Below are 57,671 nucleotides of genomic sequence, written 5' to 3' on the forward strand. Positions count from 1 at the left end.
GGCTTCGCTCGATGTAGCCAGACGTCATCTGGTGTTGGAGGCGACCGAGGAGTGGAACAGGTTGTTGCCGCTTTTGGACAAGTTTCGGGAGCGACTTGATCGACTGGACTGGCTGGATTGGCCGCGCCTGTCCACAAACAGCGTATACGCTACGCTTGACCCGTTGAAGCTGTTTTTTCATTTGCGAACAGCCCAATTCAGTGGATTTGACTTGCAGAAATGGATGGAAAAGCACGGGATTTTCTCGGAGCTGGCGGATGACTCTCATGTACTCCTCGCAGCCTCGACAGGAACAGCCTCCCGTGACCTGGAAGCTTTGTGTAGATTGCTTGAATCGATGGCGCCACAAGTAGAACCGGGGGAGGAGCGCATTCTTTTGGCGGGAGTCGTGTCTTCCCATTATTTGCGCGAGCAGGCATTGCCGATGCATGAAGCCGTTGATTGCCCGAGGGAGTCCATTCTTTTGGAGCAGGCTCTGGGACGCATTGTGGCAGAGATGGTGATTCCATATCCGCCAGGGATTCCGGTGCTGGTGCCAGGCGAGCGGATCGATGAAGAAAGTCTGGCGATGCTAAAGGAATTGGCGAGAGGACAAACACGATTCCACGGCGTACAAGACGACCAGCTACAAACGATACAGGTTTTACGATAATTTAAGCAACTGGCCTGCTACAACAGGGGTGGAAGGAGTATGGAAGTGGCAACAGGAAAAAAAGGCCGATTTATTACGATAGAAGGCGGAGAAGGGGCTGGGAAATCCACCGTCATCGCCAAGCTGTACGAAGAGCTGAAAACGCGGGGAGTCGATGTGCTTTTGACTCGTGAGCCCGGTGGAATTGATATCGCCGAAAAAATTCGGGAAATTATTTTGAATCCGGCCCACACGCAGATGGATGAAAGAACAGAGGCTCTCTTGTATGCGGCAGCACGTGGTCAGCATTTGGCGGAAAAGGTGTTACCTGCTTTGGCAGAGGGTAAGCTGGTACTGTGCGACCGTTTTATCGACAGTAGTCTCGCCTATCAAGGACATGCGCGGGGATTGGGTATTGATGCTGTCTACCAGATTAACCGATTTGCTGTCGGAGACTGTATGCCGGAATTGACTTTATTCTTTGATGTACAACCCGAAACCGGATTGGCACGGATTAATGCTTCCCGTGGACGAGAAGTAAATCGTCTCGATCTGGAAGGGATGCGTTTCCATGAGCTTGTTCGAGAAGGGTATCAGCTGGTCATGGAACGCGACCCAGAGCGCTTTGTCGTCATTGATGCCGAGCAGCCGATGGAACAAGTATATCAATCTGCCCTACAGGCACTGCTAGACAGATTGTAAAGGCTGTAAGGTTCCCTGTACCGCAGGATGATGTACATGCTGTATAATATGTTTAAGCGAAATAACGTACCAAGCCTACGTGTTTTTCATACAATGAAGAAGTCAAATTGGGAATCGATCATGGGAGAAAGGGTGATAGCCGATGAAAATGGTAGTTGCGGTCGTCCAAGATAAAGATAGTGGTCGTCTGTCTCAACAACTGGTAAAAAAAGGTTTTCGTGCTACGAAGCTGGCTAGTACGGGTAGCTTTTTACGCGCCGGTAACACAACTTTTTTGATCGGTACGTCTGACGAAAGCGTGCCGGAAGTAATCGACATCATTGCGCATAATTGCAAATCCCGCAAACAAATGGTCACTCCCGTCTCTCCACTCAGCAATGCTGTAGACTCGTTCATGCCATATCCGCTGGAAGTACAGGTGGGTGGTGCGGCAGTATTCGTATTGGATGTCGGGGAGTTCCACTCATTTTAATGTGGTTCCTTCTCTCTTTTTTCGCAGCTTTCGTATATACTTGATCTCATGGGGACAAACCCTGTATTGGATCGGGCGACGGAGGTGGCGATATGAAAATCAGTGATGGGTTACGGCCTAAACTGGACTTGATTAAAACGACGGATTCACGCAAGAATCCTCAACTGGAAAAGCTGAATTTTGGCACGATGATTCAAGGAGAAGACGAACGTATGTCTCAGGAGAAGCTTACCCGGCTGCTGACAGACATAGACAAGCAGGGACAGATTCTTGCTCGTTCCCGCGCCGTTCGTGACTTCTATGCTTATAAAAATCTCGTCAAGCAGTTCATGGAAGAGGCTGTGAAGTTCGGCATTGCCTTAGATGACAGACGAGGAATGAATCGACGTGGTCGCAGCAGGCTGTACAAGATCGTCAAAGAGGTGGATGCAGAGCTGCTCAAGCTGACAGATGAGCTCTTGAGCGAGCAGGCACCAACGATTGATTTGTTAGCCAGGATTGGCGAAATCCGCGGCATGTTGATCAATTTGTATTTTTAGTGGGTGTGAAACCATCATGACATGGACCCGTTTTTCTCAGCAGCCACGAGCACAGGAACTGCTGTCTCATAGTTTGCGCAACGAACGACTGGCACACGCCTACTTGCTGGCGGGTCCCAAAGGTTCAGGTAAAAAGCAGATGGCCCTGCATCTGGCGAAGTCCCTTTTTTGTTCGGAAAGGGAGGCAGACGCCTGCGGGGCCTGTGTTACATGCAGGCGCATAGATGGTGGCAACCATCCGGATGTGTTGTTTATTACGCCTGATGGGGCTTCGATTAAGATCGACCAGATCCGTTCGCTGCAAAAAGAAATGGCGATGCGCGCCGTCGAGTCGTCACGCAAGGTATATATCATCGAGCACGTCGATAAAATGACGACACAGGCTGCCAACAGTCTGCTCAAGTTTCTGGAGGAACCGCCCGCTGGTGTACTGGCACTACTTTTGACAGAGCACAGCCATGCGATTCTTCCTACGATTTTATCTCGATGCCAAATCGTTCAATTTTCACCACTTTCTGCAGAATCGATTGCGGAAAAGTTGCGTGCAGAGGGCGTTTTGGCGGGAATGGCGCAGGTTGCCTCCCACATTACGACAAATGTGGAAGAAGCTATGACACTCAGCCAATCAGAATCGTTTGCACAGCTAAGAAATCTAGTGATACAATTGGTGCAGGAGTGCAAACAGCGCAATTCATCTGCACTCTTAACGATCCATGATATGTTGCAAAAGAGCGACAAAAGTAAAGAGGAACTACCCCTCTTTTTAGATTTGCTCATCCTTTGGCTGCGCGATATCCTGTATTTGCAAGTAGGCAGGCATGCCCATCTCATTAACAGCGACCAACAGGATGTGCTGCAAGGACAAGCACTGGTATGGACAAAAGCTGAGCTCTTGCGTGGGATAGATTTGGTCATGGAGACGAAAAATCGGATAGAGCGAAATGCCAACGCACAGTTGGCTCTTGAGCGGTTGGTTCTTCAATTCCAGGAGGGATAACCCTTGTACGAGGTTGTTGGGGTCCGCTTTAAGAAAGCGGGCAAAATATATTACTTCGACCCTGACCGACTGCCGATTGAGCAAGACTGCACCGTCATCGTGGAAACGGCGCGAGGGGTCGAATTTGGCAAGGTCGTCATTGGCAAAAAAGAAGTGGCTGAGTCTGATGTCGTATTGCCGCTGAAAAAGGTCATTCGGATGGCAGACGAGCGAGATGCAAAACAGGTGGATGAAAACAAGCAAGCCGCCAAGAATGCTTTTGCTGTATGTCAGACGAAGATCAAAGAGCACAAGCTCGATATGAAGCTGGTCGATGTGGAATACACGTTCGACCGCAACAAGATTATCTTTTATTTTACTGCTGACGGCAGGGTTGATTTCCGTGAGCTTGTAAAAGACCTCGCCTCCGTATTCCGCACCCGGATTGAGCTTCGCCAGATCGGTGTGCGTGACGAAGCCAAAATGCTCGGCGGGATCGGGCCTTGTGGCAGGTTGCTTTGCTGTTCGACGTTCCTCGGCGATTTCGAGCCTGTCTCGATCAAAATGGCCAAGGACCAAAATCTTTCGTTGAATCCAGCCAAAATCTCTGGTCTATGCGGCCGGTTGATGTGCTGTTTAAAATACGAGAACGACAACTATGAAAGCTCGAAGGATGAGATGCCGGATGTCGGCAAATTGGTCACCACCCCGATGGGGAATGGACGAGTCGTTTCCGTAAACGTGCTTGACCAATCTGTTCAAGTAGAGCTTTCAATTGACAAACGTGTCACCGAATTCGGATTGGATGAGATTGCGATAGGTCTCCCCACCTTTGAATAAAGTGTGGGGGTAGGGGAGAGGTGAGCTAGTGGACAAACGGGAAATCTTCGTCAAGATGGCGAGCATTGAAGAACGTATTGGCGACCTTTATAAGGAAATTGGTGAATTGAAAGACGTCATCGTTGTTTTGATGGAGGAAAACGCCCAATTACTCGTTGAAAACCAGCACCTTCGCAACCGACTAGACAGGAAAAAGACCGGCTCCCAAGCAAAACAAAAGGGAACAAGCCCTGTCGCGAAGGAAAAAGCCAAAAAGGCAGTGGTCGGCGAAGGATATGACAACCTAGCCCGTTTGTACGCGGAAGGATTTCATATCTGTAATGTGCATTTCGGCAGCCTGCGAAAAGAAGGGGATTGCCTGTTCTGTCTCTCATTCCTGAGCGGCGGCCCTCAAAAATAAGCGGTGAGTAACCAGCACCACATGAAAAAGCGACCTGGGCCACGTGTCAGGTCGCTTTTTTCCGGATAGGAATAATAAGACAAGAACAAAAGGGAGTACGAGTCGCAGATGGAACCTGTCACCAACGTGCCGCTGTACGAAACAGAGCGCATCGATGATTTATTGACACATGAAATGAAAATAATCCAGAGCCACGAGGTGTTTTGCTTCTCCATGGACGCAGTTCTTTTGGCGCGATTCGCATCGGTGCCGAAGCGCGGAAAAGTATTGGATATGTGCACGGGCAATGGAGCTATACCGCTCATTATGACGACGCGTACGCCAGAAGCCAGTTTTGATGGAATCGAAATTCAAGAGCGTTTGTTCAGCATGGCGAGCCGCAATGTGACATTGAATGGTTTGAACGAGCGAATTACGATGCATCATGGCGATGTGAAGGATGCGGTGTCGCTGTTTGGGCACGGGAATTTCGATTTGATCACCTGCAATCCCCCATATATGCCTGCGACCAGTGGGGAGAAAAACATCAGCGAGCACTTTGCGATCGCTCGTCATGAGATTATGCTGTCCTTGGAGGATGTCATTCGCGTGGGGAGTCAGTTGCTAAAAAATGGCGGGAAGCTGGCGCTCGTGCATCGATCCACACGTTTGATCGACATCGTTTCGCTTATGCGCCAATACGGCATTGAGCCGAAACGAATGCGTCTGGTTTATCCGCGTAGGGAAGCAGAGCCGAATATGGTTCTGATCGAGGGAATAAGGGGTGGAAAGCCGGAGCTGAGAATTCAGCCGCCGCTGATTGTGTATGAAAATGGAGAGCAATACTGTGAAGAACTACAGGAAATCTATTATGGCAGACGAGATTCCCTCGAGTAAGAGTCACTATGTCTACATCCTCTCTTGTGCGGATGGGACACTCTACACCGGATATACAACAGAGCTGATCCGTCGCTTGGCTGCTCATAATGAAGGAAAGGGTGCCAAGTATACGAGAGGCCGCGGGCCAGTGGAGCTGCTCTATTGGGAAGAAGGGGCAGACCGTTCCTGGGGTCTCAAGCGTGAAGAGAGCATCAAACGATTAACGCGCAAGAAAAAAGAAGAATTGATTGGAGGGGCCTCCGAATGAATGTGCAACGCAGTTTTGCGTCAGAAGAAGCAGGAGTCCTTTATTTGGTGGCTACACCCATCGGTAATCTCGATGATATCACGGTGCGGTGTCTAAATACGTTGCGTGAAGTCGATGTCATCGCGTGTGAAGATACGCGCCAGACGAGAAAGCTGCTGAATCATTTTCAAATCGAAAAACGTACGGTCAGCTATCACGAGCATAATAAGGAAGCAAGTGGAAATGGGTTGCTACAGTGGCTCGCCGAGGGCAAAAAGATTGCCTTGGTAAGCGACGCTGGCTTGCCGGCTATTTCCGACCCGGGTGCGGAACTCGTACGAGATGCGACCGCAGCAGGATTTTCTGTCATCCCCGTTCCAGGTGCCAATGCGGCGTTGACAGCTTTGATCGCTTCCGGTCTTCCTACTGATCGCTTTGTATTTTGCGGATTTATGGGACGCGAAAACAAAGAAAGACGCGAAGAGCTGGAACGACTGAAGCGATATCCAGAAACGCTGATTTTTTATGAAGCTCCTCATCGGGTGGAAAAGACGCTTGCGGCCATGCGGGAAGCGTGGGGGAATCGGCGAGCTGTCCTGGCAAGAGAGCTGACAAAGCGCTACGAGGAATTTGCGCGCGGGACGTTGGACGAGCTGTTGGAATGGCTCAGAAGCGGCGAGGTACGCGGTGAGTTTTGTGTTATTGTCGAAGGCAACACCGGTCCGCTGGAAGCGGAAGTCGATGATGCATGGTGGCAATCACTGAGTATCGTGGAGCACGTGGATCATTACTGCGCACAAGGCATGGGAAAAAAGGAAGCCATCAAGCAAGCAGCTGATGATCGAAACGTATCCAAACGAGATGTTTACAACGAATATCATCGTGAATAAAAGGGAATGAGTGAGCAAAGCTGGCCGATATGGTCGGCTTTTTTCTTTTCGTCATCTCGACGGGTTACGTTTAATACGATGGTAAGGGGTACCGCGGTGTTTTCGGAAGGAATGGAAGGGGGAATCAACAGTGGGTATACGTGATTCTCGTTTTATTGTGAATACAGATGAAAAAGACGATCACTTCATATTTACGCTGCCCGTTACATGGAACAGTAGACCGTACGAATATGCTTGGGCCAAACAGTTTGCCAATCCGAATGACGTTGTGCTTGATTCAGCTTGTGGGATCTGCCACCCATTCAAATTTTATTTAGCCGATCATTGCAGGGAAGTACACGCTTGTGATCTTGATAATCGGATACTATCTAAGGAAGCGATCTATCAAGATATTGTGGACGTATTTGGGAAAAGGGTAGCAGACAGCCTGCCTGTGCACTATTTTGATGGTATTCATTATTGTCGAGCCAATTTAACCTACTTGCCGTACTCAAATCAAAAGTTTGATACTGTATTTTGCATCTCTGTTCTCGAGCATCTCGAAGACCCGGTTATGGTGCAAGCATTCAGTGAATTTCACAGGGTGTTAAAAGACGATGGGCAGCTCGTGCTCACTTTTGATTACCCGCTAATCAATTTAGCTCGACTACAGCAAGTTTTGGCGGAGGTTGGATTACAGTTTTCTGGCGATGTATCCTTTGAAATGCCGACAGATGTGGTCTATTCTGATTTGTATGCGCTCAGGCTGTTCTTCTTCCGAGCGCTTTTGAAGAAAAAATAGCAAAAAAAAAGCCTTTGTGGGGCTCGTCCCACAAAGGCATGTTTATGTAATCAAATGATATTAGCGTTTAACAGGCATTTCTGTCAGGCAATCTTGGCACACAATTTTACCTTTAAAGTGAGATACTTTGTCAGCGTTTCCACAGAAGATACATGCAGGCTCATACTTTTTCAGGATGATGCGCTCTCCGTCAACGTAGATTTCCAAAGCATCTTTCTCAGCGATACCCAGAGTGCGGCGCAATTCGATTGGAATAACAACACGACCCAATTCATCTACTTTACGAACAATACCGGTTGATTTCATCATAGTTAAAATCTCCTCCCAAAATACTGTATATGTCGATGCTATTGTTATACACTCATCATTTATCGTCAATATTCGACATTTTCTGTTGGGATAATCATACCAGCCATTCCCAAAGGTGTCAACATGATTTTGACAATTCCTTGAAAAGCAAAATGTTTTTTCAAAACCGAAATGCTGTTAAATAGGTGTTTCTCAAAGTGTTGGAAAGGATATGGAAATTTTTATGGATAAAATTTACTGGGATTATTGGGTGTCGAATGAGTCGACGAATGTCGAAACCCAACAGATGATTCGACAAAAACCCCAAGTTTTCCCCTCTCTGCTTGTAATTTGTAAAGTTGGCATGAAGCGAGCGATAAAATCGCTTAGGAAGATGGGATTGTCGAGGATGTTTACAAAACAGGTTGGTCGTGTACAATAGAGGATAAATACAGCAAATGATACCAAACGACCATGATGGGAAGAGTAAGCCGATCTCCTTATTTCAGAGAGCCGGGGTAGCTGAAAACCGGTATAAGCGAGCAAGCTGAACATGGACCCTGAGTCTTGCAAATGAACAGTGACGGCATTGACCGTACCAAGTAGTTTGTGACGTATGCCCACGTTACGGGTGGAGTCATGTTTTGACTCACCAAGTCCGTTTTCCGTGAGGGGACGGAGTATTTGGGTGGTACCGCGAGATAGAGCTCGCCCCAATTTTTTGGGGTGGGCTTTTCCTTATTTTCATTAACGTAAACAGGAGGGGAATAGTTGCAATGAAACCTACTTATTACATTACAACACCGATCTACTATCCAAGTAACAAACTCCACATTGGTAACGCCTACACCACAATCGCGTGTGATGCTTTGGCACGTTATAAGCGTTTGCGCGGCTATGATGTGTATTACCTGACAGGGACAGATGAGCATGGTCAAAAGCTCCAAGAGCGTGCGGCTGAAGAGGGCAAACAACCGCTCGAATTCATCGACCCGATTGTCGATTGGGTAAAGGACCTGTGGGAAAAGCTGGACATCTCTTATGACGATTTCATCCGTACCACAGAGCCTCGTCATAAAGAAGTCGTACAAAAAGTGTTCCAGCGCCTGCTCGACCAAGGTGATATTTACTTGGGCGAATACGAGGGCTTCTACTGTGTACCTGACGAGGCATTTTGGACAGAGACTCAATGTAAAACGGATAATGGATATATTTGCCCAGACTGTGGACGCGAAGTGAAAAAAGTGAAGGAGAAAAACTACTTCTTCCGCATGTCCAAGTATCAGGACAGACTGCTTGCACACATTGAAGCAAACCCTGAATTTATTCAACCGGAGAGCCGCCGCAACGAAATGGTCAATAACTTCCTGAAACCAGGCCTCCAGGATTTGTCCGTATCCCGCAGTACATTTGACTGGGGAATCAAGGTGCCAACCGATCCAGAGCATGTTATTTACGTATGGATTGATGCATTGACGAACTATATTTCTGCTCTCGGGTATTTGTCCGAAGACGACAGCAAATATCGTAACTTCTGGCCAGCCAATGTTCATATGGTTGGAAAAGACATTTTGCGCTTCCATACGATCTACTGGCCAATCCTGTTGATGGCACTGGACATCCCGTTGCCAAAACAAATTTTTGGTCATGGCTGGCTTCTGATGCCGGATGGAAAAATGTCGAAATCCAAGGGCAATGTCATTGACCCGAAGGTTTTGATTGACCGTTACGGTTCTGACGGCGTTCGCTACTTCCTGCTTCGTGAAATCAACTTCGGTCAGGATGGTATCTTCACGCCAGAATCGTTCGTACAGCGCCTGAACTACGACTTGGCTAATGACATCGGAAACCTGCTCAGCCGTACCGCTACGATGATTGAGAAATATTTCGATGGTATCGTTCCAGCACCACAGGATGCAGGAGAGCCGGATGACAGCTTGATCGGCCTTGCGATGAAAACGAAGGCGCTGGTGGAAGAGCACATGGAAGAAATGCGCTTCTCCAATGCACTGGCTCACATCTGGGAGCTGGTGGGACGTACAAACAAATACATCGACGAGACCATGCCTTGGAATTTGGCGAAATCCGAAGAAACCAAAGGTCGTCTGGCAACCGTTATGTACAATTTGGTGGAAAGCATCCGCATTAGCTCCGTGCTCATCCAACCGTTCATGACCAAAGCACCAGCGAAAATTTGGGATCAACTGGGTATTTTGGGCAATGAAGAAGCAACCAACTGGGAATCTGCTAGTGTATGGGGTGGATTGCCTGCTGGAAGCACCGTTAGTCGAAAGGAACTGCTCTTCCCTCGTCTGGATGTTCAAGCGGAACTCGCTTTCATTGACGATTCGACAGCAGAGGCACGCCGCCAAGCGGAAGAAAACAAGAAAAAGCAAGCAGCTTTGAAAGGGGAAGCACCTGTGAGCGAAACAAACACCAACCAAACAGAAGCAGCAACTGACAAGCCAGCTGATGCAAAAGAAGAAATCAGCATCGACGATTTTGGAAAAGTAGAGCTGCGCGTCGCACAGGTAGTGGAATGTGCCAAGCATCCAAATGCAGACAAATTGTTGGTTCTGCAATTGGATCTCGGCTACGAGAAGCGCCAAGTAGTTTCTGGTATCGCGAAATACTACTCCCCGGAAGATATGGTCGGCAAAAAAGTGATCCTCGTAGCTAACCTGAAGCCAGTGAAGCTTCGTGGTGAGCTGTCCCAAGGAATGATCTTGGCAGCATCGGCAGGAGATCAGTTGACACTTGCGACTGTTGACCCAAGTATGCCAAACGGAGCAATCGTGAAGTAACGAGGGCAAGGAAAGGAAGGACCCATCTTGTTATTTGAAACCCATGCTCATCTAAATGCGAATGAATTCGATGAAGATCGTGCAGAAGTCATTGCTCGTGCGCAAGAAAATGGCGTCAGTACGATTGTGAACATCGGATTCAACGCTGAAACAATTCCAAGCTGCATGGATTTGGCTCATGCGTATGACTTTATTTACGCCGTCATCGGTTGGCATCCACAGGACGCCAAGGATATGACGGACGAACACCTGGAATGGATCGAGGAACTCAGTCGTGATCCGAAAGTAGTAGGATTGGGTGAAATGGGCTTGGACTACTACTGGGATACGTCGCCACGTGATGTGCAGGCAGAGGTATTCCGCAAGCAGATTCGTCTGGCTCGCAAGCTCGACATGCCGATCATCATCCACAATCGCGATGCACACCAAGATGTTTTGACGATCCTGAAGGAAGAGAAGGCAGCAGATGTTGGCGGCATCATGCACTGCTTCTCCGGCAGCTGGGAAACAGCGAAGCAGGCACTCGATATGAATTTTTATATTTCGTTCGGTGGTCCGCTTACGTTCAAAAATGCCAAGCAGCCAAAAGAAGTAGCAGCGAAGGTACCGCTAGACAAGTTGTTGATAGAGACAGATTGCCCATATCTCACTCCGCATCCTTTCCGCGGAAAGCGAAATGAGAGTGGATATGTGCGTTACGTCTGTGAGGAAATGGCGAACATTCATGGATTGTCTTACGAGGAAATGGCGCAAATTACCGCAGACAACGCCAGACGTCTTTTTCGCATGAACGGTTAATAAAAACGGGAAATCACGATTGATCACGTGATTTCCCGTTTTTTTGTGTGAAGTAACCAGGTTCTACTCGATTTTGTCGACGCATACGATGAACAATGTGTCGAACGATTATTGTCCATCCGACATGGCTTCTCGACAGGTTTCTGCTACCATTCGCCAAGCCTATTTTGCTAGTCTGATACCATTATCGTTTCAGCCAAAAGGGAGGGTAAATTTGACAAAGGAGAGAAAGTGAAATACAATCAAAGCCGACCTTGTGAAGTACCGGCCACTTCCAGAATATTAGTGCAATTACATCGACCCTTACCTGGCTAGACAAGAAGAGCCTTGTGCTTTTCTAGGAAAAGGAGTGTGGGAAATGGAGTTACGCGCGATATGGGAAAGGTATAAGAATCGTGGGCTCGTCATGTTTGGCTGCCTTGCTCTTGTGCTCGTTCCCATGATTGGCTATTTCTCTGCCCAGGCTACTCAGCCAAAACAGGTCACTTTTTCGATGGACGGAGAAAGCAAGACGGTCGCTACAAAAGCCACGACTGTTGAGCAGTTCTTAACCGAGCGAAACATTACGGTAACGGAAAAGGATTCCCTTCAACCGACACCAGAGACGAAGCTAAAAGACGGAGCACTCATTACTTTATATACGACCTGGTCCATACCAATCCAGGTTGACGGGCAGAAAAAAACGATAGAGACACTTAGTCGTGATGTTGCTGGTGCGTTGAAGGACGGCGGCATCGTGCTAGGTGAGAAGGACCGGGTAGAACCGGCATTGACCGCTACACTTACCAAGGACTCCTCGATCAGCGTAAAGCGAATTGTTGAGAAAATGGTAAAAGTCGATGAGCGAGTCACCTTTCAAGAAATACGCAAAAATGATCCAGCGCTGGAAAAAGGTAAGAGCCGCGTATTACAGAGCGGGCAAGAAGGTAAGGCAATTGCACACTACAAGCTAATCATGGAAGATGGGAAAGAAGTCTCCCGTGATCTGGTCAAAAGAGATGTACTTGTACCGAAGAAAGATAATGTTGTAGCCGTGGGTACCGCAATCCCAATGTTGCAGAAAAAGGGTCAACCAGATCGGGTCCTGGTTGCTTCTGCAGCGGGTCCGGTCTCGCGTGGTGGAAAAGTATTTAGGCCGAAAAAAGTACTGAACGGGGTTACCCTGACCGCTTATACTCCTTCGGGAGGTGGCAAACACCCAAGCTCTCCGGGATATGGACGCACATCAACAGGGGCAAAAGCCAAGGTAGGTCACACAATCGCTGTAGATCCTAACGTCATTCCGTATGGATGGTGGGTGTACATTGAAGGTGTTGGGTATCGTCGAGCTGAAGATACGGGTGGTGCCATGAAAGGTGGCAAAATCGATGTATTCGTAGGCACGGAGTCCGAGGCGAGGAATTTCGGTCGCAAGCGCAACAAAACTGTATATATTATTGGACCACAGAAGCCTTAGGACAGGAGCGATTGCTCCTGTTCTTCTGTTTCCTAGATGGTTATTGTGATAAGCTGTTTGTTAGTTAGACGATCCTGTTTACCAAATGTTTCATGTATTTTTTGCTTGAGGTACGGTTTTTTTTGGAACAATAGTATCGTACCGATTTTGTACGAAAGTGGGAGCACATGATGAAGATCAAGGAAGTCATCGTGGTCGAAGGACGAGACGATACCGCAACGATCAAGCGCGCGGTTAATGCCGATACGATTGAAACTGGCGGTTCTGCCATTCATAAAAGAACGATTGAAAAAATCAGGCTGGCGCAACAAAAGCGCGGTGTTATTATTTTCACAGACCCTGATTATCAAGGGGAGCGTATCCGAAAAATTATTAGCAAGTCAGTTCCAGGCTGTAAGCACGCATTTATTACCCAGGAGGATGGGACCAAAAAGGGCGACATCGGTGTCGAAAATGCGACACCTGACGTGATTATTCGTGCGCTCTCAGAAGTGCGTACCGAAATGGCGGAAACGGCTGGGGAGATTACCTCTGACGACTTGTTGGCAAATGGCCTGACGTCCGGTGTAGATGCCAAAGAACGCAGAATCAAGCTGGGAGAAGCATTGGGGATCGGATATGCCAACGCCAAGCAAATGCTGCAGCGGCTCAATGCCTTCCAAATCAGTCGAGCAGAATTCGAAGCGGCCATTGCGGCCATCAACAAAGAGAGGGAGTAAGCCATGACCCAAATAGCGGGCAAGGATATTGCCACACCGACGCGTACAAAAGAGATATTGGAGAAGTACGGCTTTGCTTTTAAGAAGAGTCTGGGCCAAAACTTCCTGATAGACACCAACATTTTACACAACATTGTTTCAGAGGCAGACCTCACCAAGGAAAAGGGAGCGATTGAGATTGGGCCCGGTATCGGTGCTCTAACGGAGCAATTGGGACGAGCAGCCAAAAAAGTGATGGCGATCGAAATCGACCAGCGACTTTTGCCTATTTTGCAGGACACGCTGTCACCCTATGAAAATATTGAAGTCGTTCATGGGGACGTACTGGGGCTGGATCTGAAGAAGTTAATAGAAGAAAAGATGACAGGAGTGGAAAAGCTGAGCGTAGTGGCGAATTTGCCTTACTATGTGACGACACCGATCCTGATGAAGCTGCTGGAAGAGAGATTGCCCCTCGAGAACATCGTAGTTATGATTCAAAAGGAAGTGGCAGAGAGAATTGCAGCCAAACCAGGAACGAAAGACTATGGCTCTCTGTCAGTCGCAGCTCAATTCTATGCAGATACAGAAGTAGCGATGATTGTGCCTGCAAGTGTGTTTATCCCGCGTCCGAATGTCGACTCGGCAGTGATTCGTTTAAAGGTAAGAGATCGTCCGCCAGTGGAAGTAGATGATCAGGACGTGTTTTTCCGGGTGGTACGTTGCTCGTTTGCACAGCGCCGCAAGACATTGTTGAACAACCTAATGAATGGACTGTTTCCTAAAACCCAAAAGGATGAAGTAATACAGATGCTCACCGACATCGGGATCGATCCGACCCGACGTGGTGAAACACTCAGTTTGGACGAATTTGCCCGCCTAGCGAACGAAGGTATGCGCCGCGGACTGATTACGTAAATCGTGTAGACAACCCCCTTATTTTTGGGCGCGATCCCCCAGAAAGGGGGTTTTTGCGTATTTATGCCCTTTATGCATATCTTTTGACAAATATCTACGTTTTTTATGAAAAAAACCCCGTTGACAAAATATCTGCAGGGTTGCTATAATTTTTTATTTCTTTGACAAAATATAAGTGAGCTGTTATAATAGATGTAAGCGAGGTGGATGGAACAATGGCAAGAAACGCGTTACTTGACATTAAACGTAGTTTGGACGGACACATTGGTGAGCGCATCCTGCTGAAGGCTAATGGCGGTCGCCGCAAAACCGTTGAACGTAGTGGCATCCTCGAAGAAACTTACCCATCTGTGTTTGTGGTAAAGCTGGATGACGACCAACTCTTTGAGCGGGTATCTTACAGCTATGCTGACATCTTGACGGAAACAGTAGAATTGACGGTGTGCCGCGAAAACGAGCACATCCGCATCACATTTGTACAACAGTAGAGCCCTTTTGGGTTCTACTGTTTTGTTTTTTATATCGAAAAGCTCTGAACATTTGGTTCAGGCAATAAAAGTAGCGGTATGGAGCACACTAAGCCTGTCAACGAGAAGGAGGGTGCTATGGGTCGCAGACGAGGACTGATGTCAGAGCAGTTTAAGATGGAACTGGCCAAAGAGCTTGGGTTTTACGATACGGTAAAATCCGAGGGTTGGGGAGGCATCACGACACGGGACGCGGGTAACATGGTCAAGCGCGCTGTTCAGCTTGCTGAGGAAGCATTAGCCGCTAAGCGATTGTAACGTTTGGGTTTGAACGTACGGACGTTTCTCACCATAAAAACTCGTTGACAAGGCCGGGGTATCCCGGCTTTTTTTCTGGAAAGAGGGCTGAATTTTCGAAATACCCATAATGCTCTCGATCCTATTCTTTTTAATTGATCAAGTGGCATGGGAGAGTTTGCCTATGCTACAATAAGAAACTAGGAAATTTAGAAAGTAGGCAGAGGTGAATTACGTGCGTATCTCGGTCAAAGCTCCGGCCAAAATTAATTTGACTCTCGATGTGCTTGCCAAACGGCCGGACGGTTATCACGAAGTAGAAATGGTGATGACAACCGTAGACTTGGCAGATCGTGTGGACATGACTCTACGCGAAGATGGTGAGATTACGCTGGACTGTTCTGCCAGCTTCGTACCAGATGATATCCGTAACCATGCATATAAAGCGGCAACGCTCATGAAAGCAAAATTTCAAGTACGCCAGGGCGTACACTTGTATATCGACAAGCAAATACCTGTTGCAGCTGGACTGGCAGGTGGCAGCAGTGATGCAGCGGCAACACTACGCGGCTTGAACCAATTATGGAATCTCGGGTTGACCAGAGATGAGCTGGCTAAAATCGGAGCGGAGATTGGCTCTGATGTGCCATTTTGCGTTTATGGTGGAACAGCGCTGGCGACGGGGCGTGGCGAACAGATTGCGCATCTGGGAGCTCCTGCACCGTGCTGGGTCATTCTAGCCAAGCCGCCTATCGGAGTATCTACCCCAGATGTATACGGCAACTTGCGTGTGGCCCAGATCGACAATCATCCTGATACCAAACAGATGCTGCAAGCCATCGCGACGCAAGACTTTTCACTCATGTGCCAATCTCTTGGGAATGTGCTGGAGAACGTTACACTCTCGCTCCATCCACAAGTAAGACAGATCAAGGATCTCATGATCGCGTCAGGAGCAGATGGTGTCCTGATGTCTGGCAGCGGCCCTACTGTGTTTGCTCTTGTGCAAAAGGAAGCGAAAGTGCATCGGATCTACAACGCGTTGCGAGGTTTTGTCAAAGATGTGTTTGTTGTCCGAATGTTAGGCGCTCAAGAAGGGGAAATACTTGCATAAACCCGTATGGAAATGATACATTATCAGCATAATATTCGGTTTTGGAGGAAGAGCCATGAAGAAATTGCGCAGAAGTGCACGTCTGGTTGACATGACGCAGCACTTGCTCGCCCATCCCCATACGCTGACTCCTCTCACTCTGTTCGCGGAACAATACGGCGCAGCGAAATCATCCATCAGTGAAGACTTGTCTATCATCAAAGAGGCTTTTGAAGTCCAAGGGGTAGGCTTGTTGAAAACGGTGGCGGGAGCGGCAGGCGGAGTGAAGTATATTCCACAGGTCAAAACGGAAGAGGCCCTTCACTTCATGCGCGAACTGATTGGTCAACTCGCTAATCCAGAGAGACTTTTGCCAGGTGGATACTTGTACATGTCAGACATTCTTGGAAATCCACAAACGATGGCGAAGATCGGAAAGCTCTTTGCAACGGCTTATGCGGATAAAAATGTGGATGTCGTCATGACGGTGGAAACAAAGGGGATTCCACTTGCGTATGCGACGGCTATGTTTTTGAATGTACCTGTTGTGATTGTGCGCCGTGACAACAAGGTGACGGAAGGTTCAGTAGTGAGCATTAACTATGTATCGGGTTCCAGTAAACGAATCCAAACCATGTCACTCGCTCGCCGCGGTTTGGCCGAGCAGTCTCGTGTCCTCATTGTGGACGACTTTATGAAAGCTGGCGGGACGCTGCGGGGCATGATTGATTTGTTGCAGGAATTCCGTGCAACCGTTGTGGGATGCGGCGTACTGGTAGAAACGACAGCGGATGTTTCTGAGCGTTTGGTAGATGAATACGTATCGCTTGCAAAACTGCAGGATGTAGACTTCAAGGGCAAGCAAATTGAAATAGAGCTAGGCAGTTTTTTTGAAAAAAGAGGGGAGTAGATAGGTATGGCAATCTCTTTTGTTTCAACTGACAAGGCTCCTGCCGCTATTGGTCCTTACAGCCAAGCTGCAAAGGTAGGTCCATTTCTTTTTGCATCAGGTCAAATTCCGCTGCGTGCAGACGGCACTTTGGTAGAGGGTGACGTCGTGGAGCAAACCCATCAGGTTTTTTCCAACATTCAAGCGGTACTGGCAGAGGCCGGTGGCAGCCTGACGAACGTAGTGAAGGCGACTGTATTCATCAAGGACATGAATGATTTTGGTCAACTGAACGAAGTGTACGGTCAATATTTCGGTGATCACAAGCCAGCTCGCTCTACTGTGGAAGTGGCACGACTGCCGCGTGACGTAAAAGTTGAAATCGAAATTGTAGCTTATATCGAATAGAAAATAATGGAAAAACGGCCCGATGCCACGCGCATTGGGCTTTTTTTGTACTTGCAGAAAATGTTTCCAAAAAATGACATATAAACATATTTATATATTTTTTCAAATATTGCATAATGGTAAGCAGGAATATTTACCCAGCGGGTGGAAATAATCCTAAACGCGTTACATAGATAAAGGGAGTGAACTAGATGGAAGTAACAGACGTAAGACTTCGCCGAGTGAATACGGATGGTAGGATGAAAGCGATTGCATCCATTACAATTGACCATGAGTTTGTGGTTCATGATATCCGTGTCATTGACGGAAACAATGGTATGTTTGTAGCTATGCCGAGCAAGCGTACACCAGATGGAGAATTCCGTGATATTGCACATCCGATTTCTTCGACTACCCGTGAAAAAATCCAGGCAGCAGTACTAACAGAATACGACCGCGTAGGTCAAGAGGAAGAGAGCACTATCGAAGCTGGTGCTTAAAAAGTCCTGAACACAAAGCACCCTGTCACTTGCGGCAGGGTGCTTCGGCGTCCGTTAACCATAACATTTGATTAGATCGTTCAAAATAATTTCTCGGTCCATTCCTTCCCCGATGAAGACAGCTACCATTTTCGGTCCGAAATTTTCAAAAGGGAACAGGAGCACCTGATTATCGGTATGTTGAAACGAGATCAGCTCGGGCTTTCCGTGGAACTGGACGTAGCCTTTTGCCCGATAGACGTTTTTGGGAAGATCGTACAGAAAGTCCTCGAATTTTTTCGCGTCTACGGGCCCGGTGAATACATAGGAAAACGTTTCGATACTATTGTAGAGAGAAGGTTGGCTTGTTTTTAGGCCAAGGGATTGCTTGAGCCTGTCCATCGTTGGCATTCGGCCGATGCTTTTCTGTACAGCAATGGGGCGGCTTATCTCGTTGCCTGGCGATCGCTCATGAACGGTGCGTTTGACTGACAAAAGCCGGGAGACTTCTATTTTTGCCTGAACAGTAGCGTGTATGGGTGCAGTCGGATTGATTTCACTGAGCTTTTGACGCACTCGCTCTATGACATCAGGACTAGTCAAATCGGTTTTGTTCAAAAGAAGCAGGTCTGCGTAGCGCACTTGATTTCGAATCGTTTTGACCAGAGTGGCAGTCGAGGAGAATCGTGAGTTGAGGTCGAGAAAACGAGAGGCGTCGACAACACTAATGGTCCCTTTTAACTCCAGTCGATCATACAGCTCTGGATGGGTAATCGTATCGATGACATCGAGTGGATCGGCTACGCCAGTAGTCTCGATGAGGATTCGGTCTGGCGCAATGGTGTTCATAATATCTTTTAAGCCTTCCGTTAGCTCGCCTTTGATCGAGCAGCATATGCAACCATCGAGCATTTTTTTGACAGGAAAGCCGAAGCCTTGCAATTGTTCCCCGTCAATATCTTCTTCCCCCATTTCATTCATCAAGACGACTACTTTCTGGTCTGTAATGCGCAAATGAGTCAGCCATTTTTGCAAAAGGGTGGTTTTTCCGCTTCCTAAGTACCCAGTCAGCAAGTATACCTCTGCGCTCATCTCATCCTACCTCCTTCAAATAACCCCTTTCGCCCAACAATATATCACATTTCTGTCAGAAAATTAAATGTTGTCTGGCTTGTGTCTAACTACTGGCAATGCAAGGAATCAGGGAGAATCCTGTATCGATTGTCTTGAAATTCACATATGAATTAGGATATAGTCATTGTGGAACTTCTACGATGGAGGGTTGACATGTCTAAGATCCATGCCGTGGTTCTGGCTGCTGGTCAGGGTACACGGATGAAATCGAAGCTGTACAAAGTCCTGCACCCTGTGTGCGGAAAGCCAATGGTTCAGCATGTAGTCGATACGATGGCGTCCATGCAGGTTCAGGATATCGTTGTCGTCGTAGGTCATGGTGCTGACGCTGTCCGTGCCAAGCTAGGCGAGGACGTCACTTATGCACTGCAAGAAGAACAGTTGGGAACGGCCCATGCCGTTTCGCAGGCAGCGCCGTTTTTACAAGATAAAGAAGGCACTACGTTTCTTTTATATGGAGACGTTCCCCTCTTGTCAGCGACTACGTTGTCGGCCTTGCTGACCTATCACGAGGAGCAGCAAGCGGCTGCAACTGTATTAACCGCCGTGTTACCTGACGCAACAGGTTATGGGCGTATCGTGCGCAATGAGGCGGGCGAAGTATTGCGAATCGTGGAACATAAAGACGCTTCGGAAGCGGAACGGGCGATCAGAGAAATTAATACGGGCATATACTGCTATGACAACCGAAAATTGTGGAAAGCCTTGGCGGAAGTGAAAAATGACAACGCACAAGGCGAATACTATGTAACAGACGTTGTCGGTATTTTGCGTGATGCAGGTGAAAAGGTAGTGGGGTACGAAGCGATTGACCCAGAGGAAACATTGGGTGTGAACGATCGTGTGCAGCTATCGGAAGCAGAAGCCTACATGAAAAAACGTATTATGACTGGTCACATGCGAAATGGTGTGACAATCATCGACCCAACTTCTACGTACATCGAAACTGATGTGAAGATTGAGGCAGATACCGTGATTCACCCAGGTTCTTTCCTGCGTGGACAAACAACCGTTGGAGCTGATTGTGTCATCGGACCCCAAGCGGATCTGACGAATGTAGAAGTAGCGAGTGGCGTGACTATTTCTTACTCGGTGATGGTTGATTCGCGTGTAGAAAGCGATTCTTCTGTCGGGCCATTTGCTTATGTTCGACCAGGATCACAGATTGGAAGCAACGCCAAAATCGGTGATTTCGTGGAATTGAAAAATGCGAAAATTGGTGACGGTACGAAGGTTCCACATCTCAGCTATGTAGGAGATGCGGAAATCGGAGACGGAGTCAATATTGGTTGTGGAACGATTACCGTTAACTACGATGGGGCAGTGAAGCATAAAACAACAGTAAAAGATGGGGCATTCATCGGATGCAATAGCAATCTGGTTGCACCAGTTACAGTTGGACAAAATGCTTATGTAGCTGCAGGATCGACCATTAATCAAGATGTGCCAGATAATGCGCTTGCGATCGCTCGTGAGCGTCAAGTAAATAAAATCGATTACGCGAACAAAATGCCTCGCAAGGGCAAAAAGCAATCATAAACGGGAGGTTCTTGAGAAGATCATGGCTAACTACCGCGACCCAAAACTGAAGGTATTTACGTGCAACGCAAACCCGGAACTGGCAAAAGAAATCGCTGAACACATCGGCGTACCACTCGGAAACGCACAAGTAGTGCGCTTTAGTGATGGCGAATGCCAACTCAAACTCAATGAAAGCGTTCGCGGTTGTGACGTATTTGTCATTCAGCCAACATCTGCTCCCGTTAATGAGCATCTGATGGAGCTTTTGGTGATGGTCGATGCATTGAAGCGCGCTTCGGCTAAGAGCATCAACGTGGTCATTCCTTACTACGGTTATGCTCGTCAAGATCGTAAAGCACGTGCACGCGATCCAATCACAGCCAAGCTGGTTGCTAACCTGATCGAGACTGCAGGTGCACAACGTGTGATTACGATGGATCTGCACGCAACACAAATCCAAGGCTTCTTCGATATTCCAGTAGATCATCTGCTGGGTGTGCCTATCCTAGGTAAACACTTCTCTGAAAAAGGTCTGAAAGATATCGTTGTCGTATCTCCAGATCACGGTGGAGTGACCCGTGCTCGTAAATTGGCAGAACGTCTGGAAGCGCCTATTGCCATTATTGACAAACGTCGCCCAGAACCAAACGTAGCCGAAGTAATGAACATCGTGGGTAACATCGAAGGCAAAACAGCGATCATCATCGACGATATTATCGATACCGCTGGAACGATCACACTGGCTGCAAGTGCACTTGTAGAAGCAGGCGCACGTGAAGTATATGCATGCTGCACGCACCCAGTTCTGTCTGGTCCTGCTATTGAGCGTATTGCTAACTCAAAGATCAAGGAACTGATTGTGACCAACTCGATTCCGCTGACAGAAGAACAAATTATCGATAAGATTACCGTTCTTTCCGTAGCGCCAATCATTGGTGAAGCAATCATTCGTGTTCACGAAGAGCTTTCCGTAAGCAAGTTGTTCGATTAATATACAATCCCCTCTTTGGGGGTTGAACTAAACCTCCGATGGACAAGCTAGTGAGGAAACTTTTACTAGCGGTCCGAAGGAGGTTTTTTTGTGGAACAATTACAGGCACAGTCTCGCGAAAAAAAGACAGGCAATGCTGTAAAGGTGCTGCGTAACGAAGGCTGGGTTCCTGGTATTATGTATGGAAGCGAAGTGGGCAATAAGCCGATTCAGGTCAAAGGAAGAGAGCTGGATGCGGCCCTGCGTCAGCAGTCGACGAACAAGCCATTCCGGTTAAGTGTAGACGGGAACACGCATGATGTTATGGTTTATGAGCTGCAACGGCATCCTTTGCAGGGGAACATTTTGCATGCAGATTTTAAGAAGATCAATATGAATGAAAAAATACACACGTCTGTCCCTGTCCTTATGACAGGAGATCCGGAATTGGGTGTAGCTACCCTTGTCCGCCACAGTGTGGAAGTGACTTGCTTGCCAGGTAATATACCAGAATCGTTCCTAGTCGATGTCGACGGGTTCAACATCGGGGATGTCGTGTTGGTAGGGGATTTGACAGTTCCGCCAGGTGTGGAGCTGGGGCTTGATTCCACGGAAGTGTTGATCAGTGTCCTGCCAGTTAAGGCCAAGTCGGAAGAATCGATTGATGCGGAGCAAGAAGCAGAAGCAGTGGCTGAAAAAGCAGGAACCGCGAACGAATAAAATAGGGCATGAAAAAGCAGGGCGAGGTGATTTCATCTCTGCCCTTTTCCTTTTGTTCACGTGACCATTGGAGTACAATGGGAAGAGAGTAGGAGGGAATAAGTGTGAAAGTCATAATTGGATTGGGTAATCCCGGCAAAAAATATGAAGACACCAGACATAATGCTGGCTTTATGGCCATAGATAAGATTAGCGACAAATGGGGAATTCCTGTTACACAAAACAAGTTTCGCGCACTCGTGGGCGAAGGCCGAATCGAGGGCGAGAAGGTGCTGCTGGTGAAGCCTCAGACGTACATGAATCTCTCCGGTGAATCGGTTGCGGAAGTCCTGAAGTTTTACAAGCTCATTCCGGACGATCTCGTCGTCATCTACGACGATCTTGATTTGCCGACGGGCCATCTACGTCTGCGAGAAAAAGGCAGCGCTGGTGGACACAACGGCATCAAGTCGATGATTCAGCATTTGGGCACACAGGAGTTTAAACGAATCAAGGTCGGAATCAGTCGTCCTGAACCAGGGCGGAGCGTCAGCGACTATGTTTTGAATACGTTTCCAGTGGCGGAAAGAGCCGACATTCAAGAAGCGGTGAGCTTGGCTGCTGATGCATGCGCCATGTGGACAAGAGAGTCGTTTTTAAAGGTCATGAACCATTTCAACAGCTTGAAGAAGTAGTATGATTTCCCACCCATTCGTCCATACTAACCGATAGGAACAGTATGGGGGTGGTATGTGCATGAGCATACGCTATACATGTCGTTGCTGCGGCATGAAGATTGCAGAATTTGACGAATCGCAAGTAACAGAAGCGCAACTCGGGTTTGATTCCTTGACCCCGGAGGAACGTGCTCTTATAATATCGAGAGAACAAAGTGGAGATACGGTCGTCAGCATCACGTGCGACTATTGCCGTGAAGCGCTGATTCAGCATCCAGAGCTTTCGCTAGTCGGAAACCCACTTCAATAAGTGGATACGCATTAGGGAGGCTTGCACTGACAAGGCCTTAGCTTGGGGAGCTAAGGCTTCTTTTCGCATGGCTGACCTGCGGTTGTTGTGAGCGTAAGCGAAGCTCTGATTTTAGTTGACAGAAGAATTAGAGAGGGGATTAGTGAATGCAAGTCATCATTAACCCGATGAAACAGGACACGAACGTCGGGACAATCGTGGCTGGTTTGGAGAAGGGGCTACATGAGCAGCTTGTCTCTGGCTTAGCTGGTTCCGCCCGGCAAGTATTGATGGCGTCATTGCAACAAATGGCAGATCGTCCGGTCTGTGTAGTGACGCATAACATGTACCAAGCACAAAAAGTATACGAAGATTTGATCGAGTTGGTTCCCTCTGATCAGGTGTTGCTTTATCCCGGTAATGAGCTGATTGGCTCTGAGCTTGCTATTGCCAGCCCTGAAATGCTGGCGCAGCGAATTCATGTATTCAACCGTCTGGCCCAAGGCTTTACGGGTTTTTTGGTTGCCCCTTTTGCTGGCTTGCGTCGCTTGGTCGTTCCCCCGCAAGTATGGAAGGAAGCGCAGATTCAGTTATCCGTCGGTAATGAGCTCGATATCGAGTCCTTTTTGCTCCGATGTATTGAGCTTGGCTATGAGCGAGTGGACATGGTTGAGCGCAAGGGAGAAATGAGTATTCGCGGTGGAATTATCGACTTGTATCCGATTGATTCGGAGTGGCCAGTGCGGATCGAGCTTTTTGATGTAGAGATCGACTCGATCCGTACGTTTGACATGCTCTCCCAACGGTCATTGGAATCGGTCCAGACATATATTCTTGGTCCAGCAAAAGAAATGATTGCTTCGACTCCGTTATTGCAGGAATCAGCTGTTCGCTTAGAACAAAAGCTGGGAGAAACCCTCGCCAATTTGAAGGATGGGGCTGCCAAGGAAAAAGTCATGGAGCGAATCGGCTCTGATGCAGAGAGAATGAAGCAGGGACAGCGTTTTGCACAGCTGTATTCGTACATCTCTGTCATTTACCCGACGGGTGATACATTGTTGTCCTATATGCCTTCCGATACCTTGCTGCTCGTTGATGAGCCTTCCCGTGTGTTGGATACGGCAGCGCAACTGCAAAAAGAAGAAGGGGAATGGCTGACGGGACGCATCATTCAGGGCGAATATATGTCCAATCTCAGCCTGTCGCGTACGTACGACGAGATCGTGTCGACGAAAAAGCGCCAGATCGTTTACCTCTCCCTATTTTTGAGACAATCACCGAAGACCCAGCCGCAAAACATCGTAAATCTGACTTGTCGTACCATGCAAAACTTCCATGGACAGATGAACGTACTGAAAACAGAGCTGGCCCGTTGGAAGAAGTCCCAGGATCAGATCGTCTTTGTCGCAGCTGATTTGGAGCGTGCGAAGCGACTGGAGCGTGTCCTGCATGACTACGAAATGGAAGCGGATGTTTTAACAGAAGCAGTCGAGACAGTACCTCCAGGGCGTCCTACGATCATTTTAGGAAACCTCCAGACAGGCTTTGAGCTTCCGCTAAACAAGCTGGTTGTTATTACGGAAGGTGAAGTGTTTACCGCGAAACAGCGCAAGGCGCGCAAAGTTCAGCAGACGATGAACAATGCGGAGCGTATCAAAAACTATCTCGAGCTCAAGCCCGGTGATTTCGTCGTGCACGTGAATCACGGGATTGGAAAATACCTTGGAATTGAAACCAAGGAAATTCTCGGAATTCATAAAGATTACCTTCATATTCAATACGCAGCAGGAGACAGTCTGTTTGTTCCTATTGATCAAATCGACCATGTGCAGAAGTACGTGGCGAGTGAAGAGGCACAGCCGAAGATTTACAGCTTGGGCGGCAGTGAGTGGAAACGCGTCAAAAACAAAGTCCAGTCGTCTGTAAAGGATATCGCCGAAGATTTGATCAAGCTGTACGCAGCCCGCGAATCTGCTGTCGGTCACACATTCTCTCCCGACACGACAGAGCAGCGTGAATTTGAGGCGATGTTCCCGTATCAAGAAACACAAGACCAGCTCCGCGCGATTTCGGAAGTGAAAGCGGACATGGAGCGCAAACGTCCGATGGATCGCCTCGTTTGTGGGGACGTAGGTTACGGGAAGACTGAGGTTGCGATTCGTGCTGCCTTCAAGGCTGTCATGGACGGAAAACAGGTAGCCGTTTTGGTTCCAACTACGATTCTGGCGCAGCAGCATTACGAGACGTTCCGTGAACGTTTTGCGGAATATCCGATCCGCGTGGAGGTATTGAGTCGATTCCGTTCGCGCAAGGAGCAGAATGCCACACTAAAAGGCCTGAAGGAAGGCACAGTCGATGTCGTCATCGGTACGCACCGTCTACTTTCCAAAGACCTGACATTCCGTGAGCTCGGTCTGTTAATCGTAGACGAGGAGCAGCGCTTTGGTGTGAGCCACAAGGAAAAGCTGAAGCAGATCAAAACGAATGTGGATGTTATGACTCTGACCGCTACGCCGATTCCACGTACCTTGCACATGTCGATGCTCGGTGTGCGTGATTTGTCAGTCATCGAAACGCCGCCAGAAAATCGTTTTCCGGTGCAGACGTATGTGATGGATTACAGCCCTGCTCTCGTTCGCGAAGCGATTGAGCGTGAGATGGCTCGTGATGGGCAAGTGTTCTTCCTCTACAACCAAGTACAGGGAATCGAACAGATGGCGGAGCAGATTTCGATGCTCGTTCCTGACGCACGCATCGCTGTAGCGCATGGACAGATGAACGAAAGCGAGCTGGAAGGCGTCATTCTCGACTTTTTGGAAGGGAATTTTGACGTATTGGTCAGCACGACGATCATTGAGACCGGGGTGGACATCCCGAACGTCAATACGCTGATTATTTACAATGCAGATAAAATGGGCTTGTCTCAGCTGTATCAGCTGCGTGGACGTGTAGGTCGTTCCAATCGAATTGCGTACGCATACTTTACGTATCAACGGGACAAGGTGCTGACAGAGGTAGCGGAAAAACGTCTGCAAGCCATTAAGGAATTTACCGAGCTCGGCTCTGGTTTCAAGATCGCGATGCGAGACTTGTCCATTCGTGGAGCGGGTAATTTGCTGGGCGCGGAGCAGCATGGTTTTATTAATACGGTTGGTTTCGACTTGTATAGCCAGATGCTGAAAGAAGCCATTGATGAGCTGAAGGGCGAAGTCAAACACGAAATTGTCACACCTGTGGAGATCAACCTGCAACTGGATGCCTATATTCCGTCGATGTACATTACGGACAGCCGACAGAAAATCGAGATGTACAAAAAGTTTGTCGCGGTGTCTACCTTGGAAGACGTCGACGATTTGGCAGAGGAGCTGCTAGACCGTTTTGGACCAGTTCCGAAGCCGGTTGATAATCTGTTGACCATTTCCCGTTTGCGTGTGTATGCCTTGAAGCACCATATCACCGAAATTAGCCAGAAGAATCCAGACGAGATTAAATTGTTACTGCACCCTAGTCAGAACAACAATATCGATGGTGGAGCGCTGTTTGCGCTTACCAGTAACTGGAGCAAGAGGGTTGGGCTGTCGGGTGGACAACAGATCACGATTGCTGTTAAAGTAAAGGGGTTAAAAGAAGATGAGGGCGTGCAGTTGGTTGAAAAGCTGCTGCGTCAATTTCACCAGGTGCGAAGAGACACCGGTACGGAGAGCCCTGTGTCTTAACTGACAAAATGGGCTTGCCTGAGAAGGGAGAACCTTATTTATGAAACGTTCTGTAGCGATTCTATCTTCGGCTGTTCTGGTCGTGGCACTCATGACTGGTTGCGGTGGAAAAGCAGAAGAAGCGAAGCAAGACTCAAAAACTCCAGCGAATCAGACAGATGGCAGCAATCAAGCTGCTAATGATCCTTTGGTACAATTCCCTAAACTCACTCTGCCTTACGCAGCAGACCAGAAAGCGGTCATTGTGGAGTATCAAGGAGGAACTGTAACAGGAAAAGAGTTCGAAGAGTTCCTGCGTGTCATTAACTTCATGAATCCACAACAAGGTACCATGATTGAAATGGCTGATAGCAAATCACTGAAGGCTTTTGCCCGTGAGTTCACAGCTACCAAGGTTTTGGCTAGCCGTTCCGACGACGCTATGAAAAAAGAGTCTAAAGAACTCGCTGAGAAAACTTTCGAGAAAATCAAAACACAGTACATGAGCTTTTTGGGCAAGGATGAAGCTCAGTTCAACAAGCTCATGGATGGCCAAGGCGTAACCAAGGACATGATTCTCAATCAGATGGACTTGATCAATCAGTCCATCAATGTGATGAAAAAGAATATCGACGATGCTACGCTGAAGCAAACCTATGATCAAATGGACAAAGCTTCCCGTACCGTTGCTTCTGTTCGCCACATCCTGATCTCTACCGAAAAGCGCACACCAGAAGAGGCGTTGAAAATCTCCAACGACTTGGAAGCGCGCTTGAAAAAGGGTGAGGACTTCGCGAAGCTGGCAACAGAGTTCACAGATGACCCAGGCAGCAAGCAGTCTGGGGGCTTGTACGAAAATGCGGATGTAACGCAATGGGTACCAGAATTTAAAGAAGCATCCCTGACACAAAAAGTCGGCGAAGTTGGACCGCCAGTAAAAACTAATTTTGGTTACCATATTATTAAGGTCGAGAATCGCAAAGAAAAGACCTTTGATGAGATGAAAGAACAGCTCCGCGCGAGTTCTTTGGAGAAAGCGTACGATACTTTCGCCAAGACCGAGCTGGACAAGCTCATTACGAAATTCAACATCCCGCAGTCCAAAAATGATGCTCCAGCAAAAAAATAAGAAGTCCGAAGAAAACAGGGAATTCGTTTCCCTGTTTTTTCGTTTTCTCGCATATTCTTCAAACGTGGGCAAATACTATTATCACTCGCTACCACCCGGGGGAGAGTAATTGAAGTAACTGGCAAAAATTGATACCATCACCCATAGTTAAAATTAGAATTTGAGGAAAAAATACAACTAACCAACCACCATCTATTCACTACCCACTTCTTACGGGAAAGCGAGGCAACAAGACATGAAAGCAACTGGTATCGTTCGTCGAATTGACGACCTCGGTCGGGTCGTGATTCCTAAGGAGATTCGTCGTACACTGCGCATTCGTGAGGGCGACCCGCTTGAGATTTTCGTGGATCGTGACGGAGAAGTCATTCTCAAAAAGTATTCACCGATTGGAGAATTGGGTGATTTTGCAAAAGAGTACGCCGACTCTTTGTATGAAAGCATGAATCATACCGTACTGATTTCAGACAGGGATACTGTCATTGCTGTGGCAGGGGCCTCCAAAAAGGAATACTTGGAGAAACCAATTGGTAGCATTGTTGAGAAGTGCTTGGAGGAAAGAAAGACCAGACTGGAGAAAAACGCAGGCTCTTATGAAATTTGTCGTGATTTGAACGAGACGATGGGCTCGTTCGTCATCGCACCGATTGTTGCAGGAGGCGATCCAATCGGGTCCGTGATCCTCCTCAACAAAAACGAGTCAACGAAGATGAGTGATTTGGAGATCAAAATGTCGGAAACAGCGGCCGGTTTCCTGGCAAAGCAGATGGAGCAGTAAGATCGCTCAGCAAAAACAGCCTCGTACCCCGGGGCTGTTTTTCTTGTGCCTATGGCCTTGTGGTATAATGAACGAAGTTTTAGGTTGGAGAGGAGAAATTTCACTCACATGGGTCAAGAAAAAGCTTCCGTTCAATTTGTGAAAGGCGCGGCGATACTTGGAATTGCCGGTCTTGTCTCCAAGCTTTTAGGCGCTGTATACCGCATCCCATACCAAAACATTGCCGGAGATATCGGCTTGTACGTATATATGCAAGTATACCCGCTGTATACCGCTTTGTTGATTCTAGCGACGGCGGGTTTCCCCATTGCCATTTCCAAGATCGTCTCCGAGCGCGTCGCTGTCGGGGATGCGATCGGGGCACGCAGGGCGTTTCGAGTAGCCAGTATATCGCTGGTCGTTCTCGGGATCTTTTTCTTCTTACTGTTATATGGAGGGGCACCTATTATTGCCAGTATGATGGGTGATGAGCATTTGATTACCCCGCTCCGAGCGGTAGCTTGGTCACTGCCATTGGTACCGATGGCTGCGATCCTGCGCGGCTATTTTCAGGGGCATCAAAACATGATGCCGACTGGCGTCTCTCAGGTTGCTGAGCAGTTCATTCGCGTGATTTTCATTCTAGTTGCTGCATTCTGGGCGATGAACGTGTATCAGGACCCTTACCTGGCAGGTACAGGTGCCGTTTTTGCTGCTTTTCCAGGTGCCATTGCAGCAATTCTCGTCTTGCTTTGGTATTGGAGAGCGGACAAGAAGATGGGGCAGCTGTCCATGGGTCAGGTTCAGCAATCATCCGTGCAACCGTGGACCAATCGTCAAATACTTCGTCATCTCTTGACCTATGCCGTTCCGATTTGTATGGGCGCTCTGGTTCTGCCGCTTGTTCCGCTTGTAGACTCGATGACCGTCGTCAATATACTGCAATGGAGCGGGACCCCAGAGGACTTGGCCAAGCTTTTGAAGGGTGCATTTGACCGTGGTCAACCACTCATTCAGTTTGGTACGTTTTTTGCCACGTCCTTGTCGCTGGCGTTAGTGCCTGCGATCAGTGAAGCTGTTGCCCAGCGTCAGCATCAATTGATCTCTCATCGTTCCGAAGTGGCGATTCGACTGACCTTTCTGCTGGGATTGCCTGCTTCCTTTGGACTTGCTCTGTTGGCGGAGCCGATCAACGTCATGCTCTACGGAGATAGCAACGGTACCGAGGCCCTCGCTGTACAGTCCTTCACGATTATTTTCGCCACGGTGAGTATTGCTAGCGCGGGAATTTTGCAAGGCTTGGGGCGTGTAATGCGACCTGCCCGCAACCTGTTTATTGGTGTATTGGTGAAGCTCATCCTCAATCTGGCACTCGTCCCGTTCTGGGGTATCTCTGGTGCAGCAGTGTCCACCGTTTTAGCTTATTTGGTTGCCATGGGACTAAACGTTTTAGCGGTAATCAAATACACGGGAGCAAACATTGGATTCCGTCAAACAGTGAAAAAGCCATTTGTGTCTGTCGTTGTGATGTCGATTGTCGTGTTGATTGTGGAGTGGCTCGCTAATACAGTGCTGGCCAGTGCCGGACTTTCCAATCGCTTGTTCTATACGCTGGTAGGCTTGATTGCTGTCGCTTTAGGAGCATTGTTCTATTTGCTGGCGCTTTTGAAAACGGGTGGACTCACGAGAAGCGATATTCAATTTTTGCCAAAAGGAAAGCGAATTGCTTCGCTGTTAACGAAATACAAGCTCCTCCCAGCGGAGAAGGCGAGAATGAACGAAAAGGAGGCGTGACAAGTGGAAATGAAGAATAAGACCATTACCGTAGTCGGTCTTGGTGCCGGAGATTTGGACCAGCTTCCTTATGGCATCTATCGTACGCTCAAAGCTGCCAAACAGCTGTATTTGCGCACGAAAGAGCATCCGGTCGTAGCCGAGTTGATCGCAGAAGGCATCACGATTGAATCCTTTGACGATGTATATGAGCAGCACGATACGTTTTCCGATGTGTACACCGATATTGTGGAGCGGCTTTTTTCACGGGTAAACGAAGCGGGCAGCCTTGTCTATGCCGTGCCAGGTCATCCTTTGGTGGCGGAACGTACCGTGCAGTTGTTGCTAGCAGAGGGACCAAACCGTGGCGTAGAAATCGAAATTGGCGGTGGACAGAGCTTTATCGATCCGTTGTTTGCCCGCCTACATATCGATCCGATTGAGGGATTCTCTCTGCTGGATGGGACGGCGCTCGCTGCTCATCAAGTGTCACCGGGTCTGCACACGATTATCGCGCAAGTGTACGATGCGTTTGTCGCCTCTGATGTGAAGCTGACCTTGATGGAAGTGCTGCCAGATGATTACGAGGTGACGGTAGCGACAGCCGTAGGGGTAACGGGTCAAGAAATCATTGAGACAGTCCCGTTGTATGAACTGGACAGACTCGATCATTTCGGGAATTTGTCCCTGGTGTATGTACCGCCGACGAAGGACGAGAAGGTGTCGTACCGCCAATTCTCCTACTTGAAGGAGATCGTGGCGATCCTGCGCAGTCCGGATGGATGCCCGTGGGATCGCGAGCAAACACATCAAAGCATCCGCAAAAACTTGATTGAAGAGACGTACGAGGTTTTGGAGACGATCGACGACGATGATCCAGATGCGATGTGTGAGGAGCTGGGGGATTTGTTGATGCAAATCATGCTCCATTCACAGATGGCAGCCGAAGACGGATATTTTTCGGTAGATGATGTTGTCGCGACGTTGAATGAAAAGCTAGTTCGCCGCCACCCGCACGTATTCGGAGAAAAGAGCGCGAATGATTCCGAGGAAGCGCTGGCGAATTGGCAGGAGATCAAAGCACAGGAAAAAGCAGCAAAAGGCATCGATGTAACGGTTCAATCACAGTTGGCGGGAATACCGCGCGACTTGCCAGCACTGATGTATGCGTACAAGCTGCAAAAGAAAGCAGCCCAAGTCGGCTTTGACTGGGACGATATTGCAGACGTGTTCAAAAAGGTAGAAGAGGAATACCACGAACTACAAGAAGCATCAGAGGAAGAACGAGCTGGCGAGTTGGGTGATTTACTATTTGCGGTAGTCAATCTGGCGCGTTTCCTCGGGCTCGATCCGGAGGAAGCCCTCGCATTGACCAACAACAAGTTCAAGAAGCGCTTTTCCTATATTGAAGGCAAGCTGCAAGAAGCGGGCCGTACCTTTGAGCAGACGGACCTGCAAGAAATGGACAAATGGTGGGAGGAAGCCAAACATGAGACTTGATAAATACTTGAAAGTGTCTCGACTGATCAAGCGGCGCACGCTCGCAAAAGAAGTGTGCGACAAACAGCGTGTGGAAATTAACGATCGCCCTGCAAAGGCATCCAGTAATGTGAAAATCGGCGACAAGCTGGCAATCCGTTTCGGACAAAAAATCGTTTCGGTAAAAGTAGAGGATATCAAAGAAAACCCACGCAAAGAAGAAGCGGCTTCACTGTATACCGTCATCGGCGAAGTTCCCGTTCCACGTGATGAAAAAGAAGAAGACGCCTACCTCAAAGGGTAATGTGCATACGAACAGAGACTGCCGGGATGGCAGTCTTTTTTTAGGCTTTTTTTCAACGAAGGGATATAATGGGAGTACTTGAGGGTATTTCCGAAGGGATGTGTGCTGTATGCAACAAAACGGGGTTCGAACGGGTTACTTTTTGTCCATTTCGCTTCTGTTATCATCTATCCTATACTTTTTTGCTTCGAACTGGCCGCTTATGGTCAGGGAACAAAAGATCGGCGTCAGTGTGGCAATCCTCGTTCTTTTTTATTTATTATCCTATGGACTGCGTTTTATCAAACGACATTCGTTTTTGAGCAATTGGCTTCTGGTAGCTGGAGGCTTGGCTTTTGGCACCAGTGTGGCATTGTTGGGGCAAATATACAATTCACATGCCGACAGCTATATGCTGTTCGTCGTATGGCTCATACCGAATTTGCTGTTCGCGATTTTCACGCGCTATCAGCCATTCTATGTCATCAGCTATGTCCTCGCTCATTTAGCGATTTATTTCTTTCTCCATCCATCCGTCATTCATGTAGCGCGTGAAGACGAGTGGTGGTTCATGATTTTTTGGTTGATTGCGTTGGGGAATATGGTCCTGTTCTGGTTAACCTCTACGGGGAAATGGCATTCCAAGCCGATTTACTACCTATCATTTCTGACGTTTTCCCTCAGTCTTTTCGGTTCATCCTTCACCGAAGTGTATGGTCCGCTCCCTGAGCTTTTATATGTCCTGACGGGCGGGATTCTATTTGTTACGTTTTTAAAATGGGTGCCGAGTCGCGGGCTTCTGATTGTGACGGCATCGTTGCTCGCGCTGTTTGTGCTCGCTAATTTCATATCCTATATGGTGCAATATTTCTCAGAAAGCTTCTTTGTTTTCATGCTGCTGCTGACTGTACTCATTGTTTGGGGAGCAGTTGCAGGGATTAATTGGCTGCGCAAGGAATCAGCGCATCAAAAAAGCAAATGGGTTGTGTTTTTTCAAGAGGCATTCACGGTTCTCGTCACAACCATTGCCGCATCCATTGGAGCCACTTCGATAGCAGGTCTGCTTTTTCTGATCATTCAAGACGAAGTGGTTATTGATTTACTGTTTTTCCTTTCATTAATTGGCTTTATTGGCCCTGTGGTGTTTATGAGCAGGATGAATACAACGGTACGATATACGCTGCTCACAATGGGGTATCTATTGGGTGTCGGTTCTATTCTCTTTTTAGAAGGAGCTTATTGGATCGTTTTCCTGTTGGTACTGTTATACGTGTGGAAAGCTGTCTCAGCCATTCCGGCGCGGCTTTTGACACAGTTGACCTTTTTAGTCGTCCTCGCTACGAAGCTGGATGAGTACCTGCCTTCCTTTGAATATGTGCTCGTAATCATCTTTGCTACGCAGATGGGGATGCATTACGTAAAGCAATTGCCAGTCGTTTTGCAAAACAGCTCGTTGGTGTACGCCTTACTCTCGCTTTTGATCCTGACGGAGAAAAGCTTTCAATCAGGCTCCATGGATGTGGTCGTGAATCTGGCTTTTTTCGCAGTCAGCACGTATTTGTTGTACCGGACATTGCATCAGCAAAATAGGGTGAGATTTGGAATCGTGCTCGGTTTCTGGTTTGCCTTTCTCCTCATGAAGTACTACGACATGCTATGGAGCTTGCTGCACAAGTCACTGAGCCTGCTTTTGCTTAGCCTGGTGTTTTTCGTCGCTACCTTGTGGTGGGATCGAAGGGCGAAAATCGAGTGGCCAAAAAGCGAGCCTTCCCTTTTTGTGAGAAAAGCGCTTGTGTTGCTTCCTGTCATTTTGCTGCAATTTGCTTTGATTGGCTATCAAGTATGGAGCAGTGAGACGATCCTGGCCAACGGAAAAACGGTGAAGCTGGAGCTGGTCCCAATCGATCCGCGTTCGTTGCTGCAAGGGGATTACGTCAGACTTGGCTACACCATATCTGCATTGGACCAGGAACAGGTTGACTCAGGGGATAAGATTCGTGTCGTACTCCGTCAACAAGCAAATGGCTTGCACAGCTACAGTGGCTATTACGAGCGCAATGGTCAATGGAATCGGGCTTACGAGCCTCAGCCATCGGATGTGATTATTAATGGAAGCACAATCGGTGGCAATCGAGTGGAATACGGCATAGAAAGCTATTTTGTCCCGGAAGGAACCGGACTTGAAGTGGAGCGGAATGCCAAATACGCTATTGTGAAAATTGGCGGGAGAGGCGATGCCATTTTGGAGAGCCTGACGAACCAGTAACATTTCAAAAAAAGAAGCTGCCTGTGTCATCGGGCAGCTTCTTTTGTGTGAGGAAGTAAACGTTCTTTGGAATCCATTTGCAACACGATCGAGCGGGTGAGGATGACACCTACGACCCCCAGCGAAAAGATGAGGAGTGCCATTAGATAGGATGGGAGGACAGCTCCCAAAGTGATTCCGACTGCCCCCATGATCCGCGCTCCGGGCACAACAAGTCCGTTCACAGCCATGTAGGAGCTACGTAAATCATCCTTTACAATTTGCGCCAGATAGGTTTGGCGAATGGGAGCGTGAATCAGCTCGCCTATTGTGCTTATAAGCACCGCAGCCAGGATAACGATAAGGGAGTTGCTGTACATAATCAGTGAGTACCCGGCAATATACATCAGTCCACTTATATACAAGGCAGGTGCTTCTTTCAAGCGCTCGATGAGCTTGGTGACGGCAAGAGAGAATAATACCACGAGCAGCGTATTTTCGAGTTGGATCAAGCTGAATATTTTGATGCCAGTCAGTTCAACAGTAAACCAGTCAAATAAACCAATGCTCCGCGGGGCAAACTCCTGAGCAAGTCTGACAGCGATGTAGTTAGGTGTTTGGAATTCCGGTGCAAAGATGAGCATGCCGCTTAGTGAAAAGAGGATGAACCGACGGTCAGTCATTACCAGCTTGTAGCTTGCAACCATATCCCGTAAGATACCTGTCCTCGATCCGATAGGGGGCATTGGCTTTGGCTGGTACGATTCCTTGATGGAAAAGGCGATGATCACCAGTGTGAGAAAGCTGACAACCGTTAGCACGAGAAGCAGTTCAAAGCGATGGGTAGCAAACAAGAGTCCTCCCACCACAGAACCTAGCGCAATCGATAAGTTGTTGGACCAGTAGCTGATGCCGTACATATACGTCCGGTTTTCTTTCGTACTGACATCGATGAGCATCGCATCTGCGGCAGGGTTAATCATTCCGTTACTCGCATTCTGAACGAGCATCATGGCAAACGTGAGCCAAGCAGAGTCGAGCCACGGGGAGTTCGCTGCCATCATGATGAAGAGAGCGCAGCACTGAATCCATTGTCCGTATACCATCACTTTTTTTCTGCCCCACCGATCAGCCAGGTAGCCTCCGTAGAAGCCCATCAAGATTTGCGCACATACGGTCAGGACTAACAGGAGCCCCGTTATAGCAGGACCGAGCTTGGCAGAAAAGTAGATGGCCATAAAAGGGAAGATCATATTTCCTACCAGACGTGTCAGAAAGGAAGTCACGATTCGTATGCGAATGTTGGGATGGAGTTGCGAAAAGCTCATGGGGACGACCTCCTTTTTTCCAATTGTAGCTATGAAAAGGAGAAGAAAAAGGGTAAGATTCCTCTATAAATTTCACCTTTTAAGGAATGGGATGCCTTATGAAAAGCAATGAGCACTTTATGCAGATGCTACTCGGGCTATCCGAATGGGAGACGGGGCGCGAACAAAAGATCGGTATACAAGAGTTGTCCCATCTTCTATGCTGTACGCCCCGCAATGTGAAACTGATTTTGCGCAAATGGGAGAGTGAGGGGCTTCTTTTATGGAAGGCAGGGGTAGGTCGGGGCAATCATTCGAGGCTCACGATTCTCTGCGATATCACTGACTTTTTGGCTAGTTACTTTCAGAAGCGACTGATGGACGGAAAAGTTGGAGAAGCAGTGGAGCTTTTGCATCATAAAAATTTGCCTGCGGGTGCGAAGCGGCTTTTGCAGGAAACATGGGACAGTCAATTCGGATTTGTTGCAATAGAGAACGATAAGAGGAGTCAGGAGATTTTACGTATTCCGCGTGAACGAGCTTTTTCCACCATCGACCCTGCATTCGTAGCAGTAGCGGCGGAGAGTCATTTTATCCAGCAAATCTGCCACACGCTTGTCATTTTCGATTTGGCAACACAAGACTTTAAGCCCCAGCTAGCCTATGCTTGGGAAAGAAATTTGGATATGACTGCTTGGACCTTCTATTTACGAAAAGGAGTCCGATTTCACCATGGTCGTGTACTGACAGGAGAAGATGTAACCTATACCGTTCAGCGACTGATTCAGCTGGATTCGCCGTATCGTTGGCAAGTGGACGATATCGATTGGATCGAACAGCGAAATGACGGAGCTATTACTTTTCATTTGCGGAAGCCAAACGGTTTTTTCTTGCATTTAGTATCTTGCATCGGAATGTCGATCTTGCCGCATGATGTGCTGTTTTCGGAGTCTGCGATTGTGGGGACAGGTCCGTTTCGGATGGTCGAATTTACAGAGGATCGGTTGGTATTGGCAGCGTTCGACGACTATTATCGGGAGCGGGCGATTCTGGATCGGGTAGAAATCTGGCGAGTACCGGGATCATGTTCTTCGAAGCAACGGTATCAGCTCTCGCTGGCTGAGGATGAAGCGACGGAAGATGATAGCAAATCTCTGGAGGTTCAAGAGGTGGGCTGTCACTATCTGAACTTCAACTTTCGAAAGCCAGGTATTCAGCACGACTTCGCTTTTCGCCAGGCAATCAAACTACTGATTGACCCTGTACAAATGATTCGAGACTTGAAAAAAGAGACGTTTACGCCTGCCGGAAGCTTTTTGCCGGAAAGAAGCCAACGTATGCACTTTTCCTCCCATACCATAGAGGAGGCGGCTCACTGGCTACAAAAAAGCGCGTATCAGGGCGAGGCTGTCTTGTTGAGTTTTAACGACACGAAAAAAGTGAGAGAAGAAGCAGAGTGGCTCCATGAGAGGTGTCAGCGGGTTGGCATTCGACTTGAATTGCAGGGCATTACGAAAGGCCAGTTCTTGTCGTACGATACAGCTCAACATGCCGATATGGCTATGATGGGGGAAGTCCTGCAACGTGATATCGAGCTGGGGCTGATGGAGATATACAAAAACAAATGCTCCTTGGTACATCGTTTTTTAGATGATGACAGGCTGGCGATTGTTGAGGAGCGGATGTCAAAAATTCTTCAGCTACAGGACAGCAAAGAACGTATGCGGGCGTTGGAAAAGATGGAGGACATACTTAAGGATGAGGCGTGGCTGCTTTTCCTGTACCATACGAAGCGATTCGATCACTACCATCCCGCCTTGCAAGGAATTGCGGTCGATTCGTTTGGATGGATCGACTTTTCCAAGCTGTGGGTAAAATCATTCGTTACCAGTCTGTAACCCTTTCCTGCCGAACATTTCCTATCATAGTAGGGAACTTTAGATAAGGAGGCGTTACCGTTGAACAAAAGCGTAAACAAAGGGATCTCAGTGCTGCTAGCCACTGCGGTACTGGCAAGTCCAGTGATGCTCGAGCCAAAAGCGGCTTATGCTCTCTCTATCGAGGATGTTTCTGCAGACAGTACACGTGTGGACGAGGAAACAGAATATACGATTGAGTTTGAAATCAATAAGGACCTATCATCGGGCGACAGTATTTTCGTTAGGTTCCCATCTGACTATTCGGTGGATAAAAAATTAAAAAAATCGGACGTCACGCTAAAAGATGACGATAATGACAAGATTTCGATCGACAGCGTATCCGTAAGCAAAAATGTGGTTGAGGTCGAAGTCGATGAGAAGATCAGAAAAGGCACTGTGCTTACACTAACCATTGATAATATCACCAACCCGGAAGACAAGGGCAGCTACGAGATCGAAGTGAAAACAAGTGCGGAGACCAGCTACAAGGGCGAAAAGATTACGATCAGCAAATCTTCGAGCAGTAGCAGCAGCAGTAGTAGCAAGGGTGACTTCGAGGCTTCCCCAAGCAGTAAAAATGCCGAGGACTCCATCTCCTTAACGCTCGGAAAATTTAATCTCAGCTCGAAAAGCAGGCTGAAAGAGGGCAAATACATTTATGTCAATTTCCCCTCCAAGGACATGCTGCCAAAGAGCATCAGCAAATCTGATGTGAAGGTAAACGGGTACAAACCGGATTACGTTTCGATTCTCGACAGCGACTCGATTCGGATTGAGATCCCGAGCGGTGCAGACGGAGATAGCTACATAAAGCTGGAGTTTACCTCTTCCGCGGGAATTGTAAACCCATCGAAACCAGACAAGTACTATTCGTATGAAATCGAATATGACAGCAAAGAATACAAGTCAAAAGATGTAGAGATTACAAACACAAGCAATACGCCATTCACCGTTTCTTTGTCGGATAGTGCAGCGGGAGCGCGTACGAGCTATACATTTGACGTGGATCTTTCCAACAAGCTGGGGTCGAACGCAGAAATCGAGGTCGAATTCCCAAATGGAGTAACCGTTCCACCGGTTCTTACCAGTAACAGCGTCACCGTCAATGGCGCACAAGTGACGAATGTAAGCGTGTTGGGGAATAAGGTTTATTTCCGCACACCTTACGGATTCACTAGTACGAATCGCGCGAGCATCAAGTTTGCATTCGAAGGCTACTTGACCACTCCGAGAACAGCGGGAACCTATACCGTGACCGCCAAGATCGACAACAAGACCTATAAGTCGAAGGAATTTCAAGTTTCCGGAGTGACTCCACCAGTTGCGGTGGATAATACATTGGCAACGGTTGGGCTGACGAGAGCGACTGCCTCTACTCCTGCTGGTATTTCAATCGGCATCAAAGCTATGGGTGCTCCGATTGTTCGTAATCAGGGCTTCATTGAAGTCGTACTCCCAGTTGGCTTCCGTGTTCCAGCTTACTTGCCAGCGAACACAGTAACGGTGAACGGTGTGGCCGCTAGCTTTGTTGGTGTACGCGGACAAAATCTGATTATTATTCCTGCCCAGGATATTCCGGCAAAAACAGTAGCTCAGGTCAATATCGCCGAGTCTGCTGGCATTGTGAATCCGGCTACTCCAGGTGTGTACAGCATTGGCGTCTACAACTCCGAGGAGAGAGGTCTGCTCTTCTCCCGTCCGGCGACCATCGTAGCTCTGAACGGCGTGAGCTTCAAGCAAAGCGTCGCTTCCTTTACGAAGGCTGGTAAAACAACCGGACTCGCAGTGGCACCGTATACCGTAAATGGCAACACGCTAATGCCAACTACGTTTTTCCGAGATGCCCTCGGGTTTTCGATCAGCTACACCAAAACAACGGCAAAAGTCGTGAGCGGCAATACGGTCATGCAATTCAAGGTCGGTTCAAACGTAGCGACCATCAATGGCAAGAATGTAACGCTGCCTACAGCGGTTCAGTTGAAAAACAACGTTCCTACCCTGCCTCTGAAAACCATCACGGAGCGTACCGGTTACAAAATCATCTACGTGAACGGGAACTATACCGTTTACAAGTAAAGATAGTGAGACGAAACCCCGTATTTATATGGGGTTTTCTTTTGTGTATGGACCGTTTTTGTTCTAACAGGACATCCCTCCCCATACGATAGTACAAGAAGGGTACGTGAGGAGGGAGTAATCATGAACGATCACACGAGACGGCCACGTCATGAAGTCGTGATGATTAATCGTCGCAGCTTAGCGATTTCGGGAGTAAAAAACGTCGAAAGCTTTGACAGCGAAGAATTCCTCTTGGAGACGGACGGCGGCTTTTTAACCATACGAGGCCAAAACCTGCATATGAAAAATCTGAGTCTGGAAACCGGAGAAGTAGCGATCGAGGGGCTCGTTCACGAGATGGCCTATCTGGAGCAAGGGCAGGCCGGCGATCGGTCGAGAGGATTCTTCGGCAAGTTATTCAAGTGAACATCGTCATCCAGTTGCAGACGGTATTGGCCATGTCGACGTGTGGTGCACTGATGGGTATGGGATTTGATACGTACCATGTATTTAAGGGCAAGGCCAGACTGCCACTCTGGTTGGTCTTTTTCTTTGACATCCTTTTTTGGGTGGGCAGTATGGGCGTTGTCTTCATAGTTTTGGTGAAAGTGAACGACGGGATCATTCGGTTTCCGATATTTTTTGGAATGATATTTGGCGCGTGGCTATATTTCTTATTAGGTAGTAAGAAGTATATCCTTTTCTTGCACCGCGTGATAAAATTCTGTCAGTGGTTTTACCGTACGGTCGTAAAAATTATAGACATCCTGCTAGTACGTCCTGTCCTCTTTCTTTTCCGCGTGATCATCATGGTGCTGACATTTTTGTATTCCGTGTTGCTCGGGATCCTCGGCTTTTTGTGGAAAGTGACGCGTTTTGTCACCTCTCCTTTTGCCAGATGGGGTCAACATTTGGGGAAAAAAATGTACGGAAAAACAACAGGATTTTGGACCAATTGGAAGAATTGGTTTCACTCAAAGAGAAAGCGGGAGTAGATTCGAGGTGGCGTACTGATGAAGGAATCAAGAACCTCTTCCATTAACCGAAAAGGGCAAAGAAGGAGAATGCGTCTCTTTTTCTTTGTGATCCTGTGCTTTTTCGTCTGGACTAGCTATACCTTGTTTTTGCAAAGTGGCGAGTTGTCCAAGAAGGAGACAGAGCTGGGAGTCTTGAAGCAAGAATCAGCTGTCTTGCAGCAAAAGCAAGACGATCTGACCTATGAAGCAAGTCGGTTAAACGATCAGGAGTACTTGGCAGAGCTGGTACGTAAGCGAATTTTGTTTACCAAGCAAGGCGAAAGCATCTATATGATTCCGGATTGAGTATACAGCTGATCTTCAACGAGAGGGAAACATTCCGCGTCGGAGCGTGTGTTCATCTGCCAGGCGATGTGACCGGACTGGTGCATATTAGTGAAATTGCTGACGTCTACGTCCGGGACATCCATCCATTTTTAAAAATAAGTCTTCGTGAGGCAAGCTCAGCCACCCCGCTATCAGCGGGAACAGTCCCTCTTGAAGAAAAGCGTAGAGAAAAAGGGCCGCAGTCGGCCTTTTTTAATTCGGAAAATTATGACTTTTCTTTCTTTGTGGAAAGTGTATTTTGAAAGTAAAAATAGGAAGGTCATTTCAAAGTCTTGACGAATACAGTATCCTAAGCCCGTTTCGCAAAGCGCGAATCACCTGTCAGCCGACGTTATCCGCCATAACGTCGGTTTTTTTTGTCCATTTGCGTTACTGAATTTGTCGCACGATTCCGTGAATATTCATTGGATTTTTGACAAATTTTACAATGCCCCCTCCGTATAATGGAGAAACACATTGACAAAGAACGGGGTGGAGCGAAATGATTGCGAACAAAAACGTAACACAAGCCGGACATGCTTGGACGCGGCAAGTGTCCGATCGAATGGGTACCACTGCCCAGACGTGGGGAGAAAAAGTAGCAGATATCATAGAGAAGTGGAATGTTCTCCCCATCCTTATGGGCTTCTTATTAGGACGAGCTCTGATCGTGGAGGAGCTAACTCCCTTTGCTATACCGTATTTCATTGTCATGTTTTATATTCGTCGAGATTGTTTGCTTGTCACGGGGATGGCTCTTATTATCGGTGCTTTTACCCAGTCGGTGCCAGTTGGACTGGAAACCTCCTTAAGCGTAATACTTGCTTTCTTTGCCTGCAAACTGATGAATAAAATGCGTAAGAAAGATTTTTCACGGACGCCTTTGCTGGTTGTTGGGACGATTTTCATCAGCCGTCTGTTGTATGCGGTTCTGACCAATCAGGTAACGACTTACGAGCTCGTGATGGTTGCAGTAGAAGCGATTCTTGGCTTTGTGCTGACGCTCATATTCATTCAGTCCTTATCGATCATTCATTTGGCGAAGCCTTATGAGCCTCTCAAAAATGAAGAGATCGTTTCGTTAGTCATTTTACTGGCTTCCCTGATGACGGGTACTGTGGATTGGATGGTCGAAGGGATTTCGATGGAGCATGTGCTTTCACGCTATTTGCTGCTCGTGTTTGCTTTTGTCGGTGGTGGCACGATCGGTGCGGCTGTTGGTGTGGTTACAGGTCTCATCCTCAGTCTGGCTAATGTGAGTGCTCTTTTACAAATCAATCTGCTTGCTTTTTCCGGTCTTTTGGCAGGCTTGCTGAAGGAAGGCGGCAAAGTGGGTGTATCTGCAGGCTTATTAATCGGTACGGCTATTCTCGCGATTTATGGTGGAGCAGAAGAGACACTCTACTTCTCCTTGATCGAAACCTCCTTGGCCATTGTGCTCTTCATTCTAACCCCTGCTGCTATTTGGAAAAAAGTAGCGAGATTTATCCCCGGGACTCCCGAGAATCTACAATCCCATCAAGAATATATGCGCCGAGTCCGCGATGTGACGGCGGGCAAAATCCAGCAATTCTCCGACTTGTTTACGCAACTTTCCCATAGCTTTGCCCAAACCGCCGATCCTGAGGAAATAGAAGAACAGGCTGATGCCTTTCTCAGCCGTGTATCTGAATTCACCTGCCAAAAATGCTGGAAAAAAGAACAATGCTGGGAAAAAGATACACAATCGACCTATGAGGGCATGCGCTTTTTAAGGGAAAAAGTGTACGAGCACGGTACATTGGCTGGGGTTACTCCGCCCCGTGATTGGGAGCGCAAGTGTGTAAAAACAGAGAAGGTCATGACTGTGATGGAGCAGGAATACGATCGCCAGCAATCGTTCGACCAACTGAAAAAGCAGATAAAGGAAAGCCGAATGCTTGTAGCTGACCAGCTATCTGGAGTCTCTCGGGTCATGAGTGATTTTGCCCGGGAAATACAGCGAGAGGGAATGGAGCTGAGCTTTCAGGAAAAGCAGGTCTCACAAGCATTGGAGGGCTTGGGTCTATCGGTACGCCGCGTAGAAATACACAGCTTGGAAGAAGGGAAGGTCGATATCGAAATCAGTCAGCCGACTTGCTATGGCCGCGATGAATGCGCGAAGATCGTGGCTCCCATGCTCACGGAGATATTGGGAGAAAACATTGTGGTTCGCGAGCGGCATTGTGAAGCGCAAAAAGACGGTTCATGCACGATGTGCCTTGCTTCCGCCAAAACGTATGAGATCGATATCGGGATTGCAGGTGCAGCCAAAGACGGCAAGCTACTATCTGGTGACAGCTTCCGCACGATGGATTTGGGGAATGGAAAAATGGCGCTGGCGATCAGCGATGGAATGGGAAATGGCGAGCGGGCATCCATAGAGAGTCAATCAGCCCTTGATATGCTCCAGCAGCTTCTTCGTTCTGGCATGGACGAAAAAATTTCGATCAAAACCGTTAATTCCGTGCTCGCCCTGCGCTCGAAGGAGGAAATGTTCGCGACGGTGGACTTGGCTCTGATCGATTTGCAAACCGCTCATACCCGTTTTGTAAAAATCGGCTCCACCCCGAGCTTTGTCAAAAGAAATAAAGATGTCATCACGATTACCGCCAACAACCTGCCAGTTGGGATTTTGGAAGAAATCGAGGTGGATGTCGTATCTCGTATGCTCAAGCCTGGTGATCTGCTCGTCATGATGTCCGACGGTATCTATGAAGCGCCTCGCCATATTGAAAACAGGCAAGCGTGGATGAAGCGAATCATTAGCGAACTGGAGACGAATGATCCACAGGAGGTCGCTGATTTACTATTGGAAAAAGTCATTCGCCAGCATTCCGGACAAATTGTTGATGACATGACCGTGTTGGTGGCGCGAATTGACCGCTTTGTACCACAGTGGGCTGCCATCGCGGTACATGGCATGGAGAAGCTGGAGCGTCCTCGGATTGTAAGTTAGGAGTATGTTTTCTCTATTACCCGTCGATACTGTTGCTAAAAATATCCTGCGAAGTGAAGTGGATGAACGTTCGCTACACGGAGCTGGGACTGACAAAACAGATCGAATGGGGAGATTATTGTGAAAGAAGCGACACTTCGTCAAATACTGGTAGTGACAGACGGTTGCTCCAACTCAGGGATGAGTCCCGTTGCTGCGGCGGCATTGGCAAGGGAGCAAGGAATTACGGTTAATGTGATTGGCGTAATCGACAAGAGTGAGCTGGGTGAGAAAGGGGAGAAGGAAATCAGGGATATTGCGGAAGCAGGAGGTGGACTCTGCGACATCGTGTACCCCCAACAGCTTGCACAAACGGTACAAATGCTGACGCGAAAAGCAATGACGCGCACCATTCATCAAGTGGTCAATAAAGAATTAAAAGAGATTTTGGGCGATTCCGGAATAGAGGAGCTGGCACCTGATAAAAGAGTGCAGGTTGCCGGAATGGTTGACGAGTTGGGTGAAAAAAGCAGCTTGAACGTCGTGATGCTGGTCGATACCTCAGGAAGTATGAAGCCAAAGCTGTCGGCTGTTCAGCAAGCGATTCACGATTTCAGTATCAGTCTGCATTCACGGAGTGGCCATAGCAGAATGGCGGTCGGTTCATTTCCGGGGAAACAAAAGCATCTCGATATCCGCATTCCGTGGACAGAAAAGGTCGAGCAGGCCCATCAAATTACGAGTGATTTGGCAATGAGCGGAATTACTCCTACAGGCCCCGCCATCGTAGAGGCAATTGCCCTGTTTGAGCAGGACAAGCTCCCACGCTCGCTGCAAGATCGTTACATCGATCAAGACGATGAGGACGACTCGAACGGAATGCTGCGTGACCATGTCTTTTAAGGCAGCCACCCCCGACCTGCCCAAGCACTTTACAGGCAAATGGAACAAAAAATCGTACCACGTCCTACGGGAGTTGGGGCGTGGTGCAAACGGGACCGTGTACTTGGTATCCCAAGGTGGCGTACAGCGCGCGGTTAAGGTCGGTGTGGAAGGCATGGATATTTTAATGGAAGTGAATGTGTTGAAAAGCACACAGCAGGGGCGGGATTCCAGAGTGGGACCGCTCCTGTGCGACGTGGATGATCTCGTTGTAAACGGGAAGGCCTGTACGTTTTATGCGATGGAGTATCTTCAAGGCTTGCAACTGGATGAATATATCAAGCAAGAGGGTACGGACTGGGTGGCTGTGATGATGGTGCAATTGCTGGCGCGGCTGGATGTTTTGCATCAGCATGGCTATATTTTTGGCGATTTGAAACCGCAGAATGTGATGGTTACCCAAACGAACAAGCAGGTACGCTTGATTGATTTCGGTGGAGTGACCAAGCTGGGCAATGCGGTTCGGCAGTTTACAGAAGAGTATGATCGAGCTTTTTGGCACGCAGGTGATAGACGGGCTGAAGTAAGTTACGACCTGTTCTCGACAGCCGTGATGATGGTGCGTCTGACGGTTGGACCGGAAACGTGGAAAAACAGCCATGGTGACCCACGTCACACGATATTACTCTGTGATATAATACGAAAAAGTGACAGCCTGTATCCTTACCGAGAGCCTCTATTGAAGGCTTTTCACGGTAAGTTTGCGACCGCGAAAGAAATGCGAGCGGAGCTGTTGGCAGTCTTGCGAGATAGCATGGGCGCCAAACCGCAAAAGTCGCAAAAGAAAGCGCGGGCGAAAGGGAATGTAGGCGCGGGCATTAGCGGTCTTTTTGTCGCCTCGTTACTCCTATTGGCTGGTACTTTGTATTACGCATGGTTTATGTGAAGGATGTGACGGTTCGTGTCCTCAGATTTGGTGATGGATACTTGCTTGTTGGCAGGCTCGATTATTTTGAAAAACGGTGGAGAGACTTACCGGACGGAAGAGACAATGGCATTGATCGCAAAGGCTGCTGGGATGGATGATGTAAACAGCTCGGCAACGCCCACTAGTATCATCCTGTCCTTTCGTTGCAGTGGATTCGATCATACAAGAATGGTTCGTACCCCCAAACGTACGACCAACCTCAATAAAATAACGCTCGTAAATGATGTTTCCCGACAGTTTGTCGGTGGGAAAATTAATTTGGAGCAAGCCTATCGGACGCTGCGTGAGATCGATCAGAAAAAGCAGATCTATCCGAAATGGTTGCAGCATCTAGCAGCCGCTACGGCCAGCGGCTCCTTTGCTATGCTTGCAGGGGGAGATTGGGGCAGTCTGGTTCCCTCTGCGATAGCCGGGTTGATTGTGAACCTGAGCCAGGAATATTTAGAACAGTTTGTCCGGATGAAGTTTTTTACGGAGTTTTCTGCCGCTTTACTAGGAGGACTTTTCGCGTTGTTGACCGTGACGGTCTTTCCGCAGTTGCATTTAAGCATCATTATTATTGGTGCGATGCTACCGTTGTTTCCGGGGATCGCCATCACTAACTCACTTCGAGATTTGATGGCTGGTGATTTGGTTGCAGGTGTTTCACGCGGGGTAGAAGCGATGCTGACAGCTGTCTCCGTAGCGGTAGCCACAGCCATTATTCTTTCGTTTACGAGGTGAGTACGATGTTGTTAAAAGGATTGGCGCTTAGCTTCGCCTCCTCAGTAGCGTGGTGTGTGCTATTCAATGTGCCGGTTCGAACAATCGTAGCGGCTGGTTTAGCCGGAGTGGTCGGGTTTCTCGTCTACTCCATTCTTCCGATCTACGGTGCAGAGGTCTTGCTGTCGACGTTTGTTTCAGCTGCTGTTGTTTCTTTGCTCAGCCAGCTCTTATCTATTATATTGCGAGTTCCTTCTACGAATTTTAGCGTCGCAGGCATTATTCCACTGGTGCCGGGATCGTTGGCTTACAAAGCCATGCTTGCTTTTGTAAACAACGATTATGTCGGAGGGATTACTCAGGCGACCAAGACATTGATGGTGGCCGGCGCGATTGCTTCTGGACTTATATTTGGAATTTCGGTTCTGACGATCTGGAAAGGAGCCCGCTATGCTGGCAAGCGTGCGCAACGAGATTGAGGCCGAGGGGCTTTTGCTTCCAGGTGAGAGCGTTGTTGTCGGAATATCCGGCGGCAACGATTCTACTGCACTGTTGCATATATTGGCTTCTCTCAATAAACAATACCAGTATCAATGGAAGCTGCATGCTGTCCATCTGAATCACGGCTTTCGTGGGGAAGAGGCAAGGCAGGATGCACTCTATGCAGAAGAACTGTGTCGTGAGCTCGGAGTGGTTTTCCACCTATTTGAGTATGACGTCCCCGCTTATATGGAAAAGACGGGATTGGGCGGGCAAGAAGCGAGTCGCGACATTCGCTATCGGCTGTATCGAGAGGTAGGTCTGGCGCAAGGAGCGACCAAGCTGGCATTGGCCCACCATGCTGACGATCAGGTGGAAACGATTCTCTTTCGATTTGTGCGAGGCAGCAGATTGAATGGACTGACAGGGATGCCGAAGCGAAGAATGCTTGCGGATTGCCCGATTGAGCTCGTGCGTCCGCTCTTGCATAAAACGCGTCAAGAACTGGAAGGCTACTGTCGGGAACATCAACTCGTCCCTCGTGAGGATAGTAGCAACCAATCGCGCAAGTATACGCGCAATTTGCTACGTCTGGATGTCATGCCCTTATTAGAAAAAGTGAATGACAAGTATCGGGAGCATATCTTGGCAACTGCAGAGGCAATTCGGCAGGACGAAGCGCTTTTAATGCGGCTGGCGAATGAGCAGTTGAAAAAGGTAATGATTGAGAAAAAACCTGAAGCATTTTTGATGGACAATGACAAGTTTCAAACTTGTGACGTTGCTTTACAAAGGAGAATGATTACTCTAATATTAAGTTATCTCTCAAAACATACCGAATGGTCTTCGCAACATGTGGAGACCGTTTTGCACATGCTAGGGGGAAGTCGCCCTTCTGCGGAATTGCATTTGCCCAATGACCTGGTAGTCGACCGGGTGTACGAGCGAATCACTTTTCGTCGTAGAAAGCGACAGGATCGCATACATACGTATAGTTACGAACTCGCCGTTCCTGGTGTAACCTGGATCGACGAAAGCAAGGCCACGGTACATATTACTTACCTGGAAGGTCCCATGGATTGGGAGCGACTCTCGGCGAATGAAGCGGTCTTTGATGCCGATCAGTTGCCAGGATCGCTGTATTTGCGTAACCGAAAACCTGGAGACCGCATCACCCTGTTTGGCTCAGCAAATGGAAAAAAGCTAAAGGAATTATTGATTGATGCCAAATTTCCACGAGCATGGCGTGACAAGCTTCCGCTTTTGACGGCGGGGGATGAGGTGATTTTGGTACCAGGTGTGCGCCGTTCCGCCGTAGCGCCTATCAATGGACAGACCAGGCGTTTTCTACACGTGCGGGTAGAGTTTGGAGAAGATTGGCGGGAGGTTTTTTCATGAATCAAGACATCGAGAAGATTTTGCTATCAGAAGAGGATATTGCAGGTAAAGTTCGAGAACTGGGTGAGACGCTGGCTGCAGAATACAAGGATAAAAATCCATTGGTCATCTGCGTGCTGAAAGGCGCAGTCATTTTTATGGCTGATCTGATCCGTCACATGAGCATTCCCTGCGAAATGGACTTTATGGCAGTTTCCAGCTACGGAAGTGGAACAGAGTCCTCTGGCATGGTGAAAATCTTGAAGGATCTCGATACATCTGTGGAAAACAGACACGTACTGGTTGTAGAAGACATCATGGACAGTGGACTGACACTGAGTCGCTTGGTAGAGCTGTTGCGCCATCGGGAAGCTGCTTCTGTAAAAGTGGTGACTCTCCTGAACAAACCAGAGCGTCGCAAGGTGGATATTTCACCGGATTACAAGGGTTACGATGTTCCAGACGAATTCGTTGTGGGATATGGCTTGGACTATGCCGAGCACTACCGTAATCTGCCTTATATCGGTGTATTGAAGCCTGAGGTCTACACGAAGTAGGTTTGTTGTGGAGACCGTACTTTCTATGATAAAATGTGAAAAGTGTCTGTTCGTGAGAGGAGGTAAGGAATGAATCGCTTTTTTCGTAATACCGGGTTCTACCTACTGATTTTTCTTGTCACGGTCGGGATCGTGAATTTCATCCTCTCCGGTACTGATAAGGTTGGGAAACTTACATATCAGGAATTCCGGGTACAGCTAAAAGCTGACAACGTCACCGATTTGTCTATTCGACCTGAAAATGGTACTTACAGAGTAGAGGGTACGTTGGCTAAAGCTATTCCGGGACAGGAAAGCAACAAATTCTTCACCAATGTTTTTTTGTATGACTCAGATATTATTAAGCTAGTCGAAGAGAAAATTGATGCACAAAAGATGAAGAATGTAGTTGTTAATCCTGCCGAGGGTAACAGTATTTGGCTCACGTTCTTGACCTCTATCATTCCTTTTGTCATCATCTTCATCCTGTTTTTCTTTCTTCTGAATAATGCCCAAGGTGGCGGAAGCCGAGTAATGAACTTCGGTAAAAGCCGCGCGAAGCTTTACAACGAAGAAAAGAAACGCGTTACTTTTGACGACGTAGCAGGAGCGGACGAAGAAAAGGCTGAGCTGGAGGAAGTCGTTGACTTCCTGAAAGACAACCGCAAGTTCAATGCGGTTGGCGCTCGTATTCCAAAAGGGGTACTGCTCGTAGGTCCTCCGGGTACAGGTAAAACCTTGCTCGCGCGTGCTGTTGCAGGCGAAGCTGGTGTGCCATTCTTCAGCATCTCCGGTTCTGACTTCGTGGAAATGTTCGTTGGGGTAGGTGCATCCCGCGTACGTGACCTGTTTGAAAATGCTAAGAAAAATGCTCCTTGCATTATCTTTATTGACGAGATTGACGCCGTGGGTCGTCAACGCGGAGCTGGACTCGGCGGCGGACACGACGAACGCGAGCAAACTCTCAACCAGTTGCTCGTAGAGATGGACGGTTTTGGTGGAAACGAAGGGATCATCATGATCGCTGCGACCAACCGACCTGACATTCTCGACCCAGCTCTCTTGCGTCCGGGACGTTTTGACCGTCAAATTACAGTTGATCGTCCTGATATCAAAGGCCGTGAAGCGGTACTGAAGGTTCATGCCCGCAACAAGCCGATTGGCGAAGACGTGAAGCTGGAAGTGATTGCTCGTGGTACATCGGGCTTCACAGGTGCAGATTTGGAGAACTTGCTGAATGAAGCGGCTCTCTTGACTGCCCGCAGAAACAAAAAGCAAATCACGATGACGGAAGTAGACGAAGCGATTGACCGCGTGATTGCAGGTCCAGCGAAGAAGTCTCGCGTAGTGAGCGAAGACGAGCGCCGTCTGGTTGCCTTCCACGAAGCTGGTCATACGATCATCGGCTACCACTTGAGAAATGCAGAAATGGTACATAAGGTAACAATCATTCCGCGCGGCCAAGCTGGCGGATACACCGTGATGCTGCCGAAGGAAGACCGTTTCTTTGCTACCAAAACAGACCTGCTCGACAAAATCGTCGGCCTGTTGGGTGGACGTGTTGCGGAAGAATTGGTGCTCGGGGATATTAGTACCGGGGCGCATAATGACTTCCAACGCGCGACTGCTATCGCTCGCAGCATGATTACCGAATACGGAATGAGCAAGCTCGGACCGATGCAATTCGGTAAGAGTCAAGGTCAGGTATTCCTGGGCCGTGACTATGGCAATGAGCGTAACTACTCCGATAAGATTGCGTACGAGATCGATCAAGAAATGCAAAGCATTATCAACGAGTGCTACGCAAAGTGTACAGAATTGCTGACGAAGCACCGTGACCAGCTCGATCTGATTGCGAACACGCTGCTCCGTGTTGAGACTCTCGATGCTGAACAGATCAAGCAATTGATCGAAACAGGTAAAATGGATAACGATCCAGATGCAAATAAAGATGTGGTCGTGAACATTCAACCGAAGCTGGAAGAAGTAAAAGAAGAATCAAAGCAAGAAGATACAAACGAAGAACCGAAACAATAAGGGGCGCCTCAGGTGCCCTTTTTTGCTATAAATACTATGGGTGTTTAGCTCCTAGGTTTTAAAGGTTTCGATGAACCAATAAAGCTAGTGAGAAGAAAAAGCACAGGGCTCGTAGACCTTGACAACGCCAACCCAGTCGGAACTTAAAAAAGGGGACCACGCTTGTCGAACACTTCTTCCTCGAGAAACATCCGCCCGTAGGGTGGCTTTGGCTCGACGGTCCCCTTTTTTAGGTGGAGACGCCCAGTGAATCCCCCAGCTGGCGTGTCAGAGTCGAAGAGACCTGTGCTTTTTCTTCTCCTCCACTATGTTGACTAAAAGGCAAACCCAAAACGAATGAGAGGGATTGGATATGTTGCTTACACCAGGCATGGTTGCATTTGACATGGATGGAACCTTACTGACTCACGATTCAAAGCTCACAGAAGGAACGAAAGAAGCACTTCGCCAATTACAACAGCAAGGCTGCAAGCTCGTTTTGTCTACGGGCAGGATGTATGGCTCCGCTCAAATTCCGATCGATTCCTTTCCTTTTGACGGCTATGTCTGTAGCAATGGCGGCACTGTTTTCGAGGGGGATGGCACGCTGGTCCGTCAATGGCTCCTTCCCACTGAGATGGTAATCGGTGCGATCCATGCACTGAGGCAAGAAACGATTTATTATGAGCTTCATGATACGAATAGCAATCGCTGGATGATCAAAGAAGACCGTGAACGTTTGGAAGCGACCATGAGTGAGGACGCATCTGTAGAAGGATTCTCGATTTTGAGTTTTCCTTATTACAGACTCGCACGCGTAGAGCCTTTGGCAGAAGTACTGGAAAAAGTAGAGTCAGGGGAAGTAGAAATCGTCAAGTTCTTCGTCTGGCATCAAGACCCGGATCGTCTGGAGTGGGTGAAAGAGCAGCTAAAGCCTTGGAGCGAGCAAGTGACTATCACTTCATCCGGCAAGCAGAATGTCGAAGTAATTCCTCAAGGGGTTTCCAAATGGGAAGGGCTTCAATACTTTTGTGAGAAATGGGGAATCTCCCCTGAGAAAGTGATGGCATTTGGCGATGCAGAAAACGATCGTGAGGCATTGACGGGCGCAGGATATTCCGTCGCGATGGAAAACGCTTCTGACGAAATCAAGCAGGTAGCCAAATATATCGCCCCACACCATAATGAGGAAGGCGTTGCCCGCTTTATTCGGGAGCGTGTTCTTGGAGAAAAAGGCGAGTAAGAGAATGAAAAAGCAGAAGCTACGTCTGTACAGGCCGGTTTCTGCTTTTTTTGTGCAAAATGTACCACGTTGACAAGGGGAGGTTATACGCTTACAATGACCGTAAATTATGACACCACCGTAGGGGGATTTTTTCCATGGACGCTTTAGCGTTAGAAAAAAAAGCCCAGCGCAACGCTGAGTTACGTGAACGACTGCTACAGCTGAAGAAAGAGCGTAATGCCATCATTCTTGCTCACTTTTACCAACGCCCCGAGATTCAGGAGGTCGCTGACTTCATTGGCGATTCCTTTGGATTGGCGCAGAAAGCAAAAGAAACGGATGCCGATGTGATTTTGTTCTGTGGGGTTCACTTCATGGGAGAAAGTGCAAAAATTCTCAATCCCCAGAAGACCGTCATTATTCCTGATGAACGGGCTGGCTGTCCGATGGCGGACATGGTGAACGTAGATGGACTGCGCAAGCTCAAAGCACAGCATCCAAATGCAAAAGTAGTGGCTTACATCAATACTTCTGCGGATGTTAAAGCCGAAACTTACATCTGCTGTACGTCGTCCAACGCGAAGCGCGTGATCGAGTCGATCGACAGCGATGAGATCATTTGGGTGCCGGACAAAAACCTCGGCCACTATGTATCCCAATTCACGGACAAAAAAATGATTATTTGGGAAGGGTACTGCAATACGCATGACCAACTGTCTGTAGAAGACATCATGACGTTGAAGCAGCAGCACCCAGAGGCTGTGGTTGTCGTTCATCCGGAGTGCCGCCCAGAAGTGGTATCCCTGGCTGACTACGTTGGTTCCACGACCGGAATTTTGAAATACTGCCGTGAGTCTTCGCACAAGGAGTTTATCATTGGAACGGAAGACGGCACACGCTACATGCTGGAAAAGGACAGCCCGGACAAAACGTTCATTTTCGCTTCCAAGTACCTCGTTTGCCCGAATATGAAGGTGAACAACCTGAAGAAGTGCGTCGAGGCGCTGGAGAATATGAAGCCGGAGATTTTTGTGCCAGAGGATGTTGCTGATGCGGCACGTGCTTCCTTGGAGCGTATGCTTGCGGTAGCGCCTGCTTAACGGGCAGTCTGATTAAATGCAAAAAGGGAGTAGAGCGCAGGGGCTTTACTCCCTTTTTCTATTAGGAGGCTTTGGTTAAGGGCTGGATAACAGCAAGGAGCCGTATACATCTTTTACTCGTCTGATGGCATGGAGCAAACAAGGTTTAGCGAACAGGTAAACCATCCCACAGACACACGTGAAAACCATAACGAGGTAGCTCAGGTATAACAAGATTTTCTATAAAATGAAAAAAAGAAAGACCTCCTCGCCGGGAAGTCTTGTTATCTGTGTTTAGGAAGGCATCGGGGTAGGAGTTGGTTTTCCGTAGCCTTGCCCGTAGGTTTGGTCTATGTAGGTACGAATTTCTTTTGTAGATTTGCCTTCTGCTTTCAGCTTGCCGGAAATAACAGCGATTTCCATGCATACACCGCAGCGAGTACCGTGGTCATCCCAGACAATGGAGCCATCAGACTTTTCTTCTTTGATGAAGCAGTTGCCATTATGCCCGTGTCCAGCACTTTCACCACAACCACAATAGCATGGAATGGATTTGAGCAGCTCACGATTTGCGGCAGCAACTTTGTAGGAATCGATAATGACAGGGTCTTGGTTGTCTAAAAATTTTGGTAGCTGATCAGCGGAAGCAGTCAATTCCTGCAAATCTCCATTGGGGGCGTGCTGCGTATGATCGCTATGATTCTGTTCAGCTTGATCAGTAGAGCCACAGCCATTAAGCAGAGCTGCGGTGATAAAAGTAATGGCTAACCATGATTTACGTTTCATCTTGGACATACCTCCTGCCAATTATTTTATCATAATGAGATGGAGAAATTGTGAAGCTGGGACAGAAGATGTGTACGTATGATGTTTAAATCGGAATAAATCCTATTTACTTTTTGGGCTCCTCTCCGTATAATGAAAAACGATAAGAACCTAAATCGGAATCATTTTGAATTGGAGCAGGAGGAAATATAGATGAAAAGAGCGATGTTAGCAGCCCTCAGTTTCATTACGGCAGTGGGGTTGGTTGGATGTGGAGCAGCAAACGAAACGGCTGGGACTCCGCAAGCTGGCAATGAAGCGTCAGGGAAGCCAAAAGTATACACGACGATTTATCCATTGGAATATGTAGCGAAGCGAATCGGCGGTGAACACGTGGAGGTAACGAATCTGGTTCCCGCTGGCGTAGAGCCTCACGACTACGAACCAACCGCAAAAGATATGGTTGCTCTTTCTGGAGCAGATATCTTCGCTTATAACGGCAGTGGTTTGGAGCTGTGGGTAGAGAAGGCTGTAACTAACCTCGACAAAAACAAGACAACGATCGTAAATGCGACGGAAGGTCTCGAGATGATTCGTGCAGCTGAGCATGAGCATGAAGGAGAAGGCCACACAGAAGAAGCAGGTCATGACCACGGGGATCTGGACCCTCATGTCTGGCTCGATCCGATGCAACTGAAGGCACAGGCGGAGAAGGTCAAAAATACACTCGTGCAAAAGGATCAGGCGCACGCTGCTGATTACGAAAAGAACTACACACAATTAGCAACAGACCTGGAACAGCTGGATAAAGATTTTAAAGATATGGTTACGCAAGCACCGAAGAAAGAATTCATGGTTTCTCATAGCGCATTCAGCTATATGGCAAAACGATACGGGCTGGAGCAAGTAGCGATCTCTGGGGTCAATCCTTCTGATGAGCCATCCACAACAGAGTTGAAGAGCTTGGTGGAGCATGTAAAGGAACACAACATTTCTTATGTGCTGTTCGAGACATTGGTTTCTCCGAAGGTAGCGGAAGTGATTGCGAAGGAAGCTGGCGTGAAGACGGCTACGCTTAATCCGTTGGAAGGTTTGACGGAAGATGATGTAAAGGCGGGTCGTGATTACTTGTCTATCATGCGCGACAATATGAATACATTAAAGACTGCACTCCAATAAGCTTTCCCTCGAAAAGATGTCGCTGGCCAGGCGGCATTTTTTCGTTAGTAGGATGCTTGTGGTTCGGGCAAAATCGTAGTACGATGAAGGGAATCAAATAAGAACAAATCCGATTTAAGGGATGGATATTTCATGGAACCACATAAACAAGAGGTGCCAGTTATTAAGCTCACAGGCGTCTCCTTTCAATATGAAGACAAACAGGTTCTCGATGAGGTTGAATTCACACTGGAACGCGGAGACTTTGTGGGCATCGTCGGACCGAACGGATCAGGAAAATCTACGCTGATGAAGCTGATTTTGGGTCTGTTGACGCCAAACAAAGGGACAGTCGAGCTGTTCGGGCAACCGCTATCCAAGTTTCGTGAATGGAATCGCATTGGATACGTCGCTCAACAGGTCGCGCATGGAGCTGGTGGGTTTCCGGCGACAGTCCGAGAAGTCGTTTCTTCTGGATTGGTCGGCAAAGTGGGCCTTTTTCGCAGACTGACGAAACAGCATCATGAGAATGTTCGGGCTGCGGTGGAGCGTGTCGGCTTGCTGGAAAAGCTGGATCAACGAATCGGCAACTTGTCCGGTGGGCAATTGCAGCGCGTATTCATAGCGCGAGCTCTCGTGGCTGAACCGGAGCTGTTGATTCTTGATGAGCCAACAGTCGGAGTCGATCAGGAATCGATCGATCAATTTTACAGCTTGCTTCGTTCGCTGAAGGAAGAGAACGGATTGACGATGATGATCGTCAGCCACGATGTGGGAGTCATGTCTCAATGGGTGACCAAGGTGGCTTGTGTGCAGAAGAAAATTCACTTCCACGGAACAGCGCACGATTTTGAGCACAACCAGGACAAAATCTTGCAAAGTATGTACGGTGATTCGGTCAGACTGCTGTCTCATCATCATTAAGCTTTGTAAATAGGTAAGAAAGAAGGAATATACACATGCTTGCTGATTGGTGGCAGTATGACTTTTTGCGGTATACCCTGTTTTCAGGGATTTTAATTGGTCTGATTTGCCCTATTTTGGGCACGTTTCTCATTGTTCGTCGCTTGTCGATGATGGCAGATGGCTTGTCACACGTCACACTGTCTGGTGTAGCTGCCGGGATGCTCATTTCCAAAAAGGTCGCCTTTTTCTCCCTCGTCAATCCGCTGTTTTTCGGGATGTTGTTTGCGGTGATCGGTTCGTTGTTCATTGAGCGGTTGCGTAAGGTGTACAAAGCGTATCAGGATTTGGCGATTCCGATTATTTTATCTGCGGGGCTTGGGCTGTTTACGGTATTGATCAGTATCGCAGACGGTTTTAATGCAGATTTGTATTCGTACTTGTTCGGAAAAATCGTGACAGTATCCATCGAAGACCTGTATGCACTGATTGGTGTGGCAGTTGTCGTTTTAGGGACAGTCGTGTTGATTTACAAGGAGCTTTTCGCGGTCTCTTTTGACGAGGAATTCGCTCGCGTCTCCGGCGTGGCAAGGCGTTCGATCAACCTGTTGTTTATGGTGCTCGTCGCTCTGACGATTGCGGCTTCCATGCGTATTGTCGGTGTCCTGTTAATCTCGGCGCTGATTACGCTTCCGGTAGCGGCTAGTCTGCAAATCGCAAAAAGCTTTCGTCAGACGATTTACTTGTCGATTTTGTTCGCGGAGTTTTCCGTGCTGAGCGGTTTGTATTTTGCCTATCTCCTTGATTGGGCATCTGGTGGTACAATTGTACTGATGGCAGTACTGGTTATGCTGGTTGTATTGGGTGTAAAAAAGCTGCGGGTCGCTTTCCGATAAGAGTTTTCCAGTTATGACAAAAGGAAGGAGTGTTTGTCGATGAAAGTAGAAGAAGCGCTGCAAATATTGAAAGAACATGGTTTCAAGTATACCGGCAAGCGGGAGGAGATGATTCGAATCTGCGCAACCGAGAAGCGATACCTGTCTGCCAAGGATATTATGGAACGAATCAAGGAGCAGTATCCAACACTCAGCTTCGATACCGTCTATCGCAACATTTCCACTTTTGTTGAGCTGGGGATTCTGGAGGAGACGGAGTTAGATGGGGAAGGCAGATTCCGTTTGGCCTGTTCGACAGATGGACACCATCATCACCATGTGATTTGTACGGAATGTGGAAAGACTTCTTCTTTGCCAGGATGTCCGATGAATATCATTTCCGCAGTACCGGAAGAGTTTCAGGTGACGGGGCACAAGTTCGAGGTATATGGCACGTGTAAAGAATGTGTAACGCATTCGAATTAATCGGATAGAGGGGAGTGCTCGCTTTTGCGGGTGCTCTTTTTTTGCATCTCCTTCA

The 57,671-nt window shown here is 48.1% G+C and carries 57 protein-coding genes and 1 other annotated feature (1 of these 58 cut by a window edge); of the genes, 53 read left to right on the forward strand and 4 right to left on the reverse strand.

What is annotated here, in order from left to right; genetic code table 11:
• The 11 genes from BBR47_RS00525 to BBR47_RS00575 form a co-directional block, all read left to right on the forward strand.
• On the forward strand, window positions 1-652 hold the 3' end of the coding sequence (locus BBR47_RS00525; RefSeq protein WP_012683853.1) for an aminotransferase class I/II-fold pyridoxal phosphate-dependent enzyme. Its footprint begins 821 nt before the window's first position; the window shows 652 of its 1,473 coding nt (coding positions 822-1,473); its start codon lies beyond the left edge, outside the window; the stop codon is at window positions 650-652.
• A gap of 39 nt (window positions 653-691) precedes the next feature.
• The gene (gene tmk / locus BBR47_RS00530; RefSeq protein WP_012683854.1) at window positions 692-1,333 is read left to right on the forward strand and encodes a dTMP kinase; all 642 of its coding nucleotides are present in this window, start codon (window positions 692-694) and stop codon (window positions 1,331-1,333) included.
• Between the two features lie 142 nt (window positions 1,334-1,475).
• Window positions 1,476-1,805 (forward strand): cyclic-di-AMP receptor, encoded by a 330-nt coding sequence (locus BBR47_RS00535; RefSeq protein WP_007719896.1) that lies wholly within the window; start codon window positions 1,476-1,478, stop codon window positions 1,803-1,805.
• A 92-nt stretch (window positions 1,806-1,897) separates the two neighbouring features.
• Complete coding sequence (locus BBR47_RS00540; RefSeq protein WP_012683855.1) at window positions 1,898-2,344, forward strand: YaaR family protein; 447 nt, start codon at window positions 1,898-1,900, stop codon at window positions 2,342-2,344.
• 16 nt (window positions 2,345-2,360) lie between these two features.
• Entirely contained in the window at window positions 2,361-3,341 is a 981-nt protein-coding gene (holB, locus tag BBR47_RS00545) for a DNA polymerase III subunit delta' (RefSeq protein WP_012683856.1), read from the forward strand.
• 3 nt (window positions 3,342-3,344) lie between these two features.
• A complete protein-coding gene (locus BBR47_RS00550; RefSeq protein ID WP_012683857.1) occupies window positions 3,345-4,160 on the forward strand; it encodes a PSP1 domain-containing protein in 816 nt (271 codons plus the stop codon).
• Window positions 4,161-4,188: 28 nt separating this feature from the next.
• Complete coding sequence (gene yabA, locus BBR47_RS00555; protein ID WP_012683858.1) at window positions 4,189-4,560, forward strand: DNA replication initiation control protein YabA; 372 nt, start codon at window positions 4,189-4,191, stop codon at window positions 4,558-4,560.
• A 108-nt stretch (window positions 4,561-4,668) separates the two neighbouring features.
• Window positions 4,669-5,436, forward strand: coding sequence for a tRNA1(Val) (adenine(37)-N6)-methyltransferase (locus BBR47_RS00560; RefSeq protein WP_007719904.1), 768 nt, complete (start codon window positions 4,669-4,671; stop codon window positions 5,434-5,436).
• Window positions 5,411-5,686 (forward strand): GIY-YIG nuclease family protein, encoded by a 276-nt coding sequence (locus tag BBR47_RS00565; protein WP_007719905.1) that lies wholly within the window; start codon window positions 5,411-5,413, stop codon window positions 5,684-5,686. The genes BBR47_RS00560 and BBR47_RS00565 overlap by 26 nt, the downstream gene beginning before the upstream one ends.
• On the forward strand, window positions 5,683-6,555 hold the full coding sequence (gene rsmI, locus BBR47_RS00570; RefSeq protein WP_012683859.1) for a 16S rRNA (cytidine(1402)-2'-O)-methyltransferase: 873 nt from the start codon (window positions 5,683-5,685) through the stop codon (window positions 6,553-6,555). Before BBR47_RS00565 ends, rsmI begins: the two co-directional genes overlap by 4 nt.
• Window positions 6,556-6,685: 130 nt before the next feature.
• The gene (locus BBR47_RS00575; RefSeq protein WP_012683860.1) at window positions 6,686-7,336 is read left to right on the forward strand and encodes a class I SAM-dependent methyltransferase; all 651 of its coding nucleotides are present in this window, start codon (window positions 6,686-6,688) and stop codon (window positions 7,334-7,336) included.
• A 60-nt stretch (window positions 7,337-7,396) separates the two neighbouring features.
• Here the strand turns inward: BBR47_RS00575 and BBR47_RS00580 are convergent, their stop codons facing one another.
• Complete coding sequence (locus BBR47_RS00580) at window positions 7,397-7,645, reverse strand: AbrB/MazE/SpoVT family DNA-binding domain-containing protein (protein ID WP_007719913.1); 249 nt, start codon at window positions 7,643-7,645, stop codon at window positions 7,397-7,399.
• 444 nt (window positions 7,646-8,089) lie between these two features.
• Window positions 8,090-8,343, forward strand: a binding site (T-box leader).
• Between the two features lie 57 nt (window positions 8,344-8,400).
• On the opposite strand from BBR47_RS00580, the gene metG reads away from it, so the two are divergent.
• From metG to spoVG, 11 genes are all read left to right on the forward strand, one after another.
• Window positions 8,401-10,428, forward strand: a complete 2,028-nt coding sequence (metG, locus tag BBR47_RS00590) for a methionine--tRNA ligase (RefSeq protein WP_012683861.1) — start codon at window positions 8,401-8,403, stop codon at window positions 10,426-10,428.
• A gap of 27 nt (window positions 10,429-10,455) precedes the next feature.
• On the forward strand, window positions 10,456-11,226 hold the full coding sequence (locus BBR47_RS00595) for a TatD family hydrolase (protein ID WP_012683862.1): 771 nt from the start codon (window positions 10,456-10,458) through the stop codon (window positions 11,224-11,226).
• A gap of 358 nt (window positions 11,227-11,584) precedes the next feature.
• Window positions 11,585-12,682, forward strand: a complete 1,098-nt coding sequence (locus BBR47_RS00600; protein WP_012683863.1) for a 3D domain-containing protein — start codon at window positions 11,585-11,587, stop codon at window positions 12,680-12,682.
• Between the two features lie 170 nt (window positions 12,683-12,852).
• The gene (gene rnmV / locus BBR47_RS00605) at window positions 12,853-13,401 is read left to right on the forward strand and encodes a ribonuclease M5 (RefSeq protein ID WP_012683864.1); all 549 of its coding nucleotides are present in this window, start codon (window positions 12,853-12,855) and stop codon (window positions 13,399-13,401) included.
• Window positions 13,402-13,404: 3 nt separating this feature from the next.
• The gene (gene rsmA / locus BBR47_RS00610) at window positions 13,405-14,298 is read left to right on the forward strand and encodes a 16S rRNA (adenine(1518)-N(6)/adenine(1519)-N(6))-dimethyltransferase RsmA (protein WP_012683865.1); all 894 of its coding nucleotides are present in this window, start codon (window positions 13,405-13,407) and stop codon (window positions 14,296-14,298) included.
• A gap of 215 nt (window positions 14,299-14,513) precedes the next feature.
• Window positions 14,514-14,786, forward strand: a complete 273-nt coding sequence (gene veg, locus BBR47_RS00615) for a biofilm formation stimulator Veg (RefSeq protein WP_005830485.1) — start codon at window positions 14,514-14,516, stop codon at window positions 14,784-14,786.
• Window positions 14,787-14,903: 117 nt separating this feature from the next.
• Window positions 14,904-15,083, forward strand: coding sequence for a small, acid-soluble spore protein, alpha/beta type (locus BBR47_RS00620; RefSeq protein WP_012683866.1), 180 nt, complete (start codon window positions 14,904-14,906; stop codon window positions 15,081-15,083).
• A 214-nt stretch (window positions 15,084-15,297) separates the two neighbouring features.
• On the forward strand, window positions 15,298-16,176 hold the full coding sequence (gene ispE / locus BBR47_RS00625) for a 4-(cytidine 5'-diphospho)-2-C-methyl-D-erythritol kinase (RefSeq protein WP_012683867.1): 879 nt from the start codon (window positions 15,298-15,300) through the stop codon (window positions 16,174-16,176).
• Between the two features lie 55 nt (window positions 16,177-16,231).
• Complete coding sequence (gene purR, locus BBR47_RS00630) at window positions 16,232-17,065, forward strand: pur operon repressor (protein ID WP_012683868.1); 834 nt, start codon at window positions 16,232-16,234, stop codon at window positions 17,063-17,065.
• Between the two features lie 6 nt (window positions 17,066-17,071).
• Window positions 17,072-17,452, forward strand: a complete 381-nt coding sequence (locus tag BBR47_RS00635) for a RidA family protein (protein ID WP_012683869.1) — start codon at window positions 17,072-17,074, stop codon at window positions 17,450-17,452.
• Window positions 17,453-17,643: 191 nt separating this feature from the next.
• Entirely contained in the window at window positions 17,644-17,931 is a 288-nt protein-coding gene (spoVG, locus tag BBR47_RS00640; protein WP_007719936.1) for a septation regulator SpoVG, read from the forward strand.
• 54 nt (window positions 17,932-17,985) lie between these two features.
• Here the strand turns inward: spoVG and BBR47_RS00645 are convergent, their stop codons facing one another.
• Entirely contained in the window at window positions 17,986-19,002 is a 1,017-nt protein-coding gene (locus tag BBR47_RS00645; RefSeq protein ID WP_012683870.1) for a CobW family GTP-binding protein, read from the reverse strand.
• A gap of 195 nt (window positions 19,003-19,197) precedes the next feature.
• Between BBR47_RS00645 and glmU the strand changes: the two genes are divergently transcribed.
• The 12 genes from glmU to BBR47_RS00705 all read left to right on the forward strand — a co-directional run bounded on the left by glmU (window position 19,198) and on the right by BBR47_RS00705 (window position 34,582).
• Window positions 19,198-20,583 (forward strand): bifunctional UDP-N-acetylglucosamine diphosphorylase/glucosamine-1-phosphate N-acetyltransferase GlmU, encoded by a 1,386-nt coding sequence (gene glmU / locus BBR47_RS00650; protein WP_012683871.1) that lies wholly within the window; start codon window positions 19,198-19,200, stop codon window positions 20,581-20,583.
• A 22-nt stretch (window positions 20,584-20,605) separates the two neighbouring features.
• Window positions 20,606-21,556, forward strand: coding sequence for a ribose-phosphate diphosphokinase (locus BBR47_RS00655; protein ID WP_007726399.1), 951 nt, complete (start codon window positions 20,606-20,608; stop codon window positions 21,554-21,556).
• Window positions 21,557-21,646: 90 nt separating this feature from the next.
• Window positions 21,647-22,255, forward strand: a complete 609-nt coding sequence (locus BBR47_RS00660) for a 50S ribosomal protein L25 (protein ID WP_012683872.1) — start codon at window positions 21,647-21,649, stop codon at window positions 22,253-22,255.
• Window positions 22,256-22,359: 104 nt separating this feature from the next.
• A complete protein-coding gene (pth, locus tag BBR47_RS00665) occupies window positions 22,360-22,929 on the forward strand; it encodes an aminoacyl-tRNA hydrolase (RefSeq protein ID WP_012683873.1) in 570 nt (189 codons plus the stop codon).
• Between the two features lie 61 nt (window positions 22,930-22,990).
• Window positions 22,991-23,221, forward strand: coding sequence for an anti-sigma-F factor Fin (locus BBR47_RS00670; protein ID WP_007726431.1), 231 nt, complete (start codon window positions 22,991-22,993; stop codon window positions 23,219-23,221).
• A 146-nt stretch (window positions 23,222-23,367) separates the two neighbouring features.
• Window positions 23,368-26,916, forward strand: coding sequence for a transcription-repair coupling factor (gene mfd, locus BBR47_RS00675; RefSeq protein ID WP_012683874.1), 3,549 nt, complete (start codon window positions 23,368-23,370; stop codon window positions 26,914-26,916).
• 40 nt (window positions 26,917-26,956) lie between these two features.
• Window positions 26,957-28,024, forward strand: coding sequence for a peptidylprolyl isomerase (locus BBR47_RS00680; protein ID WP_012683875.1), 1,068 nt, complete (start codon window positions 26,957-26,959; stop codon window positions 28,022-28,024).
• Window positions 28,025-28,259: 235 nt separating this feature from the next.
• Entirely contained in the window at window positions 28,260-28,802 is a 543-nt protein-coding gene (gene spoVT, locus BBR47_RS00685) for a stage V sporulation protein T (RefSeq protein WP_012683876.1), read from the forward strand.
• 108 nt (window positions 28,803-28,910) lie between these two features.
• The gene (locus BBR47_RS00690; RefSeq protein WP_012683877.1) at window positions 28,911-30,575 is read left to right on the forward strand and encodes a putative polysaccharide biosynthesis protein; all 1,665 of its coding nucleotides are present in this window, start codon (window positions 28,911-28,913) and stop codon (window positions 30,573-30,575) included.
• A 9-nt stretch (window positions 30,576-30,584) separates the two neighbouring features.
• The gene (gene mazG, locus BBR47_RS00695; protein WP_012683878.1) at window positions 30,585-32,054 is read left to right on the forward strand and encodes a nucleoside triphosphate pyrophosphohydrolase; all 1,470 of its coding nucleotides are present in this window, start codon (window positions 30,585-30,587) and stop codon (window positions 32,052-32,054) included.
• The gene (locus tag BBR47_RS00700) at window positions 32,044-32,337 is read left to right on the forward strand and encodes an RNA-binding S4 domain-containing protein (RefSeq protein WP_012683879.1); all 294 of its coding nucleotides are present in this window, start codon (window positions 32,044-32,046) and stop codon (window positions 32,335-32,337) included. Before mazG ends, BBR47_RS00700 begins: the two co-directional genes overlap by 11 nt.
• A 109-nt stretch (window positions 32,338-32,446) precedes the next feature.
• Window positions 32,447-34,582, forward strand: coding sequence for a GDYXXLXY domain-containing protein (locus BBR47_RS00705; protein WP_012683880.1), 2,136 nt, complete (start codon window positions 32,447-32,449; stop codon window positions 34,580-34,582).
• A 26-nt stretch (window positions 34,583-34,608) separates the two neighbouring features.
• On the opposite strand, the gene BBR47_RS00710 is transcribed toward BBR47_RS00705, so the two are convergent.
• Window positions 34,609-35,889 (reverse strand): MDR family MFS transporter, encoded by a 1,281-nt coding sequence (locus BBR47_RS00710; protein ID WP_012683881.1) that lies wholly within the window; start codon window positions 35,887-35,889, stop codon window positions 34,609-34,611.
• 98 nt (window positions 35,890-35,987) lie between these two features.
• On the opposite strand from BBR47_RS00710, the gene BBR47_RS00715 reads away from it, so the two are divergent.
• The 15 genes from BBR47_RS00715 (at window position 35,988) to nadA (ending at window position 53,450) form a co-directional block, all read left to right on the forward strand.
• Window positions 35,988-37,766, forward strand: a complete 1,779-nt coding sequence (locus tag BBR47_RS00715; protein WP_041749192.1) for an SgrR family transcriptional regulator — start codon at window positions 35,988-35,990, stop codon at window positions 37,764-37,766.
• 60 nt (window positions 37,767-37,826) lie between these two features.
• Window positions 37,827-39,863: a copper amine oxidase N-terminal domain-containing protein gene (locus BBR47_RS00720; protein WP_012683883.1), complete on the forward strand. Its 2,037-nt coding sequence runs from the start codon at window positions 37,827-37,829 to the stop codon at window positions 39,861-39,863.
• 123 nt (window positions 39,864-39,986) lie between these two features.
• Window positions 39,987-40,271, forward strand: coding sequence for a sporulation protein YabP (yabP, locus tag BBR47_RS00725; RefSeq protein WP_007726414.1), 285 nt, complete (start codon window positions 39,987-39,989; stop codon window positions 40,269-40,271).
• The gene (gene yabQ / locus BBR47_RS00730; protein ID WP_012683884.1) at window positions 40,268-40,840 is read left to right on the forward strand and encodes a spore cortex biosynthesis protein YabQ; all 573 of its coding nucleotides are present in this window, start codon (window positions 40,268-40,270) and stop codon (window positions 40,838-40,840) included. Before yabP ends, yabQ begins: the two co-directional genes overlap by 4 nt.
• Window positions 40,841-40,858: 18 nt before the next feature.
• Window positions 40,859-41,167 carry an FtsB family cell division protein gene (locus tag BBR47_RS00735; protein WP_012683885.1) on the forward strand — a complete coding sequence of 103 codons (309 nt, stop codon included), beginning with the start codon at window positions 40,859-40,861 and terminating at the stop codon, window positions 41,165-41,167.
• 523 nt (window positions 41,168-41,690) lie between these two features.
• Complete coding sequence (gene spoIIE, locus BBR47_RS00740) at window positions 41,691-44,165, forward strand: stage II sporulation protein E (protein ID WP_012683886.1); 2,475 nt, start codon at window positions 41,691-41,693, stop codon at window positions 44,163-44,165.
• Between the two features lie 120 nt (window positions 44,166-44,285).
• Window positions 44,286-45,047 (forward strand): vWA domain-containing protein, encoded by a 762-nt coding sequence (locus BBR47_RS00745; RefSeq protein ID WP_012683887.1) that lies wholly within the window; start codon window positions 44,286-44,288, stop codon window positions 45,045-45,047.
• Window positions 45,004-45,972 carry a serine/threonine protein kinase gene (locus BBR47_RS00750; protein WP_012683888.1) on the forward strand — a complete coding sequence of 323 codons (969 nt, stop codon included), beginning with the start codon at window positions 45,004-45,006 and terminating at the stop codon, window positions 45,970-45,972. The genes BBR47_RS00745 and BBR47_RS00750 overlap by 44 nt, the downstream gene beginning before the upstream one ends.
• Before the next feature lie 15 nt (window positions 45,973-45,987).
• The gene (locus tag BBR47_RS00755; RefSeq protein ID WP_012683889.1) at window positions 45,988-46,737 is read left to right on the forward strand and encodes a threonine/serine exporter family protein; all 750 of its coding nucleotides are present in this window, start codon (window positions 45,988-45,990) and stop codon (window positions 46,735-46,737) included.
• Between the two features lie 5 nt (window positions 46,738-46,742).
• Entirely contained in the window at window positions 46,743-47,195 is a 453-nt protein-coding gene (locus BBR47_RS00760; protein ID WP_012683890.1) for a threonine/serine exporter family protein, read from the forward strand.
• Complete coding sequence (gene tilS, locus BBR47_RS00765) at window positions 47,167-48,594, forward strand: tRNA lysidine(34) synthetase TilS (RefSeq protein ID WP_012683891.1); 1,428 nt, start codon at window positions 47,167-47,169, stop codon at window positions 48,592-48,594. The genes BBR47_RS00760 and tilS overlap by 29 nt, the downstream gene beginning before the upstream one ends.
• Window positions 48,591-49,130 carry a hypoxanthine phosphoribosyltransferase gene (gene hpt, locus BBR47_RS00770; RefSeq protein WP_012683892.1) on the forward strand — a complete coding sequence of 180 codons (540 nt, stop codon included), beginning with the start codon at window positions 48,591-48,593 and terminating at the stop codon, window positions 49,128-49,130. Before tilS ends, hpt begins: the two co-directional genes overlap by 4 nt.
• A 69-nt stretch (window positions 49,131-49,199) precedes the next feature.
• Window positions 49,200-51,146: an ATP-dependent zinc metalloprotease FtsH gene (gene ftsH / locus BBR47_RS00775; protein WP_012683893.1), complete on the forward strand. Its 1,947-nt coding sequence runs from the start codon at window positions 49,200-49,202 to the stop codon at window positions 51,144-51,146.
• A 352-nt stretch (window positions 51,147-51,498) separates the two neighbouring features.
• Window positions 51,499-52,368, forward strand: coding sequence for a Cof-type HAD-IIB family hydrolase (locus tag BBR47_RS00780; RefSeq protein ID WP_012683895.1), 870 nt, complete (start codon window positions 51,499-51,501; stop codon window positions 52,366-52,368).
• 137 nt (window positions 52,369-52,505) lie between these two features.
• Window positions 52,506-53,450 carry a quinolinate synthase NadA gene (nadA, locus tag BBR47_RS00785; protein WP_012683896.1) on the forward strand — a complete coding sequence of 315 codons (945 nt, stop codon included), beginning with the start codon at window positions 52,506-52,508 and terminating at the stop codon, window positions 53,448-53,450.
• A 273-nt stretch (window positions 53,451-53,723) separates the two neighbouring features.
• Here nadA and BBR47_RS00790 read toward each other — a convergent pair whose 3' ends face one another.
• A complete protein-coding gene (locus BBR47_RS00790) occupies window positions 53,724-54,215 on the reverse strand; it encodes a PCYCGC domain-containing protein (RefSeq protein WP_012683897.1) in 492 nt (163 codons plus the stop codon).
• Between the two features lie 192 nt (window positions 54,216-54,407).
• On the opposite strand from BBR47_RS00790, the gene BBR47_RS00795 reads away from it, so the two are divergent.
• The 4 genes from BBR47_RS00795 (at window position 54,408) to BBR47_RS00810 (ending at window position 57,616) form a co-directional block, all read left to right on the forward strand.
• Window positions 54,408-55,373, forward strand: a complete 966-nt coding sequence (locus tag BBR47_RS00795; RefSeq protein ID WP_012683898.1) for a metal ABC transporter substrate-binding protein — start codon at window positions 54,408-54,410, stop codon at window positions 55,371-55,373.
• 132 nt (window positions 55,374-55,505) lie between these two features.
• Window positions 55,506-56,276: a metal ABC transporter ATP-binding protein gene (locus BBR47_RS00800; RefSeq protein ID WP_012683899.1), complete on the forward strand. Its 771-nt coding sequence runs from the start codon at window positions 55,506-55,508 to the stop codon at window positions 56,274-56,276.
• A 35-nt stretch (window positions 56,277-56,311) separates the two neighbouring features.
• Window positions 56,312-57,151 carry a metal ABC transporter permease gene (locus BBR47_RS00805; protein ID WP_012683900.1) on the forward strand — a complete coding sequence of 280 codons (840 nt, stop codon included), beginning with the start codon at window positions 56,312-56,314 and terminating at the stop codon, window positions 57,149-57,151.
• Window positions 57,152-57,190: 39 nt separating this feature from the next.
• Complete coding sequence (locus BBR47_RS00810; protein WP_012683901.1) at window positions 57,191-57,616, forward strand: Fur family transcriptional regulator; 426 nt, start codon at window positions 57,191-57,193, stop codon at window positions 57,614-57,616.
• The last annotated feature ends 55 nt before the right edge of the window (window positions 57,617-57,671 follow it).

Source organism: Brevibacillus brevis NBRC 100599 (assembly GCF_000010165.1).
GTDB lineage: Bacteria > Bacillota > Bacilli > Brevibacillales > Brevibacillaceae > Brevibacillus > Brevibacillus brevis_D.

Coding starts and splice junctions, on each gene's coding strand:
- rnmV (WP_012683864.1), top strand. CDS start 12,853: ATGAAGATCAAGGAAGTCATCGTGGTCGAAGGACGAGACGATACCGCA.
- BBR47_RS00670 (WP_007726431.1), top strand. CDS start 22,991: ATGAGCATACGCTATACATGTCGTTGCTGCGGCATGAAGATTGCAGAA.
- BBR47_RS00795 (WP_012683898.1), top strand. CDS start 54,408: ATGAAAAGAGCGATGTTAGCAGCCCTCAGTTTCATTACGGCAGTGGGG.
- BBR47_RS00780 (WP_012683895.1), top strand. CDS start 51,499: ATGTTGCTTACACCAGGCATGGTTGCATTTGACATGGATGGAACCTTA.
- nadA (WP_012683896.1), top strand. CDS start 52,506: ATGGACGCTTTAGCGTTAGAAAAAAAAGCCCAGCGCAACGCTGAGTTA.
- BBR47_RS00600 (WP_012683863.1), top strand. CDS start 11,585: ATGGAGTTACGCGCGATATGGGAAAGGTATAAGAATCGTGGGCTCGTC.
- purR (WP_012683868.1), top strand. CDS start 16,232: ATGAAGAAATTGCGCAGAAGTGCACGTCTGGTTGACATGACGCAGCAC.
- BBR47_RS00645 (WP_012683870.1), bottom strand. CDS start 19,002: ATGAGCGCAGAGGTATACTTGCTGACTGGGTACTTAGGAAGCGGAAAA.
- BBR47_RS00715 (WP_041749192.1), top strand. CDS start 35,988: ATGAAAAGCAATGAGCACTTTATGCAGATGCTACTCGGGCTATCCGAA.
- spoIIE (WP_012683886.1), top strand. CDS start 41,691: ATGATTGCGAACAAAAACGTAACACAAGCCGGACATGCTTGGACGCGG.
- mfd (WP_012683874.1), top strand. CDS start 23,368: ATGCAAGTCATCATTAACCCGATGAAACAGGACACGAACGTCGGGACA.
- BBR47_RS00580 (WP_007719913.1), bottom strand. CDS start 7,645: ATGATGAAATCAACCGGTATTGTTCGTAAAGTAGATGAATTGGGTCGT.
- yabP (WP_007726414.1), top strand. CDS start 39,987: ATGAACGATCACACGAGACGGCCACGTCATGAAGTCGTGATGATTAAT.
- BBR47_RS00800 (WP_012683899.1), top strand. CDS start 55,506: ATGGAACCACATAAACAAGAGGTGCCAGTTATTAAGCTCACAGGCGTC.
- BBR47_RS00790 (WP_012683897.1), bottom strand. CDS start 54,215: ATGAAACGTAAATCATGGTTAGCCATTACTTTTATCACCGCAGCTCTG.
- holB (WP_012683856.1), top strand. CDS start 2,361: ATGACATGGACCCGTTTTTCTCAGCAGCCACGAGCACAGGAACTGCTG.
- BBR47_RS00540 (WP_012683855.1), top strand. CDS start 1,898: ATGAAAATCAGTGATGGGTTACGGCCTAAACTGGACTTGATTAAAACG.
- BBR47_RS00635 (WP_012683869.1), top strand. CDS start 17,072: ATGGCAATCTCTTTTGTTTCAACTGACAAGGCTCCTGCCGCTATTGGT.
- BBR47_RS00705 (WP_012683880.1), top strand. CDS start 32,447: ATGCAACAAAACGGGGTTCGAACGGGTTACTTTTTGTCCATTTCGCTT.
- BBR47_RS00565 (WP_007719905.1), top strand. CDS start 5,411: ATGGCAGACGAGATTCCCTCGAGTAAGAGTCACTATGTCTACATCCTC.
- spoVT (WP_012683876.1), top strand. CDS start 28,260: ATGAAAGCAACTGGTATCGTTCGTCGAATTGACGACCTCGGTCGGGTC.
- BBR47_RS00810 (WP_012683901.1), top strand. CDS start 57,191: ATGAAAGTAGAAGAAGCGCTGCAAATATTGAAAGAACATGGTTTCAAG.
- BBR47_RS00690 (WP_012683877.1), top strand. CDS start 28,911: ATGGGTCAAGAAAAAGCTTCCGTTCAATTTGTGAAAGGCGCGGCGATA.
- metG (WP_012683861.1), top strand. CDS start 8,401: ATGAAACCTACTTATTACATTACAACACCGATCTACTATCCAAGTAAC.
- BBR47_RS00735 (WP_012683885.1), top strand. CDS start 40,859: ATGAAGGAATCAAGAACCTCTTCCATTAACCGAAAAGGGCAAAGAAGG.
- veg (WP_005830485.1), top strand. CDS start 14,514: ATGGCAAGAAACGCGTTACTTGACATTAAACGTAGTTTGGACGGACAC.
- BBR47_RS00700 (WP_012683879.1), top strand. CDS start 32,044: ATGAGACTTGATAAATACTTGAAAGTGTCTCGACTGATCAAGCGGCGC.
- BBR47_RS00655 (WP_007726399.1), top strand. CDS start 20,606: ATGGCTAACTACCGCGACCCAAAACTGAAGGTATTTACGTGCAACGCA.
- BBR47_RS00760 (WP_012683890.1), top strand. CDS start 46,743: ATGTTGTTAAAAGGATTGGCGCTTAGCTTCGCCTCCTCAGTAGCGTGG.
- BBR47_RS00750 (WP_012683888.1), top strand. CDS start 45,004: ATGAGGACGACTCGAACGGAATGCTGCGTGACCATGTCTTTTAAGGCA.
- BBR47_RS00560 (WP_007719904.1), top strand. CDS start 4,669: ATGGAACCTGTCACCAACGTGCCGCTGTACGAAACAGAGCGCATCGAT.
- ftsH (WP_012683893.1), top strand. CDS start 49,200: ATGAATCGCTTTTTTCGTAATACCGGGTTCTACCTACTGATTTTTCTT.
- BBR47_RS00680 (WP_012683875.1), top strand. CDS start 26,957: ATGAAACGTTCTGTAGCGATTCTATCTTCGGCTGTTCTGGTCGTGGCA.
- BBR47_RS00620 (WP_012683866.1), top strand. CDS start 14,904: ATGGGTCGCAGACGAGGACTGATGTCAGAGCAGTTTAAGATGGAACTG.
- tilS (WP_012683891.1), top strand. CDS start 47,167: ATGCTGGCAAGCGTGCGCAACGAGATTGAGGCCGAGGGGCTTTTGCTT.
- mazG (WP_012683878.1), top strand. CDS start 30,585: ATGAAGAATAAGACCATTACCGTAGTCGGTCTTGGTGCCGGAGATTTG.
- glmU (WP_012683871.1), top strand. CDS start 19,198: ATGTCTAAGATCCATGCCGTGGTTCTGGCTGCTGGTCAGGGTACACGG.
- rsmA (WP_012683865.1), top strand. CDS start 13,405: ATGACCCAAATAGCGGGCAAGGATATTGCCACACCGACGCGTACAAAA.
- BBR47_RS00535 (WP_007719896.1), top strand. CDS start 1,476: ATGAAAATGGTAGTTGCGGTCGTCCAAGATAAAGATAGTGGTCGTCTG.
- spoVG (WP_007719936.1), top strand. CDS start 17,644: ATGGAAGTAACAGACGTAAGACTTCGCCGAGTGAATACGGATGGTAGG.
- BBR47_RS00710 (WP_012683881.1), bottom strand. CDS start 35,889: ATGAGCTTTTCGCAACTCCATCCCAACATTCGCATACGAATCGTGACT.
- hpt (WP_012683892.1), top strand. CDS start 48,591: ATGAATCAAGACATCGAGAAGATTTTGCTATCAGAAGAGGATATTGCA.
- rsmI (WP_012683859.1), top strand. CDS start 5,683: ATGAATGTGCAACGCAGTTTTGCGTCAGAAGAAGCAGGAGTCCTTTAT.
- BBR47_RS00805 (WP_012683900.1), top strand. CDS start 56,312: ATGCTTGCTGATTGGTGGCAGTATGACTTTTTGCGGTATACCCTGTTT.
- tmk (WP_012683854.1), top strand. CDS start 692: ATGGAAGTGGCAACAGGAAAAAAAGGCCGATTTATTACGATAGAAGGC.